Source organism: Staphylococcus felis (assembly GCF_003012915.1).
GTDB lineage: Bacteria > Bacillota > Bacilli > Staphylococcales > Staphylococcaceae > Staphylococcus > Staphylococcus felis.
The window spans coordinates 1614801-1672471 of the sequence record NZ_CP027770.1; the positions used below are offsets into that span (position 1 = coordinate 1614801).

At 34.1% G+C, this 57671-nt stretch carries 57 protein-coding genes, 1 tRNA gene and 1 pseudogene (2 of these 59 cut by a window edge); 50 read left to right on the forward strand and 9 right to left on the reverse strand.

The window, feature by feature from the left end; all coding sequences use genetic code 11:
• The 7 genes and pseudogenes from sdhA to C7J90_RS12270 all read left to right on the forward strand — a co-directional run.
• Positions 1 to 53, forward strand: the 3' portion of a protein-coding gene (gene sdhA, locus C7J90_RS07525) for a succinate dehydrogenase flavoprotein subunit (protein ID WP_103210147.1). It extends 1714 nt beyond the left edge of the window; the window shows 53 of its 1767 coding nt (coding positions 1715–1767); the start codon falls outside the window, past its left edge; its stop codon occupies positions 51 to 53.
• On the forward strand, positions 53 to 868 hold the full coding sequence (gene sdhB, locus C7J90_RS07530; protein WP_103210145.1) for a succinate dehydrogenase iron-sulfur subunit: 816 nt from the start codon (positions 53 to 55) through the stop codon (positions 866 to 868). The genes sdhA and sdhB overlap by 1 nt, the downstream gene beginning before the upstream one ends.
• A 251-nt stretch (positions 869 to 1119) precedes the next feature.
• Positions 1120 to 1962, forward strand: a complete 843-nt coding sequence (gene racE / locus C7J90_RS07535) for a glutamate racemase (protein WP_103210143.1) — start codon at positions 1120 to 1122, stop codon at positions 1960 to 1962.
• Positions 1931 to 2512 (forward strand): XTP/dITP diphosphatase, encoded by a 582-nt coding sequence (locus tag C7J90_RS07540; RefSeq protein WP_103210140.1) that lies wholly within the window; start codon positions 1931 to 1933, stop codon positions 2510 to 2512. Before racE ends, C7J90_RS07540 begins: the two co-directional genes overlap by 32 nt.
• Entirely contained in the window at positions 2512 to 3018 is a 507-nt protein-coding gene (locus tag C7J90_RS07545) for a YfcE family phosphodiesterase (RefSeq protein WP_103210138.1), read from the forward strand. Before C7J90_RS07540 ends, C7J90_RS07545 begins: the two co-directional genes overlap by 1 nt.
• A 636-nt stretch (positions 3019 to 3654) precedes the next feature.
• Positions 3655 to 4986 carry a sodium-dependent transporter gene (locus C7J90_RS07550; RefSeq protein WP_103210136.1) on the forward strand — a complete coding sequence of 444 codons (1332 nt, stop codon included), beginning with the start codon at positions 3655 to 3657 and terminating at the stop codon, positions 4984 to 4986.
• A 275-nt stretch (positions 4987 to 5261) separates the two neighbouring features.
• Positions 5262 to 5351, forward strand: a pseudogene (locus C7J90_RS12270) (IS200/IS605 family transposase); the annotation flags it as partial.
• A gap of 24 nt (positions 5352 to 5375) precedes the next feature.
• On the opposite strand, the gene C7J90_RS07560 reads toward C7J90_RS12270, so the two are convergent.
• Positions 5376 to 6098 (reverse strand): ABC transporter permease, encoded by a 723-nt coding sequence (locus tag C7J90_RS07560; RefSeq protein WP_106465126.1) that lies wholly within the window; start codon positions 6096 to 6098, stop codon positions 5376 to 5378.
• Entirely contained in the window at positions 6095 to 6802 is a 708-nt protein-coding gene (locus tag C7J90_RS07565; RefSeq protein ID WP_106465127.1) for an ATP-binding cassette domain-containing protein, read from the reverse strand. The genes C7J90_RS07560 and C7J90_RS07565 overlap by 4 nt, the downstream gene beginning before the upstream one ends.
• Before the next feature lie 30 nt (positions 6803 to 6832).
• On the opposite strand from C7J90_RS07565, the gene C7J90_RS07570 reads away from it, so the two are divergent.
• Positions 6833 to 7977 (forward strand): IS3 family transposase gene (locus tag C7J90_RS07570; RefSeq protein WP_103209691.1). Its coding sequence is split into 2 segments (ribosomal slippage): positions 6833 to 7079 and positions 7079 to 7977, totalling 1146 coding nucleotides; the frame shifts between segments, so codons are not numbered across the junction.
• On the opposite strand, the gene C7J90_RS07575 is transcribed toward C7J90_RS07570, so the two are convergent.
• The 4 genes from C7J90_RS07575 to C7J90_RS07600 all read right to left on the reverse strand — a co-directional run bounded on the left by C7J90_RS07575 (position 7963) and on the right by C7J90_RS07600 (position 11755).
• Entirely contained in the window at positions 7963 to 8148 is a 186-nt protein-coding gene (locus C7J90_RS07575) for an ATP-binding cassette domain-containing protein (protein WP_103210780.1), read from the reverse strand. The two genes, C7J90_RS07570 and C7J90_RS07575, sit on opposite strands and share 15 nt — an antisense overlap.
• Before the next feature lie 863 nt (positions 8149 to 9011).
• Positions 9012 to 9671 carry an ABC transporter ATP-binding protein gene (locus tag C7J90_RS07585; protein ID WP_106465128.1) on the reverse strand — a complete coding sequence of 220 codons (660 nt, stop codon included), beginning with the start codon at positions 9669 to 9671 and terminating at the stop codon, positions 9012 to 9014.
• The gene (locus tag C7J90_RS07590) at positions 9668 to 10888 is read right to left on the reverse strand and encodes an ABC transporter permease (protein ID WP_106465129.1); all 1221 of its coding nucleotides are present in this window, start codon (positions 10886 to 10888) and stop codon (positions 9668 to 9670) included. The genes C7J90_RS07585 and C7J90_RS07590 overlap by 4 nt, the downstream gene beginning before the upstream one ends.
• 546 nt (positions 10889 to 11434) lie before the next feature.
• Complete coding sequence (locus tag C7J90_RS07600) at positions 11435 to 11755, reverse strand: hypothetical protein (protein ID WP_103210721.1); 321 nt, start codon at positions 11753 to 11755, stop codon at positions 11435 to 11437.
• A gap of 74 nt (positions 11756 to 11829) precedes the next feature.
• Between C7J90_RS07600 and C7J90_RS07605 the strand changes: the two genes are divergently transcribed.
• The 3 genes from C7J90_RS07605 to C7J90_RS07615 all read left to right on the forward strand — a co-directional run bounded on the left by C7J90_RS07605 (position 11830) and on the right by C7J90_RS07615 (position 15071).
• A complete protein-coding gene (locus tag C7J90_RS07605) occupies positions 11830 to 12144 on the forward strand; it encodes a hypothetical protein (RefSeq protein ID WP_158701918.1) in 315 nt (104 codons plus the stop codon).
• A 12-nt stretch (positions 12145 to 12156) separates the two neighbouring features.
• Entirely contained in the window at positions 12157 to 13182 is a 1026-nt protein-coding gene (locus tag C7J90_RS07610) for a DUF418 domain-containing protein (RefSeq protein WP_103210718.1), read from the forward strand.
• 584 nt (positions 13183 to 13766) lie between these two features.
• Positions 13767 to 15071 carry a TrkH family potassium uptake protein gene (locus tag C7J90_RS07615; protein WP_103210716.1) on the forward strand — a complete coding sequence of 435 codons (1305 nt, stop codon included), beginning with the start codon at positions 13767 to 13769 and terminating at the stop codon, positions 15069 to 15071.
• Positions 15072 to 15165: 94 nt separating this feature from the next.
• On the opposite strand, the gene C7J90_RS07620 is transcribed toward C7J90_RS07615, so the two are convergent.
• Complete coding sequence (locus tag C7J90_RS07620) at positions 15166 to 15606, reverse strand: VOC family protein (protein WP_103210715.1); 441 nt, start codon at positions 15604 to 15606, stop codon at positions 15166 to 15168.
• A 516-nt stretch (positions 15607 to 16122) separates the two neighbouring features.
• Between C7J90_RS07620 and C7J90_RS07625 the strand changes: the two genes are divergently transcribed.
• The 5 genes from C7J90_RS07625 (at position 16123) to C7J90_RS07645 (ending at position 18238) form a co-directional block, all read left to right on the forward strand.
• Positions 16123 to 16196: transfer RNA gene (locus C7J90_RS07625), tRNA-Arg, on the forward strand.
• A gap of 712 nt (positions 16197 to 16908) precedes the next feature.
• Positions 16909 to 17040 (forward strand): beta-class phenol-soluble modulin, encoded by a 132-nt coding sequence (locus C7J90_RS07630; protein ID WP_103210713.1) that lies wholly within the window; start codon positions 16909 to 16911, stop codon positions 17038 to 17040.
• 39 nt (positions 17041 to 17079) lie between these two features.
• Positions 17080 to 17211, forward strand: coding sequence for a beta-class phenol-soluble modulin (locus C7J90_RS07635; protein WP_103210711.1), 132 nt, complete (start codon positions 17080 to 17082; stop codon positions 17209 to 17211).
• A gap of 38 nt (positions 17212 to 17249) precedes the next feature.
• Positions 17250 to 17381, forward strand: coding sequence for a beta-class phenol-soluble modulin (locus tag C7J90_RS07640; protein ID WP_103210710.1), 132 nt, complete (start codon positions 17250 to 17252; stop codon positions 17379 to 17381).
• Between the two features lie 167 nt (positions 17382 to 17548).
• On the forward strand, positions 17549 to 18238 hold the full coding sequence (locus C7J90_RS07645) for a YjjG family noncanonical pyrimidine nucleotidase (RefSeq protein ID WP_103208715.1): 690 nt from the start codon (positions 17549 to 17551) through the stop codon (positions 18236 to 18238).
• Positions 18239 to 18328: 90 nt separating this feature from the next.
• Here C7J90_RS07645 and C7J90_RS07650 read toward each other — a convergent pair whose 3' ends face one another.
• Positions 18329 to 18775 (reverse strand): N-acetyltransferase, encoded by a 447-nt coding sequence (locus C7J90_RS07650; RefSeq protein WP_103208717.1) that lies wholly within the window; start codon positions 18773 to 18775, stop codon positions 18329 to 18331.
• Between the two features lie 131 nt (positions 18776 to 18906).
• Here C7J90_RS07650 and bshC point away from each other — a divergent pair, with 131 nt between their 5' ends.
• From bshC to C7J90_RS07805, 31 genes are all read left to right on the forward strand, one after another.
• Complete coding sequence (gene bshC, locus C7J90_RS07655; RefSeq protein ID WP_103208719.1) at positions 18907 to 20520, forward strand: bacillithiol biosynthesis cysteine-adding enzyme BshC; 1614 nt, start codon at positions 18907 to 18909, stop codon at positions 20518 to 20520.
• 145 nt (positions 20521 to 20665) lie between these two features.
• Positions 20666 to 21097, forward strand: coding sequence for a division/cell wall cluster transcriptional repressor MraZ (gene mraZ, locus C7J90_RS07660; protein WP_103208721.1), 432 nt, complete (start codon positions 20666 to 20668; stop codon positions 21095 to 21097).
• A 15-nt stretch (positions 21098 to 21112) separates the two neighbouring features.
• Positions 21113 to 22048, forward strand: a complete 936-nt coding sequence (rsmH, locus tag C7J90_RS07665) for a 16S rRNA (cytosine(1402)-N(4))-methyltransferase RsmH (RefSeq protein ID WP_103208723.1) — start codon at positions 21113 to 21115, stop codon at positions 22046 to 22048.
• A gap of 17 nt (positions 22049 to 22065) precedes the next feature.
• Positions 22066 to 22467: a cell division protein FtsL gene (gene ftsL, locus C7J90_RS07670; RefSeq protein WP_103208725.1), complete on the forward strand. Its 402-nt coding sequence runs from the start codon at positions 22066 to 22068 to the stop codon at positions 22465 to 22467.
• Entirely contained in the window at positions 22448 to 24604 is a 2157-nt protein-coding gene (locus C7J90_RS07675) for a penicillin-binding protein (protein ID WP_103208727.1), read from the forward strand. Before ftsL ends, C7J90_RS07675 begins: the two co-directional genes overlap by 20 nt.
• 159 nt (positions 24605 to 24763) lie before the next feature.
• Positions 24764 to 25729: a phospho-N-acetylmuramoyl-pentapeptide-transferase gene (mraY, locus tag C7J90_RS07680; RefSeq protein ID WP_103208729.1), complete on the forward strand. Its 966-nt coding sequence runs from the start codon at positions 24764 to 24766 to the stop codon at positions 25727 to 25729.
• On the forward strand, positions 25730 to 27079 hold the full coding sequence (gene murD, locus C7J90_RS07685; protein WP_103208732.1) for a UDP-N-acetylmuramoyl-L-alanine--D-glutamate ligase: 1350 nt from the start codon (positions 25730 to 25732) through the stop codon (positions 27077 to 27079).
• Between the two features lie 14 nt (positions 27080 to 27093).
• On the forward strand, positions 27094 to 27978 hold the full coding sequence (locus C7J90_RS07690) for a cell division protein FtsQ/DivIB (RefSeq protein WP_103208734.1): 885 nt from the start codon (positions 27094 to 27096) through the stop codon (positions 27976 to 27978).
• A gap of 170 nt (positions 27979 to 28148) precedes the next feature.
• Complete coding sequence (ftsA, locus tag C7J90_RS07695) at positions 28149 to 29525, forward strand: cell division protein FtsA (RefSeq protein WP_103208736.1); 1377 nt, start codon at positions 28149 to 28151, stop codon at positions 29523 to 29525.
• 29 nt (positions 29526 to 29554) lie between these two features.
• Positions 29555 to 30727 carry a cell division protein FtsZ gene (gene ftsZ, locus C7J90_RS07700; protein WP_103208738.1) on the forward strand — a complete coding sequence of 391 codons (1173 nt, stop codon included), beginning with the start codon at positions 29555 to 29557 and terminating at the stop codon, positions 30725 to 30727.
• A 137-nt stretch (positions 30728 to 30864) separates the two neighbouring features.
• On the forward strand, positions 30865 to 31659 hold the full coding sequence (gene pgeF, locus C7J90_RS07705) for a peptidoglycan editing factor PgeF (protein WP_103208739.1): 795 nt from the start codon (positions 30865 to 30867) through the stop codon (positions 31657 to 31659).
• Positions 31660 to 31676: 17 nt separating this feature from the next.
• Positions 31677 to 32351: a YggS family pyridoxal phosphate-dependent enzyme gene (locus C7J90_RS07710; RefSeq protein ID WP_103208741.1), complete on the forward strand. Its 675-nt coding sequence runs from the start codon at positions 31677 to 31679 to the stop codon at positions 32349 to 32351.
• Positions 32352 to 32355: 4 nt separating this feature from the next.
• Complete coding sequence (locus C7J90_RS07715) at positions 32356 to 32940, forward strand: cell division protein SepF (protein ID WP_103208742.1); 585 nt, start codon at positions 32356 to 32358, stop codon at positions 32938 to 32940.
• Positions 32941 to 32951: 11 nt separating this feature from the next.
• The gene (locus C7J90_RS07720; protein ID WP_103208744.1) at positions 32952 to 33242 is read left to right on the forward strand and encodes a YggT family protein; all 291 of its coding nucleotides are present in this window, start codon (positions 32952 to 32954) and stop codon (positions 33240 to 33242) included.
• Positions 33243 to 33489: 247 nt separating this feature from the next.
• Positions 33490 to 34260, forward strand: coding sequence for a YlmH family RNA-binding protein (locus C7J90_RS07725; protein ID WP_103208745.1), 771 nt, complete (start codon positions 33490 to 33492; stop codon positions 34258 to 34260).
• Positions 34261 to 34282: 22 nt separating this feature from the next.
• Positions 34283 to 34873 (forward strand): DivIVA domain-containing protein, encoded by a 591-nt coding sequence (locus C7J90_RS07730; protein ID WP_103208747.1) that lies wholly within the window; start codon positions 34283 to 34285, stop codon positions 34871 to 34873.
• A 188-nt stretch (positions 34874 to 35061) separates the two neighbouring features.
• On the forward strand, positions 35062 to 37809 hold the full coding sequence (gene ileS / locus C7J90_RS07735) for an isoleucine--tRNA ligase (protein WP_103208748.1): 2748 nt from the start codon (positions 35062 to 35064) through the stop codon (positions 37807 to 37809).
• A gap of 133 nt (positions 37810 to 37942) precedes the next feature.
• Positions 37943 to 38428, forward strand: coding sequence for a signal peptidase II (lspA, locus tag C7J90_RS07740; protein ID WP_103208750.1), 486 nt, complete (start codon positions 37943 to 37945; stop codon positions 38426 to 38428).
• On the forward strand, positions 38428 to 39345 hold the full coding sequence (locus C7J90_RS07745) for an RluA family pseudouridine synthase (RefSeq protein ID WP_103208751.1): 918 nt from the start codon (positions 38428 to 38430) through the stop codon (positions 39343 to 39345). Before lspA ends, C7J90_RS07745 begins: the two co-directional genes overlap by 1 nt.
• A 304-nt stretch (positions 39346 to 39649) precedes the next feature.
• The gene (gene pyrR, locus C7J90_RS07750) at positions 39650 to 40174 is read left to right on the forward strand and encodes a bifunctional pyr operon transcriptional regulator/uracil phosphoribosyltransferase PyrR (RefSeq protein ID WP_103208753.1); all 525 of its coding nucleotides are present in this window, start codon (positions 39650 to 39652) and stop codon (positions 40172 to 40174) included.
• Positions 40175 to 40353: 179 nt separating this feature from the next.
• Entirely contained in the window at positions 40354 to 41646 is a 1293-nt protein-coding gene (locus C7J90_RS07755) for a uracil-xanthine permease family protein (RefSeq protein ID WP_103208754.1), read from the forward strand.
• A 22-nt stretch (positions 41647 to 41668) separates the two neighbouring features.
• The gene (locus C7J90_RS07760) at positions 41669 to 42547 is read left to right on the forward strand and encodes an aspartate carbamoyltransferase catalytic subunit (RefSeq protein WP_103208756.1); all 879 of its coding nucleotides are present in this window, start codon (positions 41669 to 41671) and stop codon (positions 42545 to 42547) included.
• Between the two features lie 15 nt (positions 42548 to 42562).
• On the forward strand, positions 42563 to 43837 hold the full coding sequence (locus C7J90_RS07765) for a dihydroorotase (protein ID WP_103208758.1): 1275 nt from the start codon (positions 42563 to 42565) through the stop codon (positions 43835 to 43837).
• Positions 43837 to 44937 carry a carbamoyl phosphate synthase small subunit gene (locus C7J90_RS07770; RefSeq protein WP_103208759.1) on the forward strand — a complete coding sequence of 367 codons (1101 nt, stop codon included), beginning with the start codon at positions 43837 to 43839 and terminating at the stop codon, positions 44935 to 44937. Before C7J90_RS07765 ends, C7J90_RS07770 begins: the two co-directional genes overlap by 1 nt.
• Complete coding sequence (carB, locus tag C7J90_RS07775) at positions 44930 to 48103, forward strand: carbamoyl-phosphate synthase large subunit (RefSeq protein WP_103208761.1); 3174 nt, start codon at positions 44930 to 44932, stop codon at positions 48101 to 48103. The genes C7J90_RS07770 and carB overlap by 8 nt, the downstream gene beginning before the upstream one ends.
• A 13-nt stretch (positions 48104 to 48116) precedes the next feature.
• The gene (locus C7J90_RS07780) at positions 48117 to 48881 is read left to right on the forward strand and encodes a dihydroorotate dehydrogenase electron transfer subunit (protein ID WP_103208763.1); all 765 of its coding nucleotides are present in this window, start codon (positions 48117 to 48119) and stop codon (positions 48879 to 48881) included.
• Positions 48878 to 49795, forward strand: coding sequence for a dihydroorotate dehydrogenase (locus C7J90_RS07785; RefSeq protein WP_103208764.1), 918 nt, complete (start codon positions 48878 to 48880; stop codon positions 49793 to 49795). Before C7J90_RS07780 ends, C7J90_RS07785 begins: the two co-directional genes overlap by 4 nt.
• 3 nt (positions 49796 to 49798) lie before the next feature.
• Positions 49799 to 50497 (forward strand): orotidine-5'-phosphate decarboxylase, encoded by a 699-nt coding sequence (gene pyrF / locus C7J90_RS07790; RefSeq protein ID WP_103208766.1) that lies wholly within the window; start codon positions 49799 to 49801, stop codon positions 50495 to 50497.
• Positions 50490 to 51098 carry an orotate phosphoribosyltransferase gene (gene pyrE / locus C7J90_RS07795; protein WP_103208768.1) on the forward strand — a complete coding sequence of 203 codons (609 nt, stop codon included), beginning with the start codon at positions 50490 to 50492 and terminating at the stop codon, positions 51096 to 51098. Before pyrF ends, pyrE begins: the two co-directional genes overlap by 8 nt.
• Before the next feature lie 391 nt (positions 51099 to 51489).
• Positions 51490 to 52143: an HAD family hydrolase gene (locus C7J90_RS07800; RefSeq protein ID WP_103208771.1), complete on the forward strand. Its 654-nt coding sequence runs from the start codon at positions 51490 to 51492 to the stop codon at positions 52141 to 52143.
• 595 nt (positions 52144 to 52738) lie between these two features.
• Positions 52739 to 53158: a VOC family protein gene (locus tag C7J90_RS07805; RefSeq protein WP_103208772.1), complete on the forward strand. Its 420-nt coding sequence runs from the start codon at positions 52739 to 52741 to the stop codon at positions 53156 to 53158.
• A 65-nt stretch (positions 53159 to 53223) separates the two neighbouring features.
• Here C7J90_RS07805 and C7J90_RS07810 read toward each other — a convergent pair whose 3' ends face one another.
• A complete protein-coding gene (locus C7J90_RS07810; protein ID WP_103208774.1) occupies positions 53224 to 54933 on the reverse strand; it encodes an Rqc2 family fibronectin-binding protein in 1710 nt (569 codons plus the stop codon).
• A gap of 159 nt (positions 54934 to 55092) precedes the next feature.
• On the opposite strand from C7J90_RS07810, the gene gmk reads away from it, so the two are divergent.
• The 3 genes from gmk to coaBC all read left to right on the forward strand — a co-directional run.
• Positions 55093 to 55716 (forward strand): guanylate kinase, encoded by a 624-nt coding sequence (gene gmk / locus C7J90_RS07815; RefSeq protein WP_103208775.1) that lies wholly within the window; start codon positions 55093 to 55095, stop codon positions 55714 to 55716.
• Entirely contained in the window at positions 55716 to 55937 is a 222-nt protein-coding gene (gene rpoZ, locus C7J90_RS07820; protein WP_103208777.1) for a DNA-directed RNA polymerase subunit omega, read from the forward strand. The genes gmk and rpoZ overlap by 1 nt, the downstream gene beginning before the upstream one ends.
• A gap of 574 nt (positions 55938 to 56511) precedes the next feature.
• Positions 56512 to 57671: the 5' portion of a bifunctional phosphopantothenoylcysteine decarboxylase/phosphopantothenate--cysteine ligase CoaBC gene (gene coaBC, locus C7J90_RS07825; protein ID WP_174688360.1), read on the forward strand. Its footprint extends 49 nt past the window's final position; 1160 of the gene's 1209 nt are visible here — the first part of the coding sequence; its start codon is at positions 56512 to 56514; its stop codon lies off the right edge, out of view.

Below are 57671 nucleotides of genomic sequence, written 5' to 3' on the forward strand. Positions count from 1 at the left end.
TCGAACCTCGTAAACGTGACTACACAAGTAAGTCAAAAGGGGGTAAAAAATAATGACTGAAACTCAAGACAAACAAGTAGCAGTAAATCATGGACAAGACCAAAACCAAAATAAAACAATTAAAATTATTGTTAAACGACAAAAAGATCCCAAGTCAACACCTTATGAAGAAACATTTGTGATTCCTTATCGTGAAAATATGAATGTTATTGCAGCGTTAATGGAAATTCGTCGTAATCCAGTTACTGAGAGCGGTGAAAAAACAACACCAGTAACATGGGATATGAACTGTTTAGAGGAAGTGTGTGGAGCTTGTTCGATGGTAATCAACGGTCGTGCACGTCAATCATGTTCTGCAATTATCGATCAACTTGAACAACCTATCCGTTTAGAACCAATGAACACATTCCCTGTCGTACGTGATTTACAAGTCGATCGTACACGTATGTTCGACAATCTCAAACGTATGAAAGCGTGGGTGCCAATTGATGGAACTTATGATTTAGGTCCAGGACCACGTATGCCCGAGAAAAAACGTCAAACGGCATATGAACTTTCAAAATGTATGACTTGTGGTGTTTGTTTGGAAGTGTGTCCTAACGTAACGACTAACAATGATTTTGTGGGTGCACAAGCCATTTCTCAAGTTCGTTTGTTTAACCTACACCCAACAGGCTCAATGACAAAGGATGAACGTTTAGATGCGTTAATGTTACATGGAGGATTGCAAGCATGCGGAAACTCACAAAACTGTGTACAAGCTTGTCCAAAAGGAATTCCATTAACAACATCTATTGCAGCATTAAATAGAGAAACATCGTTCCATATGTTTAAATCATTCTTCGGTTCAGACCATAAAGTACAATAATAAAGCTTAAAGAGAAAGGCTAGGACATGAACGCGTTCTAGCCTTAGTTTTATATTTTAGCGTATTGACAACGCACTAGGTTATAGTTGATATAATGAATTAAAAGTAATTATATTGGGATTGAAACATAAGCGCTGTGTTCTTCATATTGTTGGATGTAAAATAATATTAATGATAGGCTATGTATTTTTCTGAATAAATTAGTATATGGTAAAATATGTAACAAGAATGTATAGAATAGGATGAATGTTATGGATAAACCTATTGGTGTTATGGACTCCGGCGTAGGAGGACTTACTGTAGCCAAAGAAATTATGCGTCAACTTCCGAATGAGCGGATTTATTATTTAGGCGATGTTGGCAGATGTCCGTATGGTCCTAGGGATCAAGAAGAAGTGAAGCAGTTCACTATTGAAATGGCATCTTTTTTGACGCAATTTGATATCAAAATGCTTGTAATAGCATGTAATACAGCAACAGCAGTCGCACTAGATACACTTCAGAAAAATTTAAAAATACCTGTGATAGGTGTAATAGAGCCGGGAGCAAGAACAGCAATTATGACGACAAAAAATCAAAGTGTTCTTGTTTTAGGAACTGAAGGTACAGTCAGATCGGGTGCATATCGAAAGCACATACAAAACATTAATCCGAATGTAGAAGTGCGGGGTGTTGCATGTCCGGGATTTGTTCCTCTTGTAGAAGAGATGAAGTATAAGGATCCCACAATCACAAATATTGTCATTCATCAAACGTTAAAAACATGGCGACAGACTGACGCAGACACTGTGATATTAGGATGCACACATTATCCATTGCTATATCAGCCTATCTTTGATTATTTTGGGAAAAATAAAACTGTGATTTCGTCTGGTCTTGAAACAGCGAGGGAAGTGAGTGCTTTGCTAACATTTAGTCATGAACACGCGAGTTATACCCCAGAGCCTAAACATAGGTTTTTTGCGAATGGTGATGTTTTACACATGACATATATTATTAAAGAATGGTTGAAAATTAATACTGATGTTGAACGAATATTTTTAGGCAAGGAGTCATTGAATAATGAAAGATATTGTAATAGCCTCGTCAAATAAAGGAAAAATTAACGATTTTAAAGTCATCTTTGCGGATTATAATGTGATAGGCATCAATGAATTGCTTGAAGACTTTGATGTAGAAGAAACAGGCGTCACATTTGAAGAGAATGCACGATTAAAATCAGAAGCTGCTGCAAAAGTGCTCAACAAAACGGTCATAGCCGACGATAGTGGTTTAGAGATCACTGCATTAAACGGGGCACCTGGTGTTTATTCAGCACGATATGCAGGCATTCATAAAAGTGATGAAGATAATATAGATAAAGTGCTACATGAGTTAAATGACAAAACAGATCGAGACGCACGATTTGTATGTGTGATTAGTATGACTACAGCTCAAGGTGAAACACATACCTTTAGAGGTACTGTGGAAGGTGAGATTACATTAAGTCGAATTGGAGAAAACGGATTCGGTTACGACCCTATTTTTTATGTGATAGAAATGAAAAAAACAATGGCTCAATTAACACCAGAAGAAAAATCAGAAATAAGTCACCGTCGTAAAGCAATTGATCAACTACAAACATTTATTGAAGGTGAAGATTGATGTATAAATTGATAGTCGTAAGTGATAACCATTCAGAACCGGGTGTTTTATATGACATTTATGATAAGCATGACGATGCGGATGCATATTTTCATTTAGGAGATTCTGAATTTGAATATAATGATACAGAACTTAGTCTTTATAAACGTGTAAAGGGAAATATGGACTTTTATCCCGAATTTCCAGAATCGAAAATCGAACAATATGGTGACATCAAAGTATTTATTACGCACGGCCATTTATATGGTGTTAATGCATCGCGTGAAAATTTGGCGCAACAAGCTGCAAATCAACATGCACAGTTTGCTTTTTATGGACATACACATATCGCTAGATATGAACATATTCATAACGTGCATCTCATTAATCCAGGTAGTATTTCTAAGTCGAGAAGTCATATTGAAGAAACATATTGTGAAGTGAAAATTGAAAATAAATCGGCTATTATTAACTTTAGAAACCGACAACATGAAATTATAAAATCCATACGTATTGATGTTATTTAAAGGAAGTATCATATTTCTGACAGCCATTCGGGGGCTAAGACATAAATATCTTAGTAATCGAAAAACTTCGAGGTTTTCGTAAGCATTTACAAAAAATCTCGAAGTTTTTCCTTTAATTAGATGATTAATTAAATGATACGAAAGACGTATTTTGAATAAAAATCATCTTAGCACTATTTTTGGGAATTTATGTCCTAGCTTCTTTCCTACGATTAGTTAAGTGCTTTTAACTTATTTTAAGCATACTCAAATAAACCTTATTATTTTAAAAAGTCGTTTTGATAAATTGGGAAAGATCCTTTCAATGAAAATATATGTGTAAATATTATATATATTTTTTAAAATAACGTATCGTTTCAGATATTGATTTTAACCTTTGGATGGTATATAATACTTTAAAGTTTGTTAAATAATCAAAAATAAAATCTATATTGTTAGTTATTAATTGTTTTAGTATCTTACAAATTTGTCGATACATGATAGTATATGATGTAATTAATGGTTATAGACTTTAATTTAACTGACTGAATGTGCACGCTTATAGTAATAGGAAAGATTAGGATTTTTCGAATGTTATATTGGAAGTTACTTTTCTTGAGAGTGCAACGTTAATGATCTAAAAATTGAGGTGCTTTAATGAGAAAATCAAAAAATACATGGTCTTCACAACTGGCTTTCATCATCTCCTCAGCCGGAGCGGCAATTGGGATTGGTGCGATATGGAAGTTTCCATATATGGCTGGACAGTTTGGTGGAGGTTTGTTTCTTCTCTCTTTTCTTCTTTTTACTTTTTTAATTGGAGTTCCCTTATTAATATCAGAATTTATTATAGGTAGAGCTTCAGGAAAAAATGCAGTAAAAGCTTATGACACTCTGAGTCCGACACCATTTTGGAAGATAACAGGGAGATTAGGTGTTGTTGGGTGTTTCTTATTATTATCGTTTTACAGCGTGGTAGGCGGATGGATACTTATTTATAGCTATTTAGGAGTTACAAATAATATCATATCGCAAAATAATAATTATGAAGCACTATTCAATGATATTATAGGCAATTCATACATAGTTTTATTAGGTGTATTTATTTTTATTATTTTAAATATGGTCGTGCTCTATTTTGGTGTTAAAAAAGGGATTGAAAAAGTAAGCAAAGTACTTTTTCCAGCTATGTTAATGATTTTTATCATTTTAGTTGTGAAAGCTCTGACTTTGTCTGATGCTGGGAAAGGATTAGAGTTCTTTTTTGGCATTCATCCTGAAAAATTTAGTACTGAAGGTTTATTGTACGCTTTAGGTCAATCCTTTTTCTCATTAGCAGTTGGTTTTTCTTGTATGGTGACCTATAGTTCTTATCTAAGCAAAAAAGAAAATATTCCACGTGCAGCCGTGAGTGTTGCTACAATGAATATTATTGTTTCTATTCTTGCTGGTGTCACTATTTTTCCAATCGTTTACAGTTTTAATTTTGAACCAACAGCAGGGCCGGGATTACTTTTTATCGTACTACCGAGTATTTTTTCTAAAATGGCATTTGGATCGCTATTTTTAGCAGCGTTTCTATTATTATTTTTATTTGCAACTTTAACTTCATCATTTAGTTTATTTGAAGTGATTATTGCAGCTTTTAATCCGAGAGATAAAGGTAGAGGTAAAATCGTATTTATCATTGGATTGATCGTGTTTTTATCAACAATACCTGCAAGCCTCTCTTTTGGTACGTTGAGTCATGTGACAGTAGCAGGAAAATCAATTTTTGATGCGACTGATTATTTAGTAAGTAACATACTATTACCAATTGGTTGTTTGTTAATATCATTATTTGTTTCATTCCGAATGGATAAAGCAATGATTTTAGAAGAGTTTACGAATAATCACACTAAAGCGATGATATATTTCAAGATATGGAAATTTTTAGTAAGATATATTGTTCCCGTATTGATTATTATCGTAATGTTATTTTCGCTTTAACTACGTTTATAGTATGAACTAATACCATAATTATTTAACAAAAGTATCTATAAATAGAAAGTATTAATTACAGGATGGGGACATCAATCCCAAAATAATAGCGTAGAGATGATTCCATGATTGAATCATCTCTACGCTTTTTATCAATAATTCGTATTGTTTGGCTCGCATTTCCTAGGGGATGGTCGAGCCAACAATACTACGTGATATACATGTAATTTTACATTAAATACTTTAAAAATAAGGCACTTTCGTATCATTCAAAAACAACATGAGAAATGATAAAGTTACTATGTAAATACAAAGCTCTAAAAATCATAGAAGGACATATGATGCCAGCTCATGTTCATCTATTAGTATGCATTTGACGTTCTCTTTCTTATATCTTACTATTTAATTTTCAAATTGCGTGAACCTAAAATAATTAATAGTAATGAGACGCCAACTAATACTACGATACCAATGATAACACTGTTGGGCGAATCAAAGCCTATTGAAGAATCAATTGTTGCTAATCCTAATCTATAACTTAATGTAGTAGGTATTAAATTGGCAAATGGCGCGGGCATTAGAATCATAGAAACCATAGCAATGCCAATAGATAATACTATTGACACAATATAATTCTTTGTTATGATTACTGCAGTTATTGATAACGGTATCATAAAAATAATTAAAAGAATATTAAATAAGGTAAAACTAACAAATATTAGCATTAAATCCCTTAATGGTCGCCCTTGTATTAAGTAAAAAGCTAATAATAATGTTAAGTTAATTGCATACAGAAATAGGCAATATAATAAAGATACTAAAAGTTTAGAAAAAAATAATTTATATTTATTCCCTGAGTAAGCAAGCCAATTTAATAGAGTGTGATTTTTAAATTCTATATAAAATATTGAAGAGCCAATAATGCCCATAGCGATAGGAATAATCATAAAATTTTGGTTATAAAATCTGAAGTAAAAACCTCCTATTAAAGATAAATCTTTACTATTTATAAAAAAATTAGCGATATTCATGGTGAATGGAATAAGGCTTAGCAAGCAAACAATTATAATAAATTTTTCGCTCTTAACTTTAGTGAATTCATTTTTAATGAAAGTCATCATTTTAAATAAGCCTCCTCTATGTTCATGTCCATAATTTTTAAATATATATCTTCAAAATTCATTTTTGAAGCATGGCTATAATATTTAATTAGATCATTGTAGTCTGCTAAAATATAATAATTTCCATTACTTTTGATAATTGAGTATTCATTATGGCTAGTGAAATCTAAATGATTTATATCTTCTGATATTTCAATAAGACTATAATAATTTTTACTATTTTTTAAATGTGATACTATTTTCCCATTTTGAATGAAAACAAATATATCGGTAAACTCTGATAATTCATTTAAATGATGACTAGAAACGATGGTAATTCTTTGTTCTTTTTTTACTTCTTTGAGTATAATATTTCTTATATCTTTAATTCCCATTGGATCTAAACCATTTGAGGGTTCATCCAATAATATTAGGCTTGAATTTCCTATTAATGTTTTAGCTATGCCTAGCCGTTGTTTCATTCCCATAGATAGATTTTTGAATTTTTTATTTTTGGCTTCTTGTAAGTTGACTGTCGATAACAATCTGTCAATATTTAAATCTTTGACGCCAATATATTTAGCATGTAAATCAAGATTCTCTTTACAGGTTAAATTAGAGTAAAAGGCAGGATAATCGATTAAATGACCAATATTATGTATTGATGAAGATATTGTCTCCTTGAATCGTCTACACTTAGTTGGACAAATTCTATGAGAATAGATATTGTTAAATTAAGAAAGTAGGCGATTTTTATGACAAGAGAAAGAAGAACTTTTAGTCCTGAATTTAAATTACAAATGGTAAAGCTTTATGAAAATGGTAAGCCTAGAAATGAAATTGCTCGTGAATATGATTTAACACCTTCGGCGTTAGGGAAATGGATTAAGCAACATCAAAATACTGGTTCATTTAACCATCAAGATAACTTAACTAATGAAGAAAAAGAACTAAGAAAATTACGTAAAGAAAATCAACAATTGAAAATGGAAAATGATATTTTAAAGCAAGCAGCGCTGATCATGGGACGAAAATAGATGTCATTCGAAAGAATGCCAATAAATATTCAGTATCAGCAATGTGCAAAGTCCTGCAAATCTCTAGAAGTAGTTACTATTACGAAATTAACAAATCACCCAACGTTGAAAAAGATGATCGAGATAAGGAAATTAGCGATAAAATTATCGAGATTTTCAATTCTAATCGCAAATGTTTTGGAACAAGAAGGATTAAAAATGAACTTATCAAAAATGGTTTAAATGTCTCAAGACGACGTATAGGACGCATTATGAAAGCAAATAAATTAGTATCTTCTTATACGACATCGAAGTATAAATCATTTCCTTCTCGCTCAAGTGAACGCGAAATCAATAATGAATTAAATCAAAGTTTCAATAGAAAAGAACCATTGGAAGTTCTTGTCAGTGATTTGACATATGTAAAAGTGGCTGGAAAATGGCATTACATATGTTTATTTATTGATCTTTTTAACCGTGAGATTGTTGGGCATAGCGCAGGCTCAAAGAAAGATAGCACGCTTGTATCCAAGGCACTTAGTAGCATTAGACACGATTTAAGAGACGTACAAATGTTTCACACTGACAGAGGAAAAGAGTTTGATAATCACATGATTGATGATGTACTAGATACCTTTGGTATCAAAAGATCTTTAAGCATGAAAGGATGTCCATATGACAACGCAGTAGCTGAAAGTACATTTAAAGCGTTAAAAACTGAATTCATTAAACAGTATGATTTTAAATCTATTAATCACTTAAAACTCGAATTGTTTGATTATGTTAATTGGTATAACAACATTCGACCTCATAGTGCATTAAATTATCTGACGCCGAAAGCGTACAAAGATAGTTTCTATAAAAACTGTCTAGAAATCTGTTGACATACCACCTGAATAATCTATTACTTTTAGAATGGATTTAAATAGTGTCGTCTTACCCGCTCCGTTTGGACCTAAAAGACCATAAATAGAATTTTCTTTAAAATCATAGTTGATATTTGTTAGTATGTTTGTATTTTTAAAATCTACTGATAAGTTTTTAATACTTAACATATTTTCTGTCTCCTTTTATATTTCTAGTCTTAATACGTTTTGTATAGCGTCATTTATTAAATGTATAAGTCCATATAATCCAGTTAATAAGTTTACTGTTTGGATATTTTTACCAGTTCTACAATTTAAATCTGCACCTTTTAAATTTTTGAGGATTTCGAAAATCAAGTTATTTCTTTTTCGTTTGAAGGGTGTATATCTTCTAATATTATAGCATTATACAAATCATCATGACATAAGCGATGAGTTCTGGAGAAGTCTTTTTCAAATGTTTTCTTTTTTTATTATCACTTGTTTAACCATTGTTTTCTATGTTAAGACTGATACTAGGAAAACACCATGACACCACTTTACTAAAATTCCACTATAAAGCTAACTTTACAACAGAAGCGGATGAAAGAGGCTTGCTTATTATAAATGAGTGCGATGTTTTTTGTTTAATCTAGTGATTATCTATGTGCTGAGAGTATGTGAAATATTAAGTCTGAAGAAGAAAGGTATTAAAGACTATACAAATAAATTGTGTGAATAGAATGCCTATAAACAGAAATAAATCCCCCTTTAACCATCTAAAGGAGGACATTGATTGTTCTATTCAGTTCTTATTATCTCTTTCAAAGCAATAAATTCGGATTCCGACAGCAGAGTAAAGCGATTGGTTGTGTGTAGACTTTATGAAAAATATTGATAAAGCATAATACTGTTTAATGGGGGAGTGATAAATAGATAGAGCAAATAATAAGTAAAACACCTAATCCGATAAAAATTTTATAATAAATATTTTGATGTCTTTTGGTATATCCAACAAATATTAAAAATATACCCAATATCATTGAAAGTATCATGGCAATAAATCCCATTTTTTACGCATTCCTTTCCAATTTAATTATTCTATCATGACGTCTAGCTATATCTAAATCATGAGTTACTGTGATAATAGTACTTTTAAATTCTTTGTTCATTTCAAATAATAAATCAATAATATGTTCTTTATTAGCAGAGTCTAAAGATGCTGTAGGTTCATCAGCTAAAATGATTTCTGGATTCATCATGATTCCTCTAGCAAATACAGCTCTAGAACGTTGACCACCAGAACACTCAAGCGGTTTCTTTTTCAAGATGGATACGATCCCTATTTTTTCAACAATGGTATGAAAATTAGACTGCATATCTCTTTTTTTAGAGTTAGCATATAAAAGAGGTAATTTAATATTGTCTTCTATAGTTAAGGAATTTATAAGCGCTGAATCTTGCAGAATAAAGCCTATTTTCTGATTACGATAATTCGCTAATATATCTTTAGATAAATTATTGACGGGAGTATTAAAAATCTCGTAAGTTCCTTTATAATTATAATCGAGTAGACCTAAAATATTAAGAAGTGAAGTTTTGCCAACACCAGATTCACCTATTATAGCAATTTTTTCTTGTCTTTCAGCTTCTAAAGTGAAATTTTGTAATATAGCTGTTTTTTGTTTTTTGTGTATTTTTTCTTGTATATTCAAATTAATAATACTTGTCATTGTATCACTCCTAGTGATATTGGAATACTTTTTATTTTCTTTAAAGATATTTCTACTATAACGATACCAATAATCATATCGATCAATATAACTATGAATAAAGCAAGCCAATCCATATCTAATAATCCGAATTTTCCATAAGTAGCAAAAATAGCATCTTTTGTTAACCAAAAACTATATCTATTAAAAGCAGTAATAATGAATAAACCTAATATGTTAAGAAAAAATAATAATCCAAAGTAACTATAGAAAATGCCTCTTAATTTTGAATAGCTCAAACCTACTAATAAATTAATTGTAATATCACTTATCATTAGGCGTATGCTCATTAAATTATTCCAAATAGCTATAGATATAACTGTTATAAGTAATATGAGCGTAATGCTACCAATAATTTTTAGCGAGTTCGTATAATAATCTTCAAAATAATTAAAATTTTCTCGTTGGCTAAAAAAGTTAAACTTTAAATTTGTATTTTTTTCTATATATTTACTTAGTTTTAGAGCATCTTTTTTGGTTGAATCAATAAGAATTAGATCCATAAGACCATTAACTTGAAGATCAATGTTTGAATTTTGAAGAATTTTTTTATTAACAGGTACAAATATTGAAAAGTTAAAATAATTCTTTGAGTTAGGAGCATAAAAATTAGAATGATAAAAATCTTTTTCTAAAATTCCTCTCACTTTCAGGGTTATTGGTTTTGTTAAAGATGAATCATCTATCTTTATAGTTGATCCGATAGGGTATGTTTTTGCTAAACCATAGCCTATTAAAACGGGTAACGCGTCTATATTTAATTCATCTTTAAAATCTAATTCCTGCCCTTCAAACAAATTAAAACGACTGATTTGATAAGCCTCTTTATTAATGTAACTAAGTGTTATTTCCATATCATTTTTATTATTTAAAGAAGTCACAAATCCATTTGATTGAAAAGCATATTTATAATTATGATTTAAATATTCATATATTTTTTGAGTATCTTTTTTTTCGATGCTATTAAAATCTGACTTGCTGTCTGGATTTAAGTTAGCAATAAAATACCCTTTTTTATTTATTTCATTTATTTCGTTATATCCTTGAGAAGTTGAGACGATTGAACGCGCAGCTGTAAATGAAAAATAGTTGGCAAGAAATAATAATGCGATCATACTAAAGACAAGTAGAGGTCTTTTAAAAAAAATTCTAATTAGAAAAAATTTAAAAATTTTCATTCTTTTTCACCTGACTTGCACAGATTATAATATATATGATAAAAATACAAACTAAATAGAAATTATCTTTAATATCTAATTTTAGATAAAAATTTAATATGAGAGATATTAGAAAAGCGATAAGTAATATACATAAGCTATCTAGTATATATCTTCTTATTATTTTTATCATCGTACTTCCTACGAGAATGCGACAGAATACTTCTGTTTTTTTACGTGCTAAAAATTGATAATGAAATATTATGATTACAAATGAAGATAAAATTACTATTATATAGTGGTATTCCAATATACTTTGTAAAAAAGACTGTAAAATAAACGAATTTGATAAATTGAAGATTTGTATATTCAAAAGTAAGGTATTAGAGACGAAACATACTATATAGAGAATACAAATCTCAAAAAAATCAATAAACCTAAAAAGTGAGTATTGCATCCTAGTTACCCCTTTAAGATTAGTAATTCAAGACTATGTAAAAAGAGATTTATAATTCTAAATAAAGCTGAATTTGATTTACTACAAACCCAGCTTTATTTATTATTTGGTTATCCGCGCCACCAAGAGAACTTTGTTTTATATTTTTTCCCCCATCTTAAATCATCCCAAACTGAACCAGTAACTTTTCCATTATACGCTGTTTTAGTAAGTAAAGTTCTGCCATTTCTAGAATATTTAAATGAAGTGGATTTATAACCTGAACCTTTATAATTCCAAGAAGCACCATTATATTTAATTTGAAAAGATTCTACAGAAGAGGCACCACTTTTACTATTACCAAAAGTTGCTGCAAATGCAGGAGTTGATCCAAGTGTCACTGTTCCGACTACTAATAAAGAGCTGATTACTTTTTTGATGTGCGTTTTCATTAATATCGCCCCTTTTAATATTTTTTGTAAAATTAATTGAGTAAAACCATACTATGTTAATATATTACCATTTAATGAAAAAATATACAATATGTTTATGGACACATATTTATAAAAGTGGAAATATCGTCATGAATATCAGTGAAGTAAAAATGATTCAATATTCTAAATCTGAAGAAGTATTTAATATAAAGCTGTTACAATCAGGGGCTAAAACATCAATAGGACTTAAAACTAAAACATTTTCAATTGCTATGCGTAAAAGCGCACACACATCATTAGTCAAAATGCATAATCATACTACGTTATTAGTTATTTATCCTTCTTCAGGCTTATTTACGTTTAATGATTTATCGAATAAAATTATTGAGAAAAAAATAAATGTATAAAAAGGTGAAAAAATGAATAAAATGAGCAGCAGGATTCATACTTTAGATTATTTAAGAGGATTTGCATTATTGGGTATTATTCTCGTGAATGTTGTAGGCATTAACTTTATTAATGCTGAAATTGCTAAGACACATATTGAAGGGATATATGCTAGCTTTCTGTTAATATTTATCGAAAGTAAATTTTTTAGTATATTTTCGATATTATTTGGGGTTGGTTTTTATATTTTTATGGATAGGGCAACATACAAAGCGCAAAATAAATATGCTTTATATTTCAGAAGGCTTATTGTTTTATTTATATTTGGTGTGTTGCATTCATTCCTACAACCAGGTGAAGCTTTAAAGTTTTATGCAATAGCTGGAGTCCTATTATTAATTTTTCTTCATTTAAAAAAAGAAATCAATTTAATATTAGGATTATTATTGTTAGTGGTTGCAATAGTGTTAGATGCTAAACTTTTAGAAACGATGCCATATTTTATTTTAGGTCTGGCTATTGGACAGTATGGCTTAATATATCAATTTAATACGAATTTAAGAAAATGGATTATTGCTTGGAGTGTATTTTTAGTATTAACAATACTGAGTGTATCGCTATTAATGATGTATTACGCGCCTCCTAACTATATTTTAGCTGAAAATATGGGTCTTCATGGAGAGCAGTTTGTACAGAAAAAAATGTTTTTTGATCATTTAGTGACTATGACATCCCCATTTATTTCATGCTTTTACATGCTTACAATTATTATAGCGGTTCAAAATGACATCGGAGCAAAATTATTAGCGCCTCTAAAATATTACGGGCGCATGGCGTTAACCAATTATATATTTCAAACCTTGTTTATAATCGTTTTTGTGAAAGTATTTTTTAATGGTAGCGTCTCAATGTTAAACGCTCTATTGATGTGTTTAATCATATATAGTATTCAAATAATGTTTAGTGTGATTTGGCTAAAATACTTCAAATATGGTCCGTTAGAATATTTATGGAGGATGGCTACTTATTTAAAAGTTCTCCCTTTTAAAAGCGTTTAGGAGGAAGGTTTAATAGTATAATGGGTGCTTGAAAGGTGTGTATATTATTTTGTATAGGAATATGATGTGTAAAAGGATAACCTTATCATTTATTGACAAGATGAGTGGCGTATGTGCTGATTAAATAAACATCCGTTATCTTTTAAAAGCCATTCATATTATGGGCAAAGTTATTTAAAATTTCTAAAATGACACGTAAACGATGCGTAACTGTATATATGAATCGTCAATAAGTACAGTTACGCACTGTAAATGATAAATTAGGAATGAACCTCCGATAAATCGAAAATACATTGTATACTATGGTTAAATCATTTAAAGAGGAGGCGTTAAATATGTTTTGGGCAGATTTAGTAATGGGTATCATCAAATTAATCAAAGGTTTAGTTGATACTTTTGCAAAATAATTTTATATGACATACTAAAGGCATAATATTAATGGCGAGATTGTGAAATCTATGTATAATAGATGACAATCTCGTCATTTTTGTTATAATGTTAAAGCTATTAAATATGATGATAAAATATTTTTCCATCTAAATTATCGTGATATGATACTATCAAAAAGAACCGAGGCTTTAAATATGTACAGTAAAAAACAACCTATTGTATTTTATATTGGACTTTTTTTGACTACCACTTTAATTGGTAGTCTATTGTTATATCTTCCTTGGACAGGCCAAAAACATACTCATTTTATTGATGCACTCTATGTAGCAACAAGTGCGTTTACAGTAACTGGATTGTCGACAGTAGATATTTCTAGTCAATTTAATATATTCGGCCAAACCGTTATTATGCTATTGATTCAAATTGGGGGTATGGGTATAGTTGCGGTGTCTATGTTTGCGTTAAAAATATCTCAAAAACATATTTCAATACACGGTCATCAACTTTTACAACTTGAACTGAATACAGACGATATTAATAGCGTCACTGACTTTGCTAAATTTATTTTAATCTTTAATATCCTATTCGAATCATTAGGTACATTTATTTTATCTTTTGTTTTTATACCGGAATTGGGATTGTCTAAAGGTTTGTTCACTAGTTTATTCACTTCAATTTCAGCATTAAACAATGCTGGTTTTTCATTATTCTCTGATAATCTTGTGAGTTACGCTCATGATCCTGTCGTGAATTTAATGGTTGCTTTTCTCATTGTCGTAGGTGGTGTGGGGTATGTGGTTTTAATAGACGTTATTACAACACCTTCTATTAAACGATTGCAACTTCATACTAAAGTGACTTTATCTGTTACTTTCATACTTATCGTGATAGGTTTTGTAATGTTCTTTTTATTAGAACACGACAACACTTTAAAGGGTATGTCAATATCTGATCAACTTTTAGCCTCTTTTTTCCAATCTGTTACCACGCGTACAGCTGGATTTAATACGATTGATTTTAGTCATCTTGCTCCTGGTACTTTGCTATTTACAATGCTTTTAATGTTTATCGGAGCAGGACCAATTAGTGCAGCAGGGGGGATTAAAGTAACAACTTTTGCACTCGCAACGATATACGTTATTACGTCTTTAAAAGGACATGAACATGCACATCTATTTAAACGTTCAATTCCGAAAAAACAAATGCAAAAAGCAGTTGCAATTACATTGTCAGCGTTTTCTTTTGTGATACTTATGACCTTAGGTGTAGCTGCGTCACAACCTAACATGAGATTTGAAGATATTTCATTTGAAGTTGTGTCAGCTTTTGGTACTGTTGGTTTATCAACGGGGATTTCTTCTGAGTATGGATCCTTTGCCAAAGTTATTATTATTATTTCAATGATAGCAGGTAAGATAGGGGTATTAACTTTGCTCGGATTATTGCAAAGAAAAACGAGAGAGACTTATCATTATGCCAAAGGGAATTTATATTTATAAAAATGTCTATGGTCATTCTAAAAAGATAACGGTTGAAAACACAAAGCAATTCACCTTTGTGCTTTCAACCGTTTTTATAAATAGATTGCTCGTATTATTTAGTTTCACTATAGCCATGCAACATCCAACGAATGCCGTATTTATCAATGATTACTCCCATTTTACCACCCCAAAATTGTGGCTCAAAAGGCATTTCAATTTGAATAGACTCATGATGCTTTAATCGTTCATACAAAGCTTCGATATTGTCGGCATCTTCAGAAGCGTCAATATTATATTCTAACATAAGAGAAATAACGCCATTAATTGCTGCTTCTTTGCCAAAAGCGTCAGCTGCATACAATGTTGTGTTCAAAATTTTAAATTCAGCATGCATTGTTGCTTCATCTGCTTTTTCTGCTGCAACGTTAAAATGACTAGCTTGTTCTTTATTCAAGGGTAATCGTTTGATATCTGTTGCACCAAATAAATCTTCGTAATACTTGAGTGCCTCTTTTGTATTTTGAAATGCAATATATGGCTTGAGTGTTGTCATTAATCTCCCTCCAATTGATTTGTTATATATACAACTATACATTAAAAGTAAGCCAAAAACATATAGTAGTGCTTGTATATGGTAAAAATTGGAAAAGAGAAAGGTATGAGAGGGAGTTAACAAGCACTACTATGAGAAGGAATTATGATACATTTTATTTTTTATTATTAAATGTATCATTGAAGAACTCAATTGACTTTTTTAAAAGTGCTAAAATAAGCATATCAATGACCTCCTTCACTTTTTCTACCTCTATAGTAATATGAATGAGATAACTTGCGTATAGTCATGCCAAATTTATAAATTTAAGTGCGTAATTGTTTTGAATCCACAATAAACTGACACTAAGGCAATCTCATATGTGATGAGATGTGAGCAATTAACTAACAAATGTATCTTTAATATTTCCTCAAGAGAGTAAATTTATGAACATAGTGTTAAATGTGTATATTTTTTTGAATGATTTATTGATTTGTAACGGAATTTTCGGTATAATCAATTTTGTGTTCAAAATATGTCCTGGTAGCTCAGCTGGATAGAGCAATGGCCTTCTAAGCCATCGGTCGGGGGTTCGAATCCCTCCCAGGACGCTAATTACTGAAAATTAAACACGTTTCAAAATCTGTACTGAACCCCATAACGACGGGGTTCTTTTTATTTTATCTATCAATAAAACACTATAGAAAACTAATTTTTAGGGACCCAGATCCCGAGCAATTATAATAAGTGCCGCTTTTTCATTTTCTTCTTTATAAGTTTCTTCCAACAAATGTGAATACACTTCAGTTGTAACCGAAATGTTTTTATGGCCTAACGACGTATTGATAACGAAACTCCTGATTCTGTCCCCTCGGAAAGCGAAGTCATACCATGCAAATCTTTATCATAAGAAGCACTAAAACGTATTTTATTAAAAATCATCTTAGTGCTATTTATTTTGGGATGTATGTCATAGTCTCTATCCCGATTTAAACGGATTTGCTAGTTTTGATAGTCATGATTAGATCGGTTTATATCACTGGATTAAATATTTTTTAACTTGAATTAGCGTTTTATTCCTATAAGAGAATGGGTAACGGCAGATTACGTACTATTATATGTGATGTAATTGGCTTGTATACGACACTTAGGCATCATAACCGTCGATAAAAGTAATATTTTTTACAGTTATGTACGAATAATGACGAGTTTAGAACTAGATCACACATAAGTTGCGAAGTTCGATATATTAGATTTAACAAAACAAAGCAAACAGATTTGCATAATGTTTTGTATATTATAAAAGTTAAGGAGTGTATTTAGATGTCAGGTTTAATTGATGCAATCAAAACTACAGTAGAAGCAGGACTTAACGGTGAATGGGCAGATATGGGATTAGGTATTGCTGAGATTGTAGCAAAAGGTATCGAAGCAATCTCAGGTTTCTTTGGATAATTACAGTAAATTAAACTTAAACGAATAGGGGTGTAGAGAATGTCAGATTTAATTAATGCAATCAAAACTACAGTAGAAGCAGGACTTAATGGTGAATGGACAGATATGGGATTTGGAATTGCTGATATCGTAGCAAAAGGTATCGACGTTATCTTAGGTTTCTTTGGATAATTATAATAAATCAAATTAAGCGAATAGAGGTGTAAGAAATGGCAGATTTAATTAATGCAATCAAAACTACAGTAGAAGCAGGACTTAACGGTGAATGGACAGATATGGGATTTGGAATTGCTGATATCGTAGCAAAAGGTATCGACGTAATCTCAGGTTTCTTCGGATAATAAATATGTAATTGGGCCATGGCAAGCGCTGTGGCCTTTTTTGTTTGAAAAGATAATTGATATGACTTATTTATAGTATTTCTATGATATTACATATAAATTATAATGACATATTTTATATTATTTGTTACACTAAATCGATATTAAAATATGTTGGAGATGAAATAATGAGTTACAAAGTGATTCTACTCGATTTTGACGATACGATTGTTGATTTTCATGATGCAGAAATCAAAGCATATGCGTACTTAATGGATCAGTATCAAGTTCCAAAACATTTACATAATTATGAGCAATTCAAAGCGATTAATCAAGCACATTGGGAAGCATTTCAGCGTGGAGAATTGTCTCGAGAAGAAGTGTTGAGTTTTAGGTTTATCGAGACATTTAAGCATTATAATATGTCTATAGATGGTAAAAAGGCCGATATGACATTTCGAGAGGGTCTTGCGAATGCCCCTATCAAATTACTTGAAGGTGTCGAGGATTTACTCGCTTATACACAACATCAATTTGTATTGGCAATTGTGACAAATGGTGTGAAAGAAACACAACATAAGCGTTTAAATCAAATGAATATCAAGTCAAAAATGCAACACATCTTTATCTCGGATGAACTAGGTGTTCAAAAACCTAAAGTGGCTTTTTTTGATAAGGTGTTTAATGTGATGTCTGAATATACTAAGAAAGATTTTATGATAGTAGGAGATTCGCTGACTTCTGATATTCAAGGCGGTATTAATGCTGGCATTGATACGTGTTGGTTTAATCATAGACAACTAGACAATCATTCAGGTATTGAACCGACATACACAATTACGCACATTAAAGAATTAGTTGAAATTTTGAAAAAGTAATTCAAAAAGGTAAGGCATATCATATTAAGCTTTGTGCGTTGAATATTTATGTCTTACCTTATTTAATCTATTAGTTTTGATGTTAATCGATTACTTTGGATCCCAGACTAATATGTCATGGCCATCATCATTTTTAACTTGAAGGTCTTTAAAGCCATTTTTAACAAAAAAGTCTTTAGATTCGAATCTAGCAATTGCCTTAATTGGAAGACGATACGATTTAGCAAAATCTAATAGTTTAGAGCCATACCCCTTACCTTGGTACTTGCCAAGAACTTCTAATTTCCATACGACTAAATAATCTTCATAATCAGGGAAATAAGTCTCTTCAACCTCTCCTTTACGATATAAGGCCATACGTGCTCCGATTTTTTCTCCAACATAAATACCATAAAAAGGAGATTCGGAGCTAGCATCAATCATTTCTCCGTGCAATTCATCGACCATATATAAATCTTTGTTACCAAAGTTTTTTCGGAAGTCTTCAAAAAGCTCCTCTGTCTTGTAGTTGATATCCAAATGTTTAACTTTAGTCATTTCAATCCCCCTTTACTTATATTACTATGATTATAACTTATTTATTTCGATTAATGAAGTAAGCCGTTAAATTGTCAGACGGTAATTGAACAATTATACTTATAAGGAATACGCTTTAAGGAGAATTGAACATGGAGTGTTTAAATATCAAAATAGATGAAAAAGACGAGTTTATTTCAAGGTTAATCAATCAAGATACATCTATTTTACAATTTTATGATTACGATCCTAATAGTACTAAAAGTTTTGAAAAACGTATGGATCACCCAAACAACGGCAGAGAAAAAGAAGTAGCTAGAGTGATACGTGAGTATATGTCAGACTTGAATTTAACTTCTGAACAAAAGCGCGCACTAGATGCGCTCGAGAACGGTGCAAAAGTGGTTATTGGTGGGCAGCAAGCAGGTTTGTTTACAGGCCCGTTATACACATTTCATAAAATTATTTCGATGATTGTTAAAGCGAATGAATTGGAAGCATCATTCCATCAGCCTGTTGTCCCTGTTTTTTGGATCGCAGGTGAAGATCATGACTTTGATGAAGTCAATCATACGTATGTAATGAGAGAGAGAGAAGGAACTTTAGAAAAAGTTAAGTATCATACATTAGAGCCGCCAGAAACATCAGTTTCACATTATTACCCTGATAAAGAAGAATTACAAAATGTACTGAAACAGTATTTTAAAATGCTTCCAGAAACATCTCACTCCAAAGTTTTATATACACAATTAATGGAAATGATAGAACTATCCGAAAAATGGACGGATTTATTTAAAATGCTAATTCATGAGTGTTTTAAATCGAAAGGTATCTTATTAATTGAGGCCCAATATGATGCATTAAGAGAAATAGAAAAGCCTATATTCCATCAATTGATTCAAAAACGAGACCAAGTGGATAGAGCGTTTCGTGAGATGCAAAATCAAACAGCGCAACAAGGACTTCATCGAATGATTGAAACAGATTCAAATACACATTTGTTTTTAGAAGCTGATCAGCAACGTCAATTACTTAAATTTGATGAAGGTGTATTTAAATTAAGCAAATCTAAGGATAATTATACTGCAGAAGAGCTCTATCGATTGATTGAAGAGGAGCCATATCGTTTTTCTAATAATGTCGTAACGCGTCCTTTAATGCAAGAATGGTTATTTAATACGGTGGCTTTTGTAGGAGGACCAAGTGAAATTAAGTATTGGGCAGAGCTTAAGGGTGTGTTTCATTTGTTTGGTATTGAAATGCCTATTGTGTTACCACGCATGCGTATGACCTATGTAACGTCTAAGGCGCGTAAGTTATTGAGTGACTATCAAGTTTCTCCTTCAAAAATAATATTAGACGGCATTGATGATGTCAAAGAAGCGTTTATACGTGCAAAGGCATCTGATCAAGTGTTGGATGACATTGATCAAATGATAGAGCAGCAACAAAAGTTTTATACGAAGCTTAAAAATAATATGTCAGATAGTGAAGACAATGAAAGGTTACTTCAAAAGAATAATCAAATTCAATTGCATCAGTATCGTTATTTAAAAGAGCGATATTTACGTAATATTGAACGTGAAAGTGAAATAAGTATGCGTCATTTCACGCAGCTTACCCAAACATTACATCCAATGGGAGGATTGCAAGAAAGAATATGGAACCCCCTCCAATTATTAAATCAATTTGGGATGCATTTGTTTGTATCCTCCACCTTTCCTCCACTTCGATATACTTTTAACCAAATCGTTATTCAAATGTAGTTATACCAAGCTTTTAGAACAGTTCGAATTTATTCGAACTGTTCTTTTTTTTGAGTTGAAAAGATAAGTTTATAATATTTTTACATAATTAGTGGAGGATAGTGGGGAGATGTGGTAAATTATAAATATGGTGAGGTGAAATAAAATGTTCATGGGAGAATTTGAAAATAAACTTGATACTAAAGGTCGTATGATTGTTCCGTCGAAGTTTAGACATCAACTTAATGAACGTTTTATTATCACTCGTGGCCTAGACAAGTGTTTATTTGGTTACACATTAGAAGAATGGCAAACTATCGAAGAAAAAATGAAAACCTTACCTATGACAAAACGGGATGCCCGTAAATTTATGCGTATGTTTTTCTCGGGGGCCATTGAAGTAGAACTAGATAAGCAAGGCAGAATTAACATTCCAAGTAAGCTAAGAGAATACGCAAACTTAGACAAAGACTGCACAGTAATCGGTGTTTCAAATCGGATAGAAATTTGGGATCGTGCGACTTGGAATCATTTTTATGATGAATCTGAAGAGAATTTTGAAGAAATTGCAGAAGATTTAATTGATTTTGATTTTTAATTTGGAGGGATAACAGTGTTTCATCACATTAGCGTGCTTTTAAAAGAAACCGTCGATCAACTTAATATTAATCCAGACGGCATATATGTCGATTGCACGTTAGGTGGAGCGGGGCATTCGTTATATCTACTGAGTCAACTTTCAGAGCAAGGTCGTTTGATTGCATTCGATCAAGATACGACTGCGATTGAACATGCGAAAGAAAAGTTGAAAGATTATAGTGATAAAGTCACTTTTGTACATCGTAATTTTAGAGATTTGAATCAAGTTTTGGATGATTTGAATATAGATAAAGTGGATGGTATTTTGTACGACTTAGGCGTTTCGAGCCCGCAACTCGATGTTCCTGAAAGGGGATTTAGCTATCATTATGATGCAAAGCTTGATATGAGAATGGATCAAACCCAACCATTGTCAGCTTACGAAGTTGTAAATGAATGGTCCTATGAAGCGTTGGTAAAAATATTCTTTCGTTATGGTGAAGAGAAGTTTTCAAAACAAATTGCACGTCGTATCGAAACAAAGCGTCAAGAACGCCCCATCACAACAACATTTGATTTAGTTGATTGCATTAAAGAAGGTATACCAGCTAAGGCGAGAAGGACAGGTGGCCATCCAGCAAAACGCATATTCCAAGCGATACGCATTGCTGTAAATGATGAACTTAAAGCTTTTGAAGATTCTTTAGAACAGGCGATTGAACGTGTGCATGTACATGGACGAATTTCAGTCATTACATTTCACTCATTAGAAGATCGCTTGTGTAAGCAAATGTTTCAAGAGTATGAAAAAGGCCCGGATGTTCCTAGAGGATTGCCTGTTGTGCCGGAAGCTTATACACCAAAGCTCAAACGAGTGAATCGAAAGCCAATTGTAGCAAGTCATGAAGATTTAGAAGAAAATAATCGAGCGAGAAGTGCCAAACTTAGAGTGGCGGAAATTTTAAAGTGAAGGGGCGAGAATAGGAGATGGCTGTAGAAGAAGTATATGAATCGTATCATTGGCAAGAAACACAACCACAAACTGAACCAAAGCAAAAACCAAAAACTCAAACGAGGACAGTAAAAAGGCAAGTTGTTGTAAAACTGACTAAGTTTGAAAAAATGCTATACATAACACTTATTACATTAATTGCAGTTATAAGTATCTATATGCTATCTTTGAAAATGGATGCTTATGATACTCGAGGTAAAATAGCTGATTTAGATTACAAGATTGAGCAACAATCAAGTCAAAATAGCGCATTAAAATCTGAAACTATGAAAAATTCTTCGTATGAACGCATCTATAAAAAAGCTGAAGAACAAGGCATGAGTCTAAAGAACGACAATGTAAAGGTAGTGCGTAATAATGGCGAAACGAAAAATTAAAATTAAAAAAAATAAACTAGGAGCAGTCCTCCTGATTAGCTTTTTTGGACTGCTCTTTTTTCTATTGGTTTTACGTTATAGTTTTGTAATGTTAACAGGCCACTCATCTGGTCAGGATTTAATAGCTAAGGCAAATGAAAAATATCTTTCTAATTTAGAAGAACAGGCAGATAGAGGAACGATATATGATCGTAATGGCAAAATTCTTGCTCAGGATGTAGATCGTTTCCGATTAGCTGCTGTGATAGATAAAAGAGCAAGTAAAGATACTGACGAACCAAGGCATGTCGTAGATAAAAATAAAACAGCAAAAGAGCTATCAAAAGTGATAGATATGTCAGAAGAGAGTATCAAAAAAAGACTAAACACTAAAAAGGCATTTCAAGTTGAATTTGGAAAAGCGGGTCAAAATTTAACATATCAAGATAAAGAAAAAATCGAAAAAATGGATTTACCTGGTATTACAATGTATCCAGAAGTCCAACGTTTTTATCCTAATGGGAACTTTGCATCACACTTAATCGGAATGGCTCAAAAAGATCCGGATACAGGGGAGCTTAAAGGTGCATTAGGTGTTGAAAAAATATTCAACAGTTACTTAGCTGGTGAAAATGGACAATCTTCTTTTGTTCAAGATATTTGGGGGTATATCGTTCCGAATTCTAAAAATGAACAAGCGCCAAAACGTGGAGACGATGTTCACTTAACTATTGATTCGAATATTCAAGTTTTTGTTGAGGAAGCTCTCGATAAAATGGTTGAGCGTTATAAACCAAAAGATTTATTTACTGTTGTTATGGATGCTAAAACAGGTGAAATTTTAGCATATAGTCAGCGTCCGACGTTTAATCCAGATACAGGTGAAAATTTTGGTGAGAAGTGGGCTAACGACTTGTACCAAAATACTTATGAACCAGGTTCGACATTTAAAAGTTATGGTTTAGCCGCTGCTATTCAAGAAGGGGCATTTGATCCTAATCGAAAATATCAATCAGGTTATCGTGACATACAAGGATCGCGTATTTATGACTGGAATAAAAAAGGTTGGGGCGAAATCAAAATGGGTCTAGGTTTTATCTATTCATCGAACACGCTTATGATGAAACTACAAGACCTTGTTGGTGCGGATAAAATGCAGTCATGGTATGAAAAATTTGGTTTCGGACAAACAACAGGAAGTTTATATGATGGTGAACAACCTGGGAATATCGCATGGGAAAATGAATTAATGCAAAAAACATCAGCGTTTGGACAATCTACTACAGTCACACCAGCACAAATGATTCAAGCTCAGTCTGCTTTCTTTAATGAAGGAAATATGCTTAAGCCTTATTTTGTTGAATCTGTGGATAATCCGATTACTAAAAAAACATTTTACAAAGGTAAGCGTGAAGTTGTAGGTAAGCCAATTACTAAAAAAACAGCAAATAAAGTGTTAGACCAATTGGATCAAGTTGTTAATAGTAAAGACAGTAATGCTAAAAACTTCCGCATTGATGGATACCGCATCGGTGGTAAAACGGGTACTGCACAAGTTGCCGATCCTGAAAACGGAGGATATGTTCAAGGGCCTAACCCTTATTTCGTAAGTTTTATTGGTCATGCACCGAGTAAAAACCCTAAAATATTGATATATTCAGGTATGAGTTTAGCTCAAAAAAATGACCAAGAGGCATACGAATTGGGACCGGGTATGGCATTTACCTCAATTATGAAAAATACACTTCAATATTTAAATGTTGGTAGTGATGAAATTAGTACGAAATCGACTATCAATCCAGTACCTCATGTAGAGAATAAGAGTGTAGAAAGTGCGGAAGATACGTTGAAAGGTAAAAAGTTTAACCCAGTTGTAATTGGAAATGGTGATAAAGTAGTGAATCAATCGCCAGCCGCATCGCATGATTTATTACCGAACAGTAATGTTTTACTATTAACAAATGGCGACTTAACCATGCCAGATATGACAGGTTGGACACGAGATGATATTGTAGCGTTTGAATCTTTAACTAATATTAAAGTTGAAGTTGAAGGAAATGGATTTGTGAAGTCTCAAAGTGTAACGAGTCAAACAGCAATTGATAAGAAAACAAAGATACAAGTAAAACTTGATTCAGAAAACACAAATAGCTCATAAATGAGGGTGCTGGAGTATGGATTATCGGCTTTCTAGAAAAATGCGTCATGCTCCAGCTACTTGAACCCTCTTATGATGTCATGAGCGTTTAAATCATTTTTCTTTCTGCTCAGGTTTTAAGCAGTTGGATTAAATAAAAAATATTAAAAGGAGTAAATTATGGGTATTATTAGTGCAATTGTCGCATTTGTAATCACAGCAGTTTTAGTGCCGATTTTGATACCGACATTAAAAAGGATGAAGTTCGGCCAGAGTATTCGTGAAGAAGGTCCTCAAAGTCATATGAAAAAAACAGGTACACCAACAATGGGAGGATTGACATTTTTAATTGGTGCAATTGTTACAACGATGATAGCGAGTATATTTGTAGAGCCAGCTAGTCCATTATTATTGCTACTCTTTGTAACAATTGGTTTTGGCTTAATTGGTTTTATAGATGACTATATAATAGTAGTTAAGAAAAACAATCAAGGGTTAACGAGTAAGCAAAAATTGTTAGCGCAAATTGCGATTGCAGTGATTTTCTTTATTGTTTCAAAAGGTTTTAATGCGTTTGATTTTTCAACGGATATTAATATACCGTTTACCGAGGTTCACATTCCATTATCTTTTGCGTATGTGATATTTATTGTTTTTTGGCAAGTTGGTTTCTCTAATGCGGTTAATTTAACAGATGGTTTAGATGGATTGGCTACAGGATTATCAATTATTGGGTTTACGATGTACGCCATTATGAGTTTTGTGCTCGAACAACCTGCAATTGGTATCTTTTGTATTATTATGATTGCTGCACTTGCTGGCTTCTTACCATATAATCTGAATCCTGCTAAAGTCTTTATGGGAGATACAGGAAGTCTTGCGCTTGGTGGTATTTTTGCTACTATTTCAATTATGTTGAATCAAGAATTGTCATTGTTACTCATTGGACTAGTTTTCGTATTAGAAACATTATCGGTAATGATTCAAGTGACTTCGTTTAAATTAATTGGCAAGCGTGTCTTTAAAATGAGTCCTTTACATCATCATTTTGAACTTGTAGGTTGGAGCGAATGGAAAGTTGTTACAGTATTTTGGACAGTCGGCTTGATTACAGGTCTGATTGGATTATGGATTGGGGTGAGCTAATTGATTAATTATACGGGCCTTAAAGATAAAAAAGTACTCGTTATCGGTTTAGCCAAAAGTGGTTATGAATCAGCAAAATTACTACATCGTCTAGGTGCAGAGGTGACTGTCAATGACGGTAAAGATTTATCAAACGACCCACATGCTAAAGATTTAGAAGAAATGGGGATAACAATCGTAAGTGGATCACATCCAATTGCACTGTTAGATGAAAAACCGATTATTTTTAAAAACCCTGGCATACCTTATACTGTGCCGTTGATTCAAGAAGCGAAAAAGAGAGATTTGCCCATTTTGACAGAGGTAGAATTGAGCTACTTAATATCTGAAGCACCAATTATTGGTATTACAGGTACAAATGGCAAAACGACAGTGACATCACTATTAGGTGATATGTTTGATAATAGTAGAGAAGTCGGACGTCTTGCCGGCAATATCGGCTATGTGGCATCTAAAGTAGCGCAAGAGGTTAGAGCGAACGAATATTTAATAACTGAACTTTCGTCATTTCAATTATTAGGCATTCAACATTTTAGACCGCACATTGCGATTATTACAAATATATACTCTGCACATTTAGATTATCATGAAACATTAGAAAATTATCAAAATGCTAAAAAACGGATATACGAAAATCAAACAGAAAGTGATTACCTCATTTTTAATTATCAACAACGTCATTTAATAGATACGACTCAAATTCAAGCAAAAGTATTATATTTTTCGACGGAATATCCGGTCGAGGGGATATACGTAGAGAATGATTATATTGTATATAATGGTGTGCGCATTATTCATTTAGATGACATTGTATTACCGGGTAAACATAACCTGGAAAATATTTTAGCGTCTGTATTAGCTGCAATACTAGCCGGTGTTTCAACGAATGCCATTATCCAGTCTTTAACAACATTTTCAGGCATTGAACACCGTCTCCAATATATTGGTAATAATAAAACAAATAAATATTACAATGATTCTAAAGCAACAAATACGTTAGCAACTCAATTTGCATTAAGTGCATTTACACAGCCGATCATTTGGTTGTGCGGTGGTTTGGATCGTGGGAATGGATTTGATGAACTAATACCATATATGGAAAATGTGCGTGTGTTAGTCACATTTGGAGAAACACAAGACAAGTTCGTGAAATTAGGCGAAAGTCAAGGGAAATATGTCATTAGAGCTAAAGATGTTGTGGAGGCAGTAGACAAAGTTCAAGATGTCATCGAACCTAATGATGTCGTTTTATTATCACCAGCATGTGCAAGTTGGGATCAACATGATACATTTGAACAGCGTGGCGAAATGTTTATAAATGCTTTTCGTAAGCATTTACCATCACATTAAAGGTTGTGTAGCTTATGAAAGAACATATTCCACAAATTAATAATGAATACCTTAAAGAAAAGCGTAAAAAACAATTACTGAAGCGTCGACGTAGGCAGCGTAACGTGATGATTGCGCTTGTTCTTTTAGTAGTGCTTATTGTGCTTTACATGTTTACGCCGATTAGTAAAATTTCATCAGCTACAGTTGAAGGGAATCACAACGTATCAAAAGAAGAAGTGATAAAAAAGTTAAACATAAGTCAGCAACCGCGAATTTATGCCTATAATTCTGGTAAGGCAAAAGAAAGAATCGAACAAAATGATTTAATTCAATCTGTGCATATTAAAAAGGGCTTATTCAATAGTTTGACAGTTGAAGTTAATGAATATGATATTGTTGGTGTTACTTCAGAAAAAGGCAAAAATGTACCTGTACTTGAAACAGGCAAAGTACTTAGCGATTTCAAAGGAGATATACCGAATGAGGCTCCGTATCTAACAGGTTTTAAAAGTTCAGAAAAACGAAAAATAGTTCAAACATTGAGTGAAATGGATTCCAAAATACGTGGACAAATCTCAGAGATAGTTTATGCACCTCAAAAAGATCAAAGCCAACTCATTCAATTGTTTATGCGAGATGGTATTGAAGTATTAGGCAATATGAATTCAATCAACCAAAAATTAAAATACTATCCAAGTATGTCTCGAGCACTTGATAAAGATGAAACAGGTCATTTAAAAGAGTCGGGATTTATTGATTTATCAGTTGGGGCGACATTTATTCCATATAACAATGTTAAAGATGGACAAAATAACTCAGCTAGTTCACAAGATGTACAAAAGAGCTCTGCCTCAACAAATGAAGCAAAAGAAGCATTGCAAAGTGCTCTAAATAAAATTAAAGAAAAAGATAAATAAATCTAAATGTATCAAAGTACTGAAATGACTTGAATGAAGTGAAAAATTAGAATTATATTAAATTGCAGAAAAAAGTTGAAATAACATTACGTTTATAGTTCACATTAATAGTGTGTTATTGTAAACTTATAATAGTGTAGATATGTAAAAAATGTCGGAGGTGCCTATCTATGGAAGAGCATTATTATGTTAGTATAGATATCGGCTCATCAAGCGTAAAAGCTATCGTTGGGGAAAAGTTTCACAATGGCATTAATGTGATAGGTACAGGACAAACCTATACAAATGGTATTAAGAATGGCTTAATTGATGATTTCGATGTCGCTAAACAAGCAATAAAAGATACAATTAAAAAAGCATCTATTGCTTCAGGTGTAGATATCAAAGAAGTTTTTTTGAAGTTACCAATCGTTGGTACCGAAGTTTTTGATGAATCAAATGCACTTGAATTTCATCAAGATACTGAAATCAATGGTTCACATATTGAAGAAGTTCTAGAGGGGATTCGAGAGAAAAATGCAGTTTCAGATACTGATGTTGTCAATACATTTCCCATACGTTTTGTAGTTGATGGTGATAACGAGGTAACGGACCCTAAAGAATTAGTTGCAAGGCATTCGTTACATGTCGATGCAGGGGTTGTTGCGATTCATAAATCTATTTTAATTAATATGATTAAGTGCGTTGAATCCTGTGGTGTGGATGTATTAGATGTTTATTCTGACTCATACAATTATCGCTCTATTTTGACACCAACTGAGAGAGAGCTTGGAGCTTGTGTGATAGATATTGGTGAAGATCTCACACAAATTGCTTTCTATGAGCGCGGTGAACTTGTTGATGCAGATGTTGTTTTGATGGCAGGACGTCACATCACTGAAGACATTGCACAGTATTTAAACACTACATACGAGTCAGCTGAAAAGATTAAACAACAATATGGACATGCATTTTATGATTCTGCGTCAGAACAAGATGTATTTACAGTTGAACAGCTTGACCAAGATGAACCGACGCAATTTACGCAAAAAGATTTAAGCGATGCGATTGAAGCACGTGTTGAAGACATCTTTTTTGAAGTCTTTGATGTTTTACAAGAGTTGAATTTAACAAAAGTGAACGGTGGATTTGTCGTTACTGGTGGTTCAGCTAATTTATTAGGTGTCAAAGAATTATTACAAGATTTAGTTAATGAAAAAGTTAGAATTCACACACCTTCACAAATGGGTGTAAGAAAACCGGAATATTCATCTGCAATTTCGACAATTTCTAGTAGTATTGCTTTTGATGAGTTGTTAGATTATGTTACAATTAGTAATCATGATTACGACGACATAGAGGAAGAAGTTATTGAAAATGATACGAAACGTCATGAACAAAAAGTTGGTGGTTTTGAATCATTCTTCAAGAAAAAACCTAAAAAGCAAACTGATGACGTAGACGAATATGCTTCGGAAGATGAATATGATAATCATGAAGTTGAAGAGAATGAACCAAAACAAGAAGAAAGCAAATTCAAGAAGATAATGAAATCTCTGTTTGATTGATTGGCTACAAAGATTAGGAGGAAAATTAAATGTTAGAATTTGAACAAGGATTTAATCATTTAGCGACACTTAAAGTAATCGGTGTCGGTGGCGGCGGAAACAATGCTGTAAACCGCATGATTGACCACGGTATGAATAATGTTGAATTTATAGCGATAAACACAGATGGGCAAGCTTTAAATTTATCAAAGGCTGAGTCTAAAATTCAAATCGGGGAAAAATTAACACGTGGCTTAGGTGCTGGTGCGAACCCTGAAATTGGAAAAAAAGCTGCTGAAGAATCTCGCGAACAGATTGAAGATGCCATTCAAGGTGCAGACATGGTATTTGTTACTGCTGGTATGGGTGGCGGTACTGGTACAGGTGCAGCACCAGTTGTAGCCAAAATCGCGAAAGAAATGGGCGCACTTACTGTTGGTGTTGTAACACGTCCATTCAGTTTTGAAGGTCGCAAGCGTCAAACGCAAGCTGCTGCAGGCGTAGAATCAATGAAAGCTGCAGTAGATACATTAATTGTGATTCCTAATGATCGTTTACTTGATATTGTTGATAAGTCTACACCGATGATGGAAGCTTTCAAGGAAGCGGATAACGTTTTACGTCAAGGTGTACAAGGTATTTCAGACTTAATCGCTGTGTCAGGTGAAGTTAACCTTGACTTTGCTGACGTTAAAACAATCATGTCAAACCAAGGATCTGCTTTAATGGGTATTGGTGTATCATCTGGAGAAAACAGAGCAGTAGAAGCAGCTAAAAAAGCAATTTCTTCTCCTCTATTAGAAACATCAATCGTAGGTGCACAAGGTGTGCTTATGAATATTACTGGCGGCGAGTCATTATCATTATTTGAAGCTCAAGAAGCGGCAGATATCGTTCAGGATGCAGCTGATGAAGATGTTAATATGATTTTTGGTACGGTGATTAATCCGGAATTGCAAGATGAGATTGTTGTGACAGTGATTGCGACAGGCTTTGAAGATAAACCTTCATCTCAAGTGCGTAAACAAAGTAATACTGGATTTGGTGCTAGTGCATCACAGCAAACTACTAAAGAATCAAGCTTCGGAACAAGTTCATCATCTATTCCAACTCATGAAAAAGAATCAGAATCTGGAAGAAGTCATAGTACAACTGCTGATGATGATATTCCAAGTTTTATTCGTAACCGAGAAGACCGTCGCTCAAGAAGAACACGTCGTTAATTAATCATTTGGAACGTTAAGTTACGTAGTCAGTTTAAACCTACGTATATTGCGCTAGGACAAAGTCATTACTTCATTGTCCTAGCGTTTTTAAATTTAAAAGTTTTTTAAGTAACACGTAGTTAGAAAGGGTGTTGATGATGGAAACATTTAGAAAAAAACAACATCATTTATATTATGAGCCGAGCCTGTCACAGGGGATTACAATCGGTATGACTACGCGTAATGGTGGAAAAAGTGCATATCCAAAGCATGCATTTAATATGGCACGTTATATAGATGATGTGCCAGAGTATATTACACAACATCAGGAAGTACTTGCACACGAAATAGGCTTCGAGAGAGCACAGTGGGTTTTTCCAATACAAACTCATGAAGACAAAGTCATAGAGATTTTTGCTCAAAATAAGGGGCAAAATATTCAAGATCTATCCAAAGATGTATTATACGGTGTTGATGGAATGTATACTTATGAAAAAAATATTTTGCTTACAATGTGTTATGCCGATTGTGTACCTGTGTATTTTTATAGTGCTAAATATCATTTCATTGCGTTAGCACATGCAGGTTGGAGAGGAACGGTCAAACAAATTGTTCATCGAGTCATCACCCAATTTCCTTATGACTTAAAAGAGTTGCAAGTCGTCATAGGTCCAGCTACCTCCAATTCATATGAGATAAATGAAGAGATACTTAATCAATTTAAACAACTACCTATCGATGAGAAGCGCTATATCGAACAAAGAGGTCCAGGTTGTTATGGGATTGATTTAAAATATGCGAATCACTTATTATGTGAACATTATGGTGTACCTGCCCAAAATATTACAATGACAGAATACACAACGACTGAACATTTGGACTTATTTTTTTCATATCGAATTGAGAAAGGGAATACTGGCCGGATGTTAGCATTTATAGGACAAAAGTAAGAAGTGAGGAGAGGCAAATGTCTGTTAAAGATAACTTAAATATGATTCATGAGCAAATTAAATCTCACGTGAATTTAAATGAAGGACATACAGTACCTAACGTGATTGCTGTTACGAAATATGTTACAATAGAGCGAGCCAAAGAAGCATACGATGCGGGTATTCGTCATTTTGGTGAGAATCGATTAGAAGGCTTTTTGCACAAAAAAGCTGCACTACCTGATGACGTTACGATGCATTTTATAGGTTCTTTACAATCACGCAAAGTGAAAGATGTGATTGACGAAATAGACTATTTGCACGCGTTAGACCGTATCAGTTTAGCAAAAGAAATAAGTAAGAGAGCAACACATACAATTAAGTGTTTTGTCCAAGTAAATGTGTCTGGTGAGGCATCAAAACACGGCGTTGCTGTTGATCAGTTAATCCCGTTTATAAAAGAACTTGAGCTTTATGATCATATTGAAGTTGTAGGGCTAATGACAATGGCACCATTTACTGAAGATGAAGATGAATTAAAGTCAATATTTAACAAATTGAAAATGAAACGTGATGAAGTCCAAGCATTAAACTTATCGTATGCACCATGCTCTGAATTATCAATGGGTATGAGTAATGACTATACCATTGCAGTTGAAGCTGGCGCAACGTTTGTTAGAATTGGGACACGTCTAGTAGGAAAAGAGGAGTGAGTTAATGGCTATTAAAGATCTGTTTAACGGATTTTTTACGATTGAAGAAGAGGATGAGGATTTAATCGAAGAAGAGGAAGAACGAAGAGAGAGAGAACGTGAAAGACGCGAAGAAAAGACACGTACTCCATCACAATCTAACCAGCCTAAAGCAAAACCACGTGCCATTCAATCGGTGCCTAAAAAGCAATCGACACGTATTAAAACACCGCAACACGATCGCCGTTATCAAATGGCGTCAAATCATGAACATAATCAAGATCAAGGGAACGTGATAAGCATGACACAAGAGCAAGATGTTTATCAAAATGGCAGTTCTAAAATGTGTCTTTTTGAACCTCGTGTATTTTCAGACACTCAAGATATTGCCGATGAACTCAAAAACAGACGTGCAACGCTCGTTAATTTACAACGTATCGACCAAGTCTCAGCAAAACGTATTATTGACTTTTTAAGTGGTACTGTTTATGCAATTGGTGGTGACATTCAACGCGTAGGGTCCGATATCTTTTTATGTACACCTGATAATGTTGAGGTGGCTGGAAGTATTACTGAGCATATCGAAACTATGGAAAACCAATACGAATAAAGGTGGCCTCAATGAGTATACAATTAGCTTCTACAATTTTTAATTTTATTATATTTTTAGTGCAAGCATATACATTTGGAATGATTATTTATATATTTATGTCTTGGGTTCCAAGTGCTCGTGAAAGTGCGGTAGGACAGTTTATGTCTAAAATTTATGAGCCTTTTTTAGAACCATTTCGAAAAATAATTCCTCCATTGGGTATGGTTGATTTATCTCCAATTGTTGCATTTATAGTTCTGAATTTATTTCAACGTGGGCTCTTCGCGATATATCAATTGATTATTAATCATTTGATGTAAGAGTCTTAAACGATAAATAGACCAATCAGAGCATTATTTATAGTGAATGATAATAGGGTAGAGAGAGGTTAGGATACTGTATAACATAAGATGATTAAAAATACGGTTAACTTCAAGCTCATTCTTTGAAGTATTGATGCTGAAGATGATAGATTCTAACGCTTATCTCACGCCCTTTTTTTATGAAATTTATCAAATGATTTAAATTTGAAACCAAATGGATTATAGCATTCAAAGAGGCGTTATAATGGATATATATCAACATTTTCGAAAAGAAGAGTATGAACTAATTGATCAATTAATGAATAAAGTAAGAATGGCTGAACAACAATATGCTCCTGTATTAACACATTTTATCGATCCACGTGCGCAGTATATTCTTCAAACACTTGTAGGTCGCTTTCCTGACTTAAAAGTTCATTTTTATGGTGGCTATAGTGCTGAAAGATGCCGAGCAATTATAGCACCTAATTATTATGAGCCCGAACGAGATGACTATGAGTTAACATTAATTGAGCTGAACTATCCAGAAAAATTTGTTACAATTCAGCATCAACATGTATTGGGCACACTTATGTCTTTAGGGATTAAGCGTGAACAACTTGGAGACATTATTGTCGGAAAACAAATTCAATTTGTTTTGACAAAACAGTTAGAATCATATATTATGATGGAATTAACAAAGATAAAAGGTGCCACAGTCAAACTCAATGTTTTATCAATTGAAGATATGATACAATCAAAGGAGCAATGGCAATCTTTTGAAACAACTATTAGTGCATTGCGACTCGATGTCGTTTTGAAAGAAGTAATACACAAATCCAGAGAAATCGCCAAATCATATATTTTAAAAAAGCGAGTAAAAGTGAATCATACGATTGTAGAGTCAGTGGATTTTCAACTAGAAGAAGGCGATTTGCTTTCAATACAAGGATTTGGAAGAGCAAAGATTACACAAATTGGAACGCGTACTAAAAAAGATAAGTTGCGAATCACCTATCAAACTTTATTCAAATAGTGTATGATGGAGGAGAGTATCTATGGCTTTTACACCAAGTGAAATAAAAAATAAGTCGTTTACTCATATTAAAAACGGTTTTGAACCTAAGGAAGTTGAACAATACCTAGAACAGTTAAGTCAAGAAGTTCAACGACTTAGAGAAGATAAGAGACAACTTGAAAAAGTTTTAGAAGAAAGAGATAGCCACATCCAATCTTTTAAAGAAGTTGAAAAATCTGTAGGAGAAGCGATTGTGAGTGCGCAGCGTGCGGCTGATGAAACAAAAGCAGCAGCTCAAAAAGAGCGTGATGTCATTATCGCTAAAGCACAAGCTGAAGCAGATAAAATTGTAAATGATGGTATTGAAAAAGCACGACGATTATCATTTCAAACAGAGGATATGAAACGACAATCTAAAATTTTCCGTTCTCGCTTTAGAATGTTAGTTGAAGCGCAATTAGATTTACTTAAAAATGATGATTGGGATTATTTACTTAACTATGATTTAGATGCACAACAAGTGACAGAAGATAATTTTAATCATTTGAATGATAAAGATATTACTGATGAAGAAAAACAACAAGCACATCAATCTGAAAAAACAAATGAGACAGACAAGCAAGAAAAGTAAAACAGGACACAGCGATTTAGGGAGAGTGAGAGCCTAATGAATGTTTTTTCTTGTATCACTGAACTCATCAAAAAATAATTATTTTAATGAGAGAACTCTAAGCTGAGTTAAATAGGGTGGTACCGCGGTAGATGTCCGTCCCTATTCATTGAGCTTAGAGTTCTTTTCAGTTAAAGGAGTGTTAAAAAATGGATTACAAAGAAACGTTATTAATGCCAAAAACGAAATTCCCAATGCGTGGCGGATTACCTAATAAAGAGCCACAAATTCAACAAGAATGGCGAGAAAAAGATTTATATCGCAAAATGTTAGCTAAAAATGAAGGTAATACACCATTTATCCTACATGATGGTCCACCGTACGCGAACGGTAATTTACATATGGGACATGCGCTAAACAAAATTTTGAAAGATTTTATCGTCCGTTATAAAACAATGTCGGGCTTTTATGCACCATACGTACCAGGATGGGATACACACGGTTTACCTATTGAACAAGCACTTACAAAAAAAGGTGTGAAGCGTAAAGAAATGTCTATTGCAGCATTTCGTGAAAAATGTGAAGCTTTTGCAATGCAACAAATTGAAAATCAAAAGAAAGATTTCCAACGTTTAGGCGTTAATGGTGACTTTGAAAACCCATATATAACTTTAAAACCTGAATATGAAGCTGCACAAATACGTGTATTTGGTGAAATGGCTGAAAAAGGATTAATCTATAAAGGGAAAAAACCTGTCTATTGGTCACCGTCTAGTGAATCTTCATTAGCTGAAGCGGAAATTGAATATCATGATAAACGTTCAGCATCTATTTATGTTGCTTTTGATGTAAAAGATGGTAAGGGTATTGTTGATGAAGATGCGAAGTTTATAATTTGGACAACAACACCTTGGACATTGCCTTCAAATGTTGCGATTACAGTTCATCCTGATTTAACATATGTACAAATGAATGTGAATGGTGAAAAATATATTATTGCTGAAGCGTTAGTAGATGAAGTGGCAGAACAGTTAGGCTGGGATAAAGAAGCCGTGGTTCGTGAGAAAGATTTTAAAGGTCAAGAACTTGAATATGTTGAAGCGCAACATCCTTTCATTGATAGAATATCATTGCTCATCAACGGTATGCACGTAACGACTGATGCTGGTACAGGTTGTGTGCATACAGCTCCAGGACACGGGGAAGATGACTATATTGTAAGTCAAAAATATAACCTTGAAGTGATTAGTCCTGTTGATGATAAAGGTGTATTTACAGAAGAAGCTGGTCAATTTGAAGGTATGTTTTATGATAAAGCGAATAAAGCGATTACTGATTTGTTAAAAGAGAAAGGGGCACTTTTAAAATTAGACTTTATTACGCATAGTTATCCACATGATTGGCGTACTAAAAAACCAGTCATTTTTAGAGCGACACCGCAATGGTTTGCTTCTATTTCAAAAGTGCGACAAGATATTTTAGATGCTATAACACAAACACACTTCAAAGTTGAATGGGGTAAAACGCGCATCTACAATATGATTCGTGATCGTGGTGAATGGGTCATCTCTCGTCAACGTGTGTGGGGGGTACCACTTCCAGTATTTTATGCTGAGAACGGTGACATTATCATGACTAAAGAAACAATTATGCATATTGCAGATTTGTTTGAAGAACATGGATCTAATATTTGGTTTGAACGTGAAGCGAAAGATTTATTGCCTGAAGGTTTTACACACCCTGGCAGCCCAAATGGTCATTTCACAAAAGAAGAAGATATTATGGATGTTTGGTTTGATTCAGGTTCGTCACATCGCGGTGTACTTGAAACTCGTCCTGAATTAAGTTTCCCTTCTGATTTGTACTTAGAAGGTAGTGATCAATATCGTGGATGGTTTAACTCTTCTATTACGACTGCTGTTGCTACTCGTGGTGTGTCACCATACAAAATGCTATTGTCTCATGGTTTTGTTATGGATGGCGAAGGTAAAAAAATGAGCAAATCATTAGGCAACGTGATTGTCCCAGATACTATTGTTAAACAAAAAGGTGCTGACATTGCACGCTTATGGGTGAGTTCAGTAGATTATTTAGCAGACGTACGTATTTCAGAAGAAATCCTGAAACAAGTTGCTGATGTATATCGTAAAATTCGTAATACTTTGCGTTTCTTATTAGGGAATGTCAGTGATTTTGACCCTTCTAAACATCAAATTGCTGAAGCTGACTTATTAGAAGTTGACCGATATGTATTGAACCGTCTTCGTGAATTTACAGCGCATACACTCGATCATTATGATGATTATGACTATCTAGATATTTATCAAGAAGTTCAAAACTTCATAAATGTTGAACTTAGTAACTTCTATTTGGATTATGGGAAAGATATTTTATATATTGAGGAGCAGAATGCACACAAACGTCGTAGTATGCAAACAGTGCTTTATCGTATACTAGTGAATATGACGAAATTATTAGCACCTATCATTCCTCATACAGCTGATGAAGTTTGGTCATACATCGAGCATGTTGAAGAGGAAAGTGTTCATCTTTCAGACATGCCTCAAAAAGAAAAAATTGACGAAGCATTACTTGAAAAATGGTCAACATTTATGGCGTTACGTGATGATGTTAACCGAGCATTAGAAGTTGCACGGAATGAAAAAGTCATCGGTAAATCACTAGAAGCTAAAGTTAAAATCGGTAACAGTTCTTCATTTAATACTGTAGAATTTCTACAATCATTTAATGATTTGCATCAATTATTTATTGTTTCTCAAGTTGAAGTGGTAGATAAACCAAACGGTACAGAGTATCAATATGGCAATATTGAAATTACGTTTGCGGACGGTGAAAAATGTGCACGTTGTTGGAATTATAGTGACTCTTTAGGTTCAGTAGGTGAAATGACTGAATTGTGTCCACGTTGCCAAGAAGTTGTTAAAACTTTAGTATAAACATGAAGTGATGCAGATATTCATAGCTACTGGATATCTGTATCACTTTTTTCGTTTTAGTAATTGTTCAAGTTAAGCTATAATATATCGTGATGAAATTCCTAAATGAACTCAATTGGAAAGGATAAAATTTATGAAACATCAATATCATATTGGATTATCCGTAATGATAGCCATTTTGGTCATCATTGCTGATCAATTTACAAAGTGGATAATCGCAACACAAATGACTATTGGGGAATCTTTTACGGTAATACCTCACTTTTTAGCCATTACATCACATCGTAATAGCGGTGCAGCATGGGGGATCTTAAGTGGCAAGATGACTTTCTTTTATATTGTTACTATTCTAATATTAATCGCATTAGTCTATTTTTATATTAAAGAAGCGAAAGATCATTTACTCATGCAAATTGCTATAAGTTTATTATTTGCAGGGGCTGTCGGTAATTTTATTGATCGATTAATAAATGGTGAAGTAGTGGACTTTGTAGATACGAAGATATTTGGATATGATTTTCCAATTTTTAATGTCGCTGATAGTAGTTTGACAATAGGTGTGATATTATTATTATTTGTGTTACTAACAGACTCAAAAACTAAAGATGAGGTGAGATAATGGGTCAGTTTGATTTTGAAATAAGTCAAGAGAGATTTCATTTACAACGTATTGATAAAGTTCTACCTGAGTTAAACCCTGAATGGTCACGAAGTCAAATTCAGGACTGGATTAAATCAGGTCAAGTTGAAGTTAATGGTAAAGTAGTGAAATCAAATTACAAAGTAAAGCTTCAGGACTATATTGTTGTAACTGAGAAAGAAGTTGTTGAAGCAAATATTGAACCAGAGAATTTAAATTTAGATATATATTATGAAGATGAAGATGTTGCGATTGTCTATAAACCTAAGGGGATGGTTGTACATCCATCACCTGGGCATTATACGGGAACGTTGGTAAATGGACTTATGTATCAAATTAAGGATTTATCAGGCATTAATGGCGAAATACGACCTGGTATTGTTCATCGTATTGACAAAGATACATCTGGACTTTTAATGATTGCCAAAAACGATATCGCACACCGTCATTTAGTTGAACAACTTACAGCTAAAACAGTGACTCGTAAATATACTGCCTTAGTCCATGGACATATCCCTCATGAATATGGGACGATCGATGCACCAATTGGCCGCCACAAAAATGATAGACAATCTATGGCTGTAGTTGATGAAGGGAAAGAAGCTGTAACGCATTTCAACGTGATTGAAAGCTTTAAAAATTATACATTAGTTGAATGTCAACTTGAAACAGGACGTACACATCAAATTCGTGTACATATGAAATATATTGGTTATCCTTTGGTTGGGGATCCAAAATATGGTCCGAAAAAAACAATGGACATTGGTGGACAAGCTTTACACGCTGGCGTTATTGGTTTTACACACCCTAAGACTGGTGAATATATTGAGCGGACTGCAGCACTTCCAATTTCATTCGAAAATGTCATTCATCAAATTCGAGAAGAGCATTTATAAATTTTACACAATGGATAAATTACTACAAAAATCACGGATTGTACTTTGACATCTGGACTAAAAAGCGTTATGATATTAAGCAAGTTATAGATAATACAATGAATTGTCTTTAAAGAGGGTCCCGTGAGGCTCAGAAGATATGATATAAACGTGAAATAAATATGGGAGAAGTGTAGGCAATAGTCTATATCAATACCATTTATTTTGATGCAACTCATGTCTTCTAAAGACATGAGTTGTTTTGTTTGAGTATAGGTTTTGAAATATACTCTAGCTTAAATGAAATAGGTTAGGAGTGACAACTTTGGCTGAACGTGTCATTTTAGACGAATCTGCAATAAACAGAACATTAACACGTATTGCACATGAAATTCTAGAATATAACAAGGGCTCAAAAAATTTAGCACTATTAGGCATCAAAACACGTGGTGAATTTTTAGCTAAGCGCATTCAACACAAGATTCAACAAATTGAAGAAGTTGAAATTCCAACAGGTACAATTGACATCACACACTTCAGAGATGATATCGATGCACGTACCCAACATAACGCCAAAACTTTTGAAATCGATGCAGATATCAATAATCGGGTGGTCATTATTGTTGACGATGTTTTATATACGGGCCGTACAGTGAGAGCGTCACTAGATGCTATTTTACTACACAGTCGTCCACAAAAAATTGGACTCGCAACATTGGTTGATCGAGGACATCGAGAACTACCGATTCGTGCTGACTTTGTAGGAAAAAATATTCCAACATCTCATGAAGAATCAGTAGAAGTCTATTTAGAAGAAGTTGACAACCAAAACGCGGTTGTAATTAAGTAATACCTTTTAATTCAGTACGAGAGACTGACAAAGGTTGAACATAGTTGATACAAATCATGCGACGTGAGCATTAAAGGTGAGTTTTTAATGTGTTCGTGTACATTTGTATACATATATGTTGACTCAGTCTCTTAACTTTAAAGTTAAGGGACTTTTTTTATAGAGAAAGGACGTAGACAATGGAAAACGAGAAGATGTTTCAACGTACAGTACAACCTGTATTAGATGTTAATGAAAGACCGAATGCCGGACAATGGGCATTCTTGAGCATTCAGCATTTATTTGCAATGTTTGGAGCGACTGTCTTAGTGCCATTTTTAACTGGCTTACCGGTTTCATCTGCACTACTTGCATCTGGTATAGGGACATTATTATATATTTTAATTACAAAAGGTAAAATACCAGCATATTTAGGTTCAAGTTTTGCTTTTATTACACCGATTATCACAGGATTAAGTACAAACAGTTTAGGCGATATGCTTGTCGCTTTGTTTATGAGCGGTGTAATGTACGTGATGATAGGGATAGCAATTAAAGTAAGCGGAACAAATTGGTTAATGCATTTACTCCCTCCTGTTGTTGTAGGTCCAGTCATTATGGTTATCGGCTTAAGTTTAGCACCAACAGCTGTGAATATGGCGATGTTTGAAGATTCTGGTGCAATGAAAGGATACAACCTTACATACGTTGCGGTAGCTGCAATTACTTTATTTGTTACCTTGCTTGTACAAGGATTTGGAAAAGGTTTCTTTTCACTCATACCAGTCCTAATTGGTATTATCGTCGGTTATGTATCGGCAATTGTTCTGGGAATTGTAGATTTTAAGCCAGTAAAAGAAGCAGGATGGTTACAATTTCCTGATATTTATATTCCATTTGTCGATTATCATCCTTCGATACACATTGGTTTAATAGCAGTCATGCTTCCGATTGTTTTTGTAACAGTAAGTGAACATATTGGACATCAAATGGTCATTAATAAAATTGTAGGTCGTAATTTCTTCGAAGACCCAGGTTTACACCGTTCAATTATAGGAGACGGGGTGTCGACAATGTTTTCAAGTATTATCGGAGGGCCGCCAAGTACGACATATGGTGAAAACATTGGTGTACTTGCTATTACAAAAATTTACAGTATTTACGTGATTGGTGGCGCTGCTATCATAGCCATTATTTTAGGTTTTGTTGGTAAATTTACAGCACTGATTGCGTCAATACCGACACCGGTTATGGGAGGCGTGTCGATACTATTATTCGGTACTATTGCTGCGAGTGGTTTAAGAATGATTGTTGAAAGTCAAGTGAACTTTGCTAATAATCGTAATCTTGTAATCGCATCAGTCATATTAGTTATAGGAATTGGGAACATGATGCTTAATTTACATAACTTAGGCATCAATTTAACAATAGAAGGAATGGCACTATCTGCTACAGCGGGTATCATCCTAAATCTAGTATTACCTAAACGTTAAATCAATAGGAGGTCAAATTGTCATGCAAAATCTTGTCTCAATGGAAAAGCTATCTGTTGAAGAAATCAAACACCTTATTGAAAAAGCATCAAACTATAAAAATAATAAAGAAGTACCCAATTTGAAAGGTAAATATATCGCTAATCTTTTTTTCGAGAATTCAACACGTACGAAATGTAGTTTTGAAATGGCGCAACAACGACTAGATATGAAGTTGATTCAATTCGACACGGCTACATCTTCAGTTCAAAAGGGAGAATCATTATACGATACTTGTCGCACGCTTCAAAGTATCGGTTGCGATGCACTGGTGATAAGACATAGTGAAACCAATTACTACAATCAATTATTAGAGATGGGTATTCCAATTATTAATGCAGGGGATGGAAGTGGACAGCATCCGACCCAAAGTCTGTTAGATTTAATGACAATTTACGAAGAATTTGGTTATTTTGAAGGACTAAACATTGTCATTTGTGGCGATATTAAAAACTCAAGAGTGGCGAGAAGTAATTACCAGAGTTTGACAGCATTAGGCGCAAATGTATCATTTGTTGCACCGAAAATATGGCAAGATCATACGATGAATGGATCGTATGAAGCTTTAGACAGTGTGATTGATAAAGTAGATATAGTGATGTTGTTAAGAGTACAACACGAGCGACACGGGTTAGGCGAACAAAGTTTCGAGCGTAAAGAATACCACCATAAATATGGACTAACAAAAGAGCGTTATAATCGACTCAAAGATGATGCGATTATTATGCATCCGGCCCCAGTTAATAGGGGTGTTGAAATTGACGACAGTCTAGTTGAAGCGCCGAAGTCCCGTATCTTTAAGCAAATGGAAAATGGTGTTTATTTAAGAATGGCAGTCTTAACAGAAACGGTTTTACCATAAAAGGAGGTGTTTAGGATGAAATTAATACAAAATGCAAAAATGTTAGAAGCAGGACAACTTCAAAAAGTAGACGTTTTAATCGAAGGAAAAACAATAAAGCAAATTGCTGAAACGATTGAAGTAACTGAGGATATGCATGTAATAGATGCAAAAGGTTATTTTTTAGCACCGGGATTTATTGATGTACATGTTCACTTAAGAGAGCCAGGCGGCGAATATAAAGAAACTATCGAAACTGGAACAAAGGCAGCAGCACGTGGTGGATTTACGACTGTATGTCCTATGCCAAACACAAAACCAGTTCCAGATTCAAAAGAAAATATGGAGAAATTAAATCAACTTATTGCTGAAAATGCACAAGTGCGAGTTTTGCCTTATGCAGCTATCACAGTAAGACAAGCAGGTAAAGAGCATGTTGATTTTGAAGCATTAAATAGTGAAGGTGTGTTTGCTTTTACAGATGACGGTGTTGGCGTACAACAAGCGTCTATGATGTATGAAGCGATGCAAAAAGCACAAAAATTGAATAAAGCAATTGTAGCGCATTGTGAAGATAATAGTTTGATTTACGGAGGCGCGATGCACGAAGGGAAACGCAGTCAAGAATTGAATATCCCAGGTATTCCTAATATTTGTGAATCTGTTCAAATTGCACGAGATGTATTATTGAGTGAAGCGACAGGTTGTCATTACCATGTATGTCACGTTTCGACAAAAGAGAGTGTCCGTGTTATTCGAGATGCTAAAAGAGCGGGCATTCCAGTTACAGCTGAAGTTACACCGCATCACTTATTATTAACTGAAAATGATATTCCTGGTGATAATGCAATCTATAAAATGAATCCACCTTTAAGAAGTGAAGCGGATCGAGAAGCACTGATTGAAGGCTTACTAGACGGTACAATTGATTGTATTGCAACAGACCATGCACCACACGCTGCCGACGAGAAAGCGCAACCTATGACTCGAGCCCCATTTGGAATTGTAGGGAGCGAAACAGCATTTCCATTATTGTACACATATTTTGTGAAAAATGGAGATTGGTCACTACAACAATTAGTCGATTACTTAACAACAAAACCGGCTCAAACATTTAATTTGCCATATGGTCAATTGGTTGAGGGGGCGTTAGCAGATTTAACTTTAATTAATTTAGATGAAGAATATGAAATTAAAGCAGAAGATTTCCTTTCAAAAGGAACTAATACACCATTTATTGGGGAGAAAGTTTACGGCAATCCAGTGTTAACCTTAGTTGAAGGCGACATTCGTTATGAGGGGGCAAAATAATGTTTGAAAAGCGTTATCTCGTACTAGAAGATGGGAGTTACTATGTAGGATTTAAATTAGGATCCGATCAACTGACAAAAGGTGAGATCGTATTTACAACAGGGATGACAGGTTATCAGGAAACAATTTCAGATCCGTCTTTTACAGGACAAATTATCACATTTACGTATCCGTTAATCGGTAATTATGGCATTAATAGAGATGATTTTGAATCTTTAGTACCTACTTTAAATGGTGTTGTAGTTAAAGAAGCGTGCCAATTTCCAAGCAATTTCAGAGCGGAGATTTCTTTTGATGATGTGTTAAAAGAATATGATATACCTGGTATTAGTGGTGTCGATACGAGAAGTATTACAAAAAAAATTCGTCAACATGGCGTATTAAAAGCAGCATTTGTTGATAATGCGTCAGATATTGAATCAACAATTGAAACTTTAAAACATACAACATTTCCAAGAACTGAAGTACCGACTGTTTCAACTAAAACACCTTACGTATCAACAGGTTTTGATTTGAAAGTTGTATTAGTAGACTTTGGTAAAAAACAAAATATTGTACGAGAGTTGAACGCACGAGGGTGTGAAGTGACAGTTGTTCCTTATGATACTTCAGCAGCAGACATATTGAAAAGGAATCCAGACGGCGTGATGTTATCGAACGGTCCTGGAGATCCGGATGATGTTCAAGTAGCAGTTGAAATGATTAAAGGTATACTCGGGAAAGTGCCATTTTTTGGTATTTGTTTAGGGCATCAATTGTTTGCGCTGTCACAAGGTGCGAAATCATTCAAAATGAAATTTGGACATCGTGGAGCGAACCATCCTGTTAAAGATCTTGCTACGGGTAAAATTGCATTAACAAGTCAAAATCATGGCTATGCTATTGATGCAGCATCAGTTGAAAGTACAGATTTAGAAATTACACATATTGCTCTTAATGACGGTACAGTGGAAGGACTCAAGCACAAATATTTACCAGCTTTTTCTGTTCAATATCATCCAGAAGCATGTCCTGGTCCAACTGATTCAAATTATTTATTCGATCAATTTATTGAAATGATGAATGAAAATAAACAAAAGGAGCGCGTTACTCATGCCTAAAAGAAATGATATAGAGACGATACTGGTTATTGGATCTGGTCCTATTATTATTGGTCAAGCAGCTGAATTTGATTATGCAGGAACGCAAGCATGCCTTGCATTAAAAGAAGAAGGGTATCGCGTCATTCTTGTGAATTCAAATCCTGCAACAATTATGACGGATAAAGAAATTGCAGATAAAGTATACATTGAGCCACTAACACATGATTTTATTGCTCGAATCATACGTAAAGAGCAACCTGATGCATTATTGCCTACATTAGGTGGACAAACAGGATTGAATATGGCGATTGAATTACATGATAGTGGTGTACTTGAATCCAATAATGTGAAATTACTAGGTACCGAGTTATCTTCAATCAATCAAGCAGAAGACCGTGAATTATTCCGTTCGCTTATGAATGATCTCAATGTACCTGTACCTGAAAGTGATATTGTTAACACACTCGAACAAGCCTTTGCGTTTAAAAATCAAGTCGGCTATCCCTTAATTGTTCGTCCAGCTTTTACAATGGGCGGAACAGGTGGCGGAATATGTCATAATGATGAGGAACTCAAAGAAGTCGTTTCTAATGGTTTAAAGTATAGTCCAGCAACACAATGTCTTATCGAAAAATCGATTGCAGGTTACAAAGAAATTGAATATGAAGTGATGCGTGATCAAAATGATAATGCCATCGTAGTGTGTAACATGGAAAATATTGATCCAGTTGGCATTCACACTGGAGATTCAGTCGTCGTTGCACCGAGTCAAACATTATCAGATGTTGAATATCAAATGTTACGCGATGTCTCATTAAAGGTTATTCGTGCTTTGAAAATTGAAGGGGGTTGTAATGTACAACTTGCGTTAGACCCACATTCAATGCAGTATTATATTATCGAAGTGAATCCACGTGTTTCACGTTCATCTGCATTAGCGTCTAAAGCAACAGGTTATCCAATTGCGAAACTTGCTGCGAAAATTGCAGTCGGTTTAACATTAGATGAAATGAAAAACCCTGTTACAGGTACATCTTATGCAGCTTTTGAACCAAGCTTAGACTATATTGTTTCAAAAATCCCACGTTTTCCATTCGATAAGTTTGAAAAAGGTGAACGTGAGCTTGGAACACAAATGAAAGCAACAGGCGAAGTCATGTCTATAGGACGTACTTATGAAGAGTCATTGCTCAAAGCGATTCGTTCTCTTGAATATGGCGTGCATCATCTAGGTCTACCAAATGGCGAGTCATTTGATTTAGACTACATTAAAGAGCGTATTAATGCACAAGACGATGAACGATTATTCTTTATCGGTGAAGCGATTCGTCGTGGTGTAACACTCGAAGAAATACATGGAATGACGAAAATCGATTATTTCTTTTTAAATAAATTTAAAAACATCATTGATATGGAACATGCGCTTAAAGCGAACAAAGGTGATATTGACTATTTAAGATTTGCGAAACGATATGGATTTAGCGACCGTGTTATTGCACATCGCTTTGAAATGAGCGAAGCAGAAGTATATGATTTGCGACAAAAGCATGGTATCAATCCAGTATACAAAATGGTCGATACGTGTGCAGCTGAATTCGAGTCAGCAACACCGTATTACTATGGCACATATGAACAAGAAAATGAGTCGATTGTATCTGAAAAAGAAAAAATCATCGTACTGGGATCAGGCCCAATCCGTATCGGTCAAGGTGTAGAATTTGATTATGCGACTGTCCATGCAGTGTGGGCAATTCAAAATGCAGGCTACGAAGCAATCATAGTTAATAACAATCCTGAGACCGTATCAACAGACTTCTCTATATCAGACAAGCTATATTTTGAGCCATTAACTGAAGAAGATGTCATGAATATTATTAACTTGGAACAACCTAAAGGGGTAGTTGTGCAGTTTGGTGGTCAAACCGCAATTAATTTAGCTGATAAGTTAGCGAAATATGGTGTCAAAATTCTTGGAACATCATTAGAGGATTTAAATCGTGCAGAAGACCGTAAAGAATTTGAAGCATTATTAACTCAAATCAATGTTCCTCAACCTAAAGGACAAACAGCTACATCAGCAAAAGAAGCTTTAGACAATGCGCGTGATATCGGTTATCCGGTAGTTGTAAGACCGTCCTATGTACTTGGTGGTCGAGCAATGGAAATTGTATATAACGATGCAGAGCTTGAAAATTATATGAACGAAGCTGTTAAAGCAAGTCCAGAACATCCAGTATTAGTAGATCGTTATTTAACAGGTAAAGAAATCGAAGTGGATGCCATTAGTGATGGTGAAACAGTCATTATTCCAGGTATTATGGAACACATCGAGCGTGCGGGTGTGCACTCAGGGGACTCGATTGCAGTTTATCCACCACAATCGTTAACACCAGAAGAAATCGATACGTTAGAGTCATTTACAATTAAATTAGCTAAGGGATTAAATATTATAGGGTTAATCAATATTCAATTTGTCATTGCACATGATGGTGTGTATGTACTTGAAGTGAATCCGCGTTCAAGTCGAACAGTCCCATTTTTAAGTAAAATTACAGAAATTCAAATGGCACAATTAGCAATGCGTGCCATTATGGGTGAAAAGTTAGTCGATATGGGATTTGAAGAAGGTATTCAACCTTATCAAGAAGGGGTATTTGTTAAAGCACCTGTGTTTAGTTTTAACAAATTAAAAAATGTTGATATTACGCTTGGACCTGAAATGAAATCAACGGGTGAAGTGATGGGTAAAGATTTAACGTTAGAAAAAGCGCTATTCAAAGGGTTAACAGCTGCAGGGATGACAGTCAAAGATTACGGAACAGCACTTATTACAGTGAGTGATAAAGATAAAGAGGAAATCGTTAAAATAGCCAAACGATTAAATGAATTTGGATACAAAATTATTGCAACTTCTGGAACAGCACAAAAATTATCCGAACAAGGTATCAAAGTTGAAACAGTTGGTAAAATTGGTGGGCATGATGACTTACTCACAAAAATTCAAAATGGAGACGTTCAAATTGTTATTAATACAATGACAAAAGGGAAAACAATTGAACGAGATGGTTTCCAAATTAGACGTACTTCTGTTGAAGATGGTGTGCCATGTTTAACATCTTTAGATACAGCGAATGCATTAACAAATGTCATTGAGAGTATGACATTCTCTATGCGAAATATGTAGGAGGTATGAAGCGGTGGAAAAATTAACGGTCATTTCAAATGAAAAGATTGCAGATCGTATTTATGAATTGAAAGTGACTGGACCGGTTGTTGAACAGTTGAAGCAACCGGGGCAGTTTGTCCATATTAAAGCAGGACAAGGCTCTCTGCATATGTTACGACGTCCAATTTCAATATGTGAAATTAATACATCAGAAAAAAGTTTTACGATGCTTTTTCGTGCAGAAGGTGCAGGAACTGAAAAGATTGCTGCCCTTTCAAAAGGGGACGAAATCGATATTCTTGCACCATTAGGTAATGGTTTTCCTGTTGATAAGGCACAAAAAAAGGCATTGCTTGTTGGAGGCGGTATTGGTGTACCACCGCTTTATGAACTCTCAAAGCAACTGACAAAGCGCGGCATTGAAGTTGTCCACGTATTAGGATTTCGCTCTAAAAAAGATGTTTTTTATCAGGAACAATTTGAGGCATTAGGTCAGACATATATTGCGACAGAAGATGGTAGCCTAGGTGAAAAAGGCTTTGTGACGAATGTGATTGATCAATTACCTGTTGATTATGATATTTATTACACGTGTGGTCCAAAGCCAATGCTCAAAGCGCTTACACAGTTATATACTTTAAAAGATGTACCTGGATATATTTCTTTGGAAGAACGCATGGGATGTGGTGTTGGTGCATGTTATGCATGTGTGTGCCATGTGCCGAATAGTACCACTGATTACGTTAAAGTATGTACTGACGGACCAGTCTTTGAAAAAGGAGCGGTTGTATTATGAGTCGATTGAATATTGAGTTGCCAGGCTTATCACTCAAGAATCCAGTCATGCCTGCGAGTGGTTGTTTTGCATTCGGTGCTGAGTACAGTCAGTTCTATGACTTATCTGAACTTGGTGCCATCATGGTTAAAGCAGCAACGAAAGAGGCTCGATTTGGAAATGAAACACCACGCGTTGCTGAAACAGACAGCGGTATGATTAATGCTATCGGCCTTCAAAACCCAGGCGTACATCATATTATTGAACATGAGTTGAAAGCGTTAGAACAATATGATGTACCGATTATTGCGAATGTTGCTGGTTCAATTGAAGAAGATTATGTTTATGTTGCTGAGCATATTTCAAAAGCACCTAATGTTAAAGCGTTAGAACTGAATATTTCATGTCCAAATGTGAAAGAAGGCGGGATGCAGTTCGGTGTAGATCCACAAGTTGCAGCAGAATTGACGCGTAAAGTTAAAGCTGTTTCGTCAGTTCCTGTATACGTTAAACTTTCTCCTAACGTTACAAATATTGTCGAGATGGCAAAAGCAATAAGTCAGTACGCTGATGGACTAACAATGATTAATACACTTGTTGGGTTACGTATTGATGCCAATACGGGTCGTCCTATTATCCATAATGTTGTAGGAGGATTAAGTGGTCCAGCAATTAAACCTGTTGCCTTGAGAATGGTTTTTGAAGTGCGAAAAGCATTGCCGGAGATTCCAATCATTGCAATGGGTGGCATTCAAAATGAACAAGATGTGATTGATTTTATCTCAGTTGGTGCCGACGCAGTTGCAGTAGGAACAGCAAACTTCCAAAATCCTCTTGTCTGTAAAGAGATTATTGACTCATTACCAGAGCGTATGGATCAACTAGGCGTAACACATATTACAGAATTAAAATGCCGTACTCAGAAAGGACTGTAAATCATGAGAAAAGAACCCATCATCGCATTAGATTTTGCAAGTCAAGATGAAGTGATGTCGTTTTTACACCAATTTAATGAGCCATTATTTGTCAAAGTGGGAATGGAGCTCTTTTACCAAACAGGACCAGAGTTATTAAAATCAATTAAAGCACTTGGGCACGATATTTTCTTAGATCTTAAATTACATGATATTCCAAATACTGTAGGCAAAGCGATGGAAGGTTTAGCCAAACTTGACGTTGACTTAGTGAATGTGCATGCAGCTGGTGGTCAAGATATGATGAAGCGTGCAATTGAAGGGTTACACAAGCACAATCCACAGATAAAAATCATCGCTGTGACACAACTTACTTCTACGACAGAAGAACAATTACATGATGAGCAAAACATTCAGACAAGTATGGAAGAAGCGGTTTTAAATTATGCAGTCCTAGCACAAAAAGCAGGATTGCACGGCGTAGTTTGTTCACCTCTTGAGGCTAAAATCATTCAAGAGCAATGTGGGAAAAATTTCTTAAAAGTTACACCAGGTATACGTCCCAAAAATAGTGCAACACATGACCAAAAACGTATTACAACACCTGAAGATGCACAAAAATTAGGTTCTACCCACATTGTCGTAGGACGTCCTATTACGCAAAGTGACAATCCCGTTGACAGTTATCATCAAATCAAGGAAAGTTGGTTAAAGAATGGTTAAAGCAATTGCAAAAGCGTTATTAGATATTGAGGCAGTTTCATTATCTCCGAATGATATGTTTACTTGGAGTTCAGGCATTCAGTCACCTATTTATTGTGATAATCGAATTACTTTAGGATATCCCAAAGTGCGTGAGGCAATACGTGACGGTTTAATTGAGTTAATTCAATCAGAATATCCAGATGTTGAAGTGATATCAGGGACGGCTACTGCAGGTATTCCACATGCAGCATATATTTCTGACAAGATGAATTTACCAATGAATTATGTTCGTTCGAAAAGCAAAAGTCACGGCAAGCAGAATCAAATTGAAGGCGCAAATAGTCAAGGCAAAAAAGTCGTGGTTGTAGAAGATTTGATTTCGACAGGCGGATCATCTATTACGGCGATTGAAGCTTTACGTGCAGCTGGTGCGGAAGTTTTAGGTGTAGTTGCTATTTTCACATATGGATTGAAAAAGGCTGATATCGCATTTGAAGAAGTTAAGTCTCCATTTGTCACTTTAAGTCATTATGATGAATTAATTGAAGTTGCAGAACAAGAAGGCAAAGTCACTAAAGAAGATATTGATACGTTAGTGAATTGGCGTAATCAGTTATAAATAAGTCGGATTTGTCGTATTAGAGATATAAGGAGTTAGGCAATGTGTTGTTGCCTAACTTTTTCGGCATATAGCACTTGACTGTGAAAGTCCATTACAATATTGCTAGTAGGATTGTTAGTGTAAGTCAAGGGTGCATCGTGAAGTGGAATCTGGCGCCTCTAATGAAAGCGTTTTCTTTAAAGAGGATATGTACGACAAATGTTTTAGATACTGCAAGAAAGAGTTATTTTATGAATTGCTGAAATAGTGATGCAGATATAAAATCTGGTATTGCTGCAGGTATAGAAACTATAGGGGTTAATTGGTTTAGAGAGAATATTTTTAGCGTCGAACCAAAATATGTTTCATATCATATAAACGATATCATATATTAATTGGGGTGGGTTAATTGCGAGCAATTATTTTCGATATGGATGGCGTCATAGTAGATACTGAAAGTATAGACTATGATTTGCAAATAAAATATTTAAAATCAAAAAATTCAAAGCTGGAAAGTAAAGATTATAGTTACTTTTCTGAATTGATTGGCTTATCGTATACAAATCTTTTTTCAAAAATGGCTGAGTTTTTAAATCATACAGAAACTATAAAGTCGATCGAAAAAGAATACTCAGAACTTGAAGAGAAACATCATGCTCAAATATCATATAAAAGTTTATTTCGTGAAGACATTGTTCACTTATTAAGATGGTCTAAATCCAAAAATGTGAAATTGGCAGTTGTGTCTTCTTCGACAAAAAAACGTATTATAAATGTGTTGGAAGAATGTGAGATACTGGGATACTTTGATTTGATTATTAGTGGCGAAGATTTCACTGAATCGAAGCCAAATCCTGAGATATATTTGACGGCTTTAAAATGCTTAGGGTTAAAAAGTTCAGAAGTTATTGTCATAGAAGATTCTTATTATGGCATAGAGGCTTCTAAAAATGCACTTATTAAAACTATTGCCTATAAAGAACAGAGAATGCCCGTCAACCAAAGTAGAGCAGATTTTATTTTCGATAATATGAATGATATATTGTCATTTTTAAAAAATTAAAACAGGCTGGGATATAAATCCCAAAATAATTCGTATTGTCTGGCTCGCATTTCCTAGGGAATGGGTCGAGCCCCGGTCTCGACGCTCATCCTTTCCCTCAGGCGTCTTGCCAACAATACGACGTGATATACATGTAATTTTACATTAAAATGCTTTAAAAAAGACATTTTCGTATCATTGAATGAATCATCTCATTATAAGAAAACTTCGAGATATTTATGTCCCAGCCTGAATTTAAATGAATAATCTTTCTTGTGAATATAACATACCCTCATTGATGACTTCACTTATTTAGTTCAACAATACATTCCGATAGTACCATCACTATATCTTCATAGAAATGATTAGTACGATTCGGAATGCTACACTTCTAGTAATGTGTCCGTTTACATATCAAATTATCTTAAATACCATTTTAAAAAGAGCCATCCACCGACGATAATTAAAAGTAATACGAGTAGCGGGATGATTAGGTTCATACTTAACATGAAAATTCCTCCAAATATGATTTAACTTTATTGTAACCGGTTATAATAAGAAGTGAAAGAAAAATAGGTTTAAAATCGTAGTCATGTCAATTAGAGGAGGACACAAAATGAAATTACCTAAAATAACTACATTTTTGATGTTTAATGGTGATGCAGAAGAAGCGATACATTATTATACCTCATTATTTGAAGATAGTGATATATTAACGATGGTAAAGTATGATGATACGATACCTGAGCAGGCAGGTAAGGTTCAACATTCGATATTTACATTAAATGGACAAGTATTTATGGCTATTGATAATATGAATGGGACAAATATTGAAATGAATCCAGCTATGTCATTATTCGTTACTGTAAAAGACCAGTTTGAAATGGATACATTATACAACGGTTTAAAAGATGGTGGTGCAATATTGATGCCAAAAACAGAAATGCCACCTCAATACCGTGAATTTGCTTGGATTCAAGATCGGTTTGGTGTGAACTTTCAATTAGCCCTCCCAGAAAATAATAAGAAATCATAGGTACTAAATTCACAACACCCTCAATGTTGAATATCTGATTGAGGGTGTTTCGTTTTCTTAAATATTTAAGTTGTTACATTATTTTGGTGTAATGATTGGATTGTATCATAATTCGGTGTCACGTAAACGGTTTTTTGTTGCTCATATGTGACGAAACCAGGTTTAGCACCGCTCGGTTTGTGTACGTGTTTGATTAAAGTATAGTCTACTGGAATTTGACTGGATTGGCCTGCTTTAGAAAAGTAGGCCGCAATCATAGCCGCTTCTTGTATCGTTTGTTCCGATGGGTTTTCGTTTAGGATAACGACATGACTCCCCGGGATATCTTTTGTATGCAACCACAAATGTGATTTATGAGCACGTTTATGTGTTAAATAATCATTTTGCTTATTATTTTTGCCAACTAAAATGGTATCGTTGTCAGAGGATTGGTATGCCTGAAGTTGAATCTGTTGTTGCTTTTGTTTTTTGCGTTGCTTACGTTGTTTAATGAAGCCTTGATCTGCAAGTTCATCACGGATATCATCAATTTCATCGACTGTAATGTGTGACAATTGTTGATCGATACTTTCAAAATAACGAATATTTTCCTGAGTTAAATGAATTTGATGCTCAAGTTCACGTTCTCTTGTTTTCATACGATTGTATTGTTTGAAATAGTACTGCGCATTATCAGAAGGGGAACGTGTTGGATCTAATGGGATTGTGACAGTTTCGTTGTTGTAATAGTTCGTCGTTGTTAATTGAGCATCGCCCATTTTCAGTTGGTACATGTTTGCTGTAATAAGTTCGCCATACAATTGTTGTTGTTCTTTATCTTTAGTTCCCTCTAATTCTGAAATCAACTTAGTCAATTTGTTTTGATATTTTTGTAAATGTTGATGTACTAATTTCATTAAATCATTGGCACGTTGTTTGACGCGCTCTCTTTCACCACGTGCTTCATAAAAGCGATCCAAAAGCTGATGTAATGAATCATATTCAATGATATCATCATTAAATTGTTGTAACTTCATAAAGTAAAAATCTTCTTTACCCGTTTCATGATTTTTGTGAAAGACTGGTTCGACAGATTGTGCCGTTTCAGACATGACTTCATCATAGGCTTCAGGTAAAGTTTGAGTTGTCATGAAATGACGGCGAGAAACAATTTCTTTAGTGATTAACGGGGAAAAACCTTCGAATGTATTTAACAACTGACGGTCAATTTTACCAGCATTAAAATCAATATATTGAAGGACATCTTGACCTACTACTTGATAAGGATTGATTTTATTTTGAGTAGGTGGCGCTTCATATTGAAAACCGGGCATAACTGTTCGGTATTGGTTGGTATTCGGCGTTAAATGCTTAAAACCTTCGATGATTTTGTTTTGTTCATCGATTAAAATCAAATTACTATGTTTACCCATAATTTCTAGAATCACTGTGCGATGAATGGTATCTCCGAGTTCATCTTTACTTTCAACGTCAATTTCGATACGACGATCATTGTGAACTTGTCGAATTGCTCGAATTATACCGCCTTCTAAATGTTTACGAAATACGCGAGCGAACATGGGGGGCTCGAAAGGATTATCATATTTTTTTTCAGTAATATGAATTCTTGCAAAGTTAGGGTGAATAGATAGTAATAATTGATGATTTTTACGATTTTGACGAATCACCATAATAATCGTATCGTTTTCAGGTTGGTTAATTTTATGAATACGACCTGAAACGAGAGTTTGTAAATCTTCTACCATTTTTTTTGTAAAAACACCATCAAATGCCATGTATATCTGCCACCTTTAAAAATTTCATTTCTTTATTATAGCATGTGTTTAGAGGTGCGTCAGACATTAAGATTATCTTTATATACTCTATACAATTAGATCAAAACTATGGTAAGATATGTAAATAAATAGAAGAATAGTGAAGAAAGGTCGTAAGGCATGGACACTGAAAAAGGCTTACTTATTGTACTCTCAGGCCCCTCTGGTGTAGGTAAGGGCACTGTTAGAAAACGCATTTTTGATGATCCCACTACATCTTATAAATATTCAATATCAATGACAACCCGTCCGATGCGTGAAGGGGAACAAGATGGTGTGGATTACTTTTTTAAAACCCGCGAAGCATTCGAGCAACTCATTGAACAAGATGAATTTATAGAGTATGCAGAGTATGTTGGGAATTATTATGGGACACCAGTTCAATATGTTAAAGATACGATGCATGCTGGATATGATGTATTTTTAGAAATAGAGGTAGAAGGCGCGAAGCAAGTTCGTAAAAAGTTCCCTGATGCACTATTTATCTTTTTAGCACCGCCAAGTCTAGATCACTTAGAAGAACGCTTGATTGGACGTGGTACAGAAACTACCGAAAAAATTCAAAGTCGTATCAATGAAGCACGTAAAGAAGTGGAATTGATGAATTTATACGACTATGTTGTGGTGAATGATGAAGTAGATCTTGCCAAAAAGCGTATTCAATCAATTGTCGAAGCAGAGCATCTAAAAAGAGAACGCATTGAAGCAAAATACAGAAAAATGTTATTGGAGGCTAAAAAATAATGTTATACCCACCGTTACATGAATTACAAAATAAGGTGAATTCTAAATATTTAATCGCGACTACAGCAGCTAAACGTGCACGTGAAATCCAAGCAAATCCAGAGGCATTGTTACTTGATCAATATACGAGTAAAAAAACAGTAGGGCGTGCGCTTGAAGAAATCGCAGCTCAAAAAATAACGCCGTATGTTGATGAAAAAGCATTCAATCAAATTAACTAAAGTTCATGCTGTGAATAAGAATAAGTGTGTTTTTCAGTAGGGTGACGACCGTCGCCCTATTTTTTTTAGGCTCTCAGTTAAATTGGACTGGTCGCATTAAATTAAGGCGTTATGCAATAATGGATTGCTTAACTCCTTTTTTGTTGTGTGATCATAAAGTCTTGAACATTAATTTCTCTTTTAATACAACATAAACCAGTAAAATTGAGTTGGTAAAACATATTTTATAACGCTTAGGGGTGTGAATAAATATAGCACATTTGATTGATTCCTAAGTCGAGACTTCTGAGGCATCTAGAAAAGCGAGGCTTTATGGAACAATCAAATAAATGAAATTATTTATACACCAGTCCGATTTATTATAGAGCCTTTTTTATTGTATCATTTGAAGTGCGTTATAATAGAACTGATAGCATATCTTGAGAGGGCACGACATATTAAGTCTGTTAAAAAAGATAAAATCTGCTGACATGTGAATTCGCATAAAACTTTTAAAAATATGAGAAAAGTTTTTATGAAATTACTGCTAAATATACTATAATGCAAGTAACTGTCAATAATCAGGAGTGAAATTATGAAAAATATTTTAGTCGCTGTTACAGGTGGTATTGCAGCATATAAAGCGATTGATTTAACGAGCAAACTAACGCAAAGTGGATACAACGTACGAGTGATGTTAACCCAACATGCACAAGAGTTTGTGACCCCTTTAGCTTTTCAAGCCATTAGCCGTAATGCGGTTTATACGAATACGTTTCATGAGGAAAATCCAGCTGAAATACAACATGTGGCATTAGGGGATTGGGCTGATGCAATTGTTGTTGCACCTGCTACGGCAAATATCATTTCTAAATTAAGTCATGGTATTGCTGATGATATGGTAACGACTACACTTTTAGCAACAGAAACACCAAAATTTATTGCAGCTGCTATGAATGTGCATATGTATGAAAATCCGCGAATCCAACAAAATATGAAAATATTAGAACAAGACGGGTATCATTTCATTGAGCCAGGCGAAGGATTTTTAGCATGTGGTTATGTTGCAAAAGGGCGTATGGCAGAACCTATGGAAATCCAAACAGTCATTGAACGAGATGTGAAACAGTTGAAAAGTGCTGAAGCTACTGAAACATATTTTAAAAATCGCAAAGTATTGATTACAGCAGGTCCTACGATAGAAGAAATTGATCCAGTGCGATATGTTTCAAATCGTGCATCAGGCAAAATGGGATATGCTTTAGCGGAAGCGTTACAAAAGCAAGGGGCTTTTGTTACTTTAGTCAGTGGGCCAACACATTTAGAAGTGCCTCAGAATATCGACTTCATTCAAGTGTATAGTGCCGATGAGATGTTTAAAGCAGTAGCAGAAAGATTCGACTATCAAGATATAGTCTTTAAAACAGCAGCAGTTTCGGATTACACGCCCGTTGAACATTTAAATCACAAAATGAAAAAGCAAGACGGGAACTTAATTGTTGAGTTTAAAAGGACACAAGATATATTGAAATATCTAGGACAACATAAAAAACATCAGAAATTAGTCGGCTTTGCAGCAGAAACACAAAATGTTGAAACTTATGCACGTGAAAAATTAAGTCGAAAAAACGCCGATGTGATTATAGCAAATAACGTTGGTGACACGACAATCGGTTTTCAATCTGATGAAAATGAAGTTTCACTTTATTTTAAAGATGGTTCAACGATTTCAATTGACAAAACGAGTAAAAAACA

Excerpts from the sequence above, each read along its gene's own strand:
- sdhB (WP_103210145.1), top strand. The coding sequence starts at position 53 with ATGACTGAAACTCAAGACAAACAAGTAGCAGTAAATCATGGACAAGAC.
- racE (WP_103210143.1), top strand. The coding sequence starts at position 1,120 with ATGGATAAACCTATTGGTGTTATGGACTCCGGCGTAGGAGGACTTACT.
- C7J90_RS07540 (WP_103210140.1), top strand. The coding sequence starts at position 1,931 with ATGAAAGATATTGTAATAGCCTCGTCAAATAAAGGAAAAATTAACGAT.
- C7J90_RS07545 (WP_103210138.1), top strand. The coding sequence starts at position 2,512 with ATGTATAAATTGATAGTCGTAAGTGATAACCATTCAGAACCGGGTGTT.
- C7J90_RS07550 (WP_103210136.1), top strand. The coding sequence starts at position 3,655 with ATGAGAAAATCAAAAAATACATGGTCTTCACAACTGGCTTTCATCATC.
- C7J90_RS07560 (WP_106465126.1), bottom strand. The coding sequence starts at position 6,098 with ATGATGACTTTCATTAAAAATGAATTCACTAAAGTTAAGAGCGAAAAA.
- C7J90_RS07575 (WP_103210780.1), bottom strand. The coding sequence starts at position 8,148 with ATGTTAAGTATTAAAAACTTATCAGTAGATTTTAAAAATACAAACATA.
- C7J90_RS07585 (WP_106465128.1), bottom strand. The coding sequence starts at position 9,671 with ATGACAAGTATTATTAATTTGAATATACAAGAAAAAATACACAAAAAA.
- C7J90_RS07590 (WP_106465129.1), bottom strand. The coding sequence starts at position 10,888 with ATGAAAATTTTTAAATTTTTTCTAATTAGAATTTTTTTTAAAAGACCT.
- C7J90_RS07600 (WP_103210721.1), bottom strand. The coding sequence starts at position 11,755 with ATGAAAACGCACATCAAAAAAGTAATCAGCTCTTTATTAGTAGTCGGA.
- C7J90_RS07605 (WP_158701918.1), top strand. The coding sequence starts at position 11,830 with ATGAAAAAATATACAATATGTTTATGGACACATATTTATAAAAGTGGA.
- C7J90_RS07610 (WP_103210718.1), top strand. The coding sequence starts at position 12,157 with ATGAATAAAATGAGCAGCAGGATTCATACTTTAGATTATTTAAGAGGA.
- C7J90_RS07615 (WP_103210716.1), top strand. The coding sequence starts at position 13,767 with ATGTACAGTAAAAAACAACCTATTGTATTTTATATTGGACTTTTTTTG.
- C7J90_RS07620 (WP_103210715.1), bottom strand. The coding sequence starts at position 15,606 with ATGACAACACTCAAGCCATATATTGCATTTCAAAATACAAAAGAGGCA.
- C7J90_RS07630 (WP_103210713.1), top strand. The coding sequence starts at position 16,909 with ATGTCAGGTTTAATTGATGCAATCAAAACTACAGTAGAAGCAGGACTT.
- C7J90_RS07635 (WP_103210711.1), top strand. The coding sequence starts at position 17,080 with ATGTCAGATTTAATTAATGCAATCAAAACTACAGTAGAAGCAGGACTT.
- C7J90_RS07640 (WP_103210710.1), top strand. The coding sequence starts at position 17,250 with ATGGCAGATTTAATTAATGCAATCAAAACTACAGTAGAAGCAGGACTT.
- C7J90_RS07645 (WP_103208715.1), top strand. The coding sequence starts at position 17,549 with ATGAGTTACAAAGTGATTCTACTCGATTTTGACGATACGATTGTTGAT.
- C7J90_RS07650 (WP_103208717.1), bottom strand. The coding sequence starts at position 18,775 with ATGACTAAAGTTAAACATTTGGATATCAACTACAAGACAGAGGAGCTT.
- bshC (WP_103208719.1), top strand. The coding sequence starts at position 18,907 with ATGGAGTGTTTAAATATCAAAATAGATGAAAAAGACGAGTTTATTTCA.
- mraZ (WP_103208721.1), top strand. The coding sequence starts at position 20,666 with ATGTTCATGGGAGAATTTGAAAATAAACTTGATACTAAAGGTCGTATG.
- ftsL (WP_103208725.1), top strand. The coding sequence starts at position 22,066 with ATGGCTGTAGAAGAAGTATATGAATCGTATCATTGGCAAGAAACACAA.
- C7J90_RS07675 (WP_103208727.1), top strand. The coding sequence starts at position 22,448 with ATGGCGAAACGAAAAATTAAAATTAAAAAAAATAAACTAGGAGCAGTC.
- mraY (WP_103208729.1), top strand. The coding sequence starts at position 24,764 with ATGGGTATTATTAGTGCAATTGTCGCATTTGTAATCACAGCAGTTTTA.
- C7J90_RS07690 (WP_103208734.1), top strand. The coding sequence starts at position 27,094 with ATGAAAGAACATATTCCACAAATTAATAATGAATACCTTAAAGAAAAG.
- ftsA (WP_103208736.1), top strand. The coding sequence starts at position 28,149 with ATGGAAGAGCATTATTATGTTAGTATAGATATCGGCTCATCAAGCGTA.
- ftsZ (WP_103208738.1), top strand. The coding sequence starts at position 29,555 with ATGTTAGAATTTGAACAAGGATTTAATCATTTAGCGACACTTAAAGTA.
- pgeF (WP_103208739.1), top strand. The coding sequence starts at position 30,865 with ATGATGGAAACATTTAGAAAAAAACAACATCATTTATATTATGAGCCG.
- C7J90_RS07710 (WP_103208741.1), top strand. The coding sequence starts at position 31,677 with ATGTCTGTTAAAGATAACTTAAATATGATTCATGAGCAAATTAAATCT.
- C7J90_RS07715 (WP_103208742.1), top strand. The coding sequence starts at position 32,356 with ATGGCTATTAAAGATCTGTTTAACGGATTTTTTACGATTGAAGAAGAG.
- C7J90_RS07720 (WP_103208744.1), top strand. The coding sequence starts at position 32,952 with ATGAGTATACAATTAGCTTCTACAATTTTTAATTTTATTATATTTTTA.
- C7J90_RS07725 (WP_103208745.1), top strand. The coding sequence starts at position 33,490 with ATGGATATATATCAACATTTTCGAAAAGAAGAGTATGAACTAATTGAT.
- C7J90_RS07730 (WP_103208747.1), top strand. The coding sequence starts at position 34,283 with ATGGCTTTTACACCAAGTGAAATAAAAAATAAGTCGTTTACTCATATT.
- ileS (WP_103208748.1), top strand. The coding sequence starts at position 35,062 with ATGGATTACAAAGAAACGTTATTAATGCCAAAAACGAAATTCCCAATG.
- lspA (WP_103208750.1), top strand. The coding sequence starts at position 37,943 with ATGAAACATCAATATCATATTGGATTATCCGTAATGATAGCCATTTTG.
- C7J90_RS07745 (WP_103208751.1), top strand. The coding sequence starts at position 38,428 with ATGGGTCAGTTTGATTTTGAAATAAGTCAAGAGAGATTTCATTTACAA.
- C7J90_RS07755 (WP_103208754.1), top strand. The coding sequence starts at position 40,354 with ATGGAAAACGAGAAGATGTTTCAACGTACAGTACAACCTGTATTAGAT.
- C7J90_RS07760 (WP_103208756.1), top strand. The coding sequence starts at position 41,669 with ATGCAAAATCTTGTCTCAATGGAAAAGCTATCTGTTGAAGAAATCAAA.
- C7J90_RS07765 (WP_103208758.1), top strand. The coding sequence starts at position 42,563 with ATGAAATTAATACAAAATGCAAAAATGTTAGAAGCAGGACAACTTCAA.
- C7J90_RS07770 (WP_103208759.1), top strand. The coding sequence starts at position 43,837 with ATGTTTGAAAAGCGTTATCTCGTACTAGAAGATGGGAGTTACTATGTA.
- carB (WP_103208761.1), top strand. The coding sequence starts at position 44,930 with ATGCCTAAAAGAAATGATATAGAGACGATACTGGTTATTGGATCTGGT.
- C7J90_RS07785 (WP_103208764.1), top strand. The coding sequence starts at position 48,878 with ATGAGTCGATTGAATATTGAGTTGCCAGGCTTATCACTCAAGAATCCA.
- pyrF (WP_103208766.1), top strand. The coding sequence starts at position 49,799 with ATGAGAAAAGAACCCATCATCGCATTAGATTTTGCAAGTCAAGATGAA.
- pyrE (WP_103208768.1), top strand. The coding sequence starts at position 50,490 with ATGGTTAAAGCAATTGCAAAAGCGTTATTAGATATTGAGGCAGTTTCA.
- C7J90_RS07805 (WP_103208772.1), top strand. The coding sequence starts at position 52,739 with ATGAAATTACCTAAAATAACTACATTTTTGATGTTTAATGGTGATGCA.
- C7J90_RS07810 (WP_103208774.1), bottom strand. The coding sequence starts at position 54,933 with ATGGCATTTGATGGTGTTTTTACAAAAAAAATGGTAGAAGATTTACAA.
- gmk (WP_103208775.1), top strand. The coding sequence starts at position 55,093 with ATGGACACTGAAAAAGGCTTACTTATTGTACTCTCAGGCCCCTCTGGT.
- rpoZ (WP_103208777.1), top strand. The coding sequence starts at position 55,716 with ATGTTATACCCACCGTTACATGAATTACAAAATAAGGTGAATTCTAAA.